The organism is Nocardia sp. NPDC055321, assembly GCF_053645575.1.
On record NZ_JBSHMS010000010.1, the window covers coordinates 57,672 to 114,484 of the forward strand.

Consider the following 56,813-nt stretch of genomic DNA (forward strand, 5'->3'; position numbering starts at 1 on the left):
AGCAGACGTCCACGCCCATCGGCAGGCCGAGCAGCTTGCCGCAGAAGTGATCCTCCAGCCCCGCGCGAATGATCTGCTTGCCGTCGTAGAGGTATTCGGGCCCGATGAATCCGACCACCGTGTTGACCAGTAGCGGATCCAGGTCGCGGGCGACGGCGTACGCCCGGGCCTCGAGGGTCTGCTGATCCACCGGCAGCCCGCCGGCGCCCAGGTGCGCGCCCGCCGAGAGCGCCGAGCCCTGACCGGTTTCCAGGTACATGACGTTGTTCCCGACGGTGCCGCGGCGCAGTGAGCGACCCGCCTCGTTGGCCTCGCGCAGCAGGGCGATGTCGACGCCGAAGCCGGAATTCGCGCCCTCGGTCCCCGCGACGGACTGGAACACCAGGTCCACCGGCGCCCCGGCTTCGATCAGTCCGACGGTCGTGGTGACGTGGGAGAGCACGCACGACTGGGTGGGGATGTCGAAGCGCTGCCGTACCTCGTCGAGCAGGTACAGCAGATCCGCTGTGGCCCTGGGTGAATCGGTCGCCGGGTTGATGCCGATCACCGCGTCCCCGCAGCCGAGTAGCAGCCCGTCCAGCACCGCCGCCGCGATGCCGCGCGGGTCGTCGGTGGGATGGTTGGGCTGCAATCGCGTGGCCAGCGTGCCGGGCCGCCCGATCGTGGTGCGGAACCCGGCCCGCACCTCGACGGCCCTGGCGACGGCGATCAGATCCTGATTGCGCATGAGTTTGCTGACGGCGGCGACCATTTCGGGCGTGAGCCCCGGTGCGACGGCGGCCAGGGTCGCGGCCGCGGCGGGGGTGGCGGCCACCGTCAGCAACCAGTCCCGCAGTCCGCCGACCGTGAGGTGCGAAATCGCTTGGAACGCAGCGCGATCGTGGGTGTCGATGATGAGCCGGGTGACCTCGTCGGTTTCGTACGGCACCACGGTGTCGTTCAGGAACGTGGTCAGCGGCACCTCGGCCAGCGCCCACTGCGCCGCCGCGCGTTCGGCGTCCGAACCCGCGGCGCAGCCAGCGAGTTCGTCACCGCTGCGCCGCGGTGTGGCCTTGGCCAGCAGGTCCACCAGGCCGCCGAAGGTGTAGGACGTGCCGCCGATCATCTGGTGGTAGCGCGTCATTCGAGCTCCCGCTCGGCACGCGCGAGGACGGCGAACTCCTCGTCGGGTGAGTTGGCCACCAGGCGATGGCGGCTGTACAGGCCGAAGTACAGCAGGAAAGCGCAGAAGGCCGCGAGGGTCCACCCGGCCGCGACCGGGTCGACCAGGAATGTCGCCACCACCGACACGCAGGCGACGAGCAGCGCGAAACCGGTGGTCACCACACCGCCGGGCGTCCGATACGGCCGGTTCATCCCGGGCTCACGCACCCGAAGCGCGATGTGGCTCACCATCATCAGCACGTAGCTCAGGGCGGCGCCGAAGACCGCCATGTTCAACAGCATCGCGCCCTCGCCGGTCAGCGACAGGCCGAAGCCGACGACGCCCGGCACCACCAGCGCGAGCATCGGGGCCTTGCGGCGATTGGTCACCGACAGCGACGTGGGCAGGTACCCGGCGCGCGAGAGCGCGAAGGTCTGCCGCGAGTAGGCGTAGACGATGGAGAAGAAGCTCGCGACCAGGCCCGCCAGGCCGATGTAGTTGACCGCGGTGGCGGCCCCACCGTCGCCCAGCGCCTCGACGAGCGGGTTGCCCGATGCCGAAAGCTGCTCCGCGCCAAGGGCTCCCGTGGACAGCAGCAGCACCGCGCCACCGGTCACCAGCAGGATCAGCATGGCCGCGATGATGCCCTTGGGCACGTTCTTCTCCGGTTCGCGCGCCTCCTCGGCCGCGAGCGGCACCCCTTCGACGGCGAGGAAGAACCAGATGGCGAACGGGATGGCGGCCCACACGCCGAACGCGCCGAAGGGCAGGAACGACGAGCTGCCCAGCGCGTCGGGATCCGCCGGAATATCGGTGAGATTGGCGATCTCGAACTCGCCCCACGCCGCGACAGCGAAGATCACCAGACCGGCCAGGGCCACCACCGTGATGGCGCACATGACCTTGAGCGCCTCCCCCGCGCCGGCCAGGTGGATGCCGATGAACAGCGCGTACACCGCCAGGTAGACCCACCAGCCGTCGGTGATCCCGAACAGGTTCAGCGACTCCACGTAGCCGCCGATGAACGTGGCGATGGCGGCGGGCGCGATCGCGTACTCGATGAGAATGGCGGCGCCCGTGGCGAATCCGCCCCACGGACCGAGCGCCCGGCGCGCGAAGGTGTACCCGCCGCCCGCCGCGGGCAGGGCCGCGGACAGTTCGGCCATCCCCAGCACCATGGCCAGATACATGCCCGCGATCAGCACGGTGGCGATCAGCAGCCCGCCGAACCCGCCCTCCGCGAGCCCGAAGTTCCATCCCGAGTAGTCCCCGGAGATCACGTAGCTGACGCCGAGCCCGGCGAGCAGTACCCACCCGGCGGTTCCCTTGCGCAGCGTTCGCTTGGCCAGATAGTCGTCCGAGGCGGCGTCACCGTCGAGGTCGGTCCGGGTCACAGCAGTCATAGAGAGGCTCGCACTCCTCACGCACTGATCTGGGCAAATGCCCAGTAAGGTCTACTCGCTCAAGTCTCCCGATCGATGTTGCTGAATTGTCACCGGTGTCTTCCGGCGGGATTACCGCGGGTTACGTCCCGGCCCGATGCGCTACGGGAGGGGCGGCGGGCCGGAGCGCACCGGCGGCCGTCCGTGTACCGCGACCGGTTCCGCCTGCCGCCCGCGTCCGTGCCGCCGGGCGGCGATCGCGTACAGCTCGCGCAGCTGCGGACCGACCCGTCCGCCGTCCCGGTACCACCCCGCGAAGCGCCGCTGATACTGCTCGAACCAGATCGGATCGTCGTGCAGGAAGAGAATGTCGTGCACCGCCATCCGGCGGACGGCGAACACCGGCAGCGGCGAGCGGTTCACCGGGAAGACCGGGTTGCGGATACCGGGCTCGGTGCACGCGGGGTGGAACTGCCCGAGCATGTAACCGCGCACCGCGGCACGGGTTTTGGCGCGGCGGCGGCCGTCGTCGATGCGCGACCACGCCGCCTCCGGGAATCCGGTGACCGGCACCACGAGCGTGCGCAGGTCACCGGGGCGGCCGTCGAGCGCACCCGCGTGGAAGTGATCGACGACAGCGTCGAGGAGCCCGGTCAGGCGGTAGCTCGTCGGCGGCCCGTGCCAGCGATGCTGTCGAATCGACAGCGCGTTGGCCTTGATCGCCGGAACGACGAAGGGGCACACGGGGCCCGGTCGACCCAGCAGCGGATGCGGACGCCCCAGGAGATCCCGCAGCCAGCGGGAAACCGCTTGGGCGACAGCGGGATCGGGGTCGGAGAGCGAGTACTTCATCCGGTACTTCCTCGGGTCGTCGTGCACCGCGGCGCCGCGTATGCCAAAGCATAGGAATGATTCTGTGGCATATCTGGATGTAGTCGCGGAATGTGCAGCGAGTCACAGGGTGGTACCCACAGCTATCGATGCGATTGGAGCAGCGGAAGTATGCTGTAGCATGGGCGCTCGCGGAGATACGGCGCCGAAAATCGGGGGATCTGACATGAACGAAGGAGCGGCCTTCTCGGAGCGGCTCGAGTACCTGTTCCATACGATGCCCAACGCCAGGGGACACCGCTATACCGCCGACGAGATCGCGCGCCGCGCCACCGAACTCGGCCATCCGATCTCGTCGGTGTATGTCTCCCAACTGCGTTCGGGCCTGAAACAGAATCCCTCGCTCAAACACGCCGCCGGACTGGCCGCCGCGTTCGACGTGGACATCCGGTTCTTCACCGATGACGACGCCTGGCAGCGCGGACGACAGGAGATCGAGTATCTCCGCCTGGCGACCGCGCCCGATATCGAGGCACTGGCCTTCCGCGCCCTGGACCTGTCGCAGCAGTCGCTGGCCTCGCTGATCGACTACCTCAAGTTCCTGCGGGTCAAGGAGGGCCTGCCCGCCGATCCCCCGGACCTGCCCGAAGCCAAGGGGTGAGCGAGCGGTTCACCGCGAGCAGCGCGCCGGCGGCGCCCTGAACAACGCCGCGGCGGCGAGTTCGTAGGCGGCGTGATGGACGCCGTCATCGGGAACGAGCAGGCTGATCGTCTCGTGGTCCAGCGCCCGGGCGGCCGCCAGCGCCGGGGCGTCGCGCTGGAGCAACCGCAGGCCGTCACTGACCTCGACCAGCATCTCGGTGACCCGCGTCTCGGCGCGCCTGCTCATCCGCGTCCGGAATCGGATCTGCGGATAGCGCTCCAGCAACCAGGAGTGCAGGGGCGCGAGCTGTTCGAGATAGGACAGCGCGATCCGCGTGCTGCGCACCGTGCCCGACAGGACCGGGCCTATGGTGCCCGCGACCAGCAGCACCCCGCCCACGATCTGCAGGCCCGTGGTCACGCGCTGCGCCCACATCGGCGGCAGCCCGGGCCACACCGTGACCACCACGATCACCCACACCTCGTAGCCGATGAACAGCACCGTCACACCGGCCAGCGCCGCCAGCAGCGTACGCCGCCAGGACTTTTCTCGATGGAAGGCACGGGCGGCGGCGCGCGCCAGCGGCAGCAGCGCGTGAATCACCATGAGCCCCTGGATGACCCAGTAGAGCCGCATCCCCGGACTGCCGCCGATCTCGTACCCGAAACCGAAGCCGTCGGGCTGCTGCGACGAGGTCGCGAACAGAACCGCGAGCACGACGAGGACGACGGCGTAGGCCACCCGGGTCACCAGCACCCGCCGCCGGTTCGATTCGGGACCGGTCGCGAGGTAGTCGAGCCAGTACAGCGTGGACAGGGCCAGCGCGCCCAGGATGCACAGGTGGCTCAGGAAATACGCGGAGTTGACGCGCACCGCCGCGAACAGCGCCTGCGGGCTCGGGGTGATGAGCAGATAGCCGAGACAGAACAATCCCAGCACGGCGATCGGAACCAGTTGTCCCCGTGCGCCCTGCGGGGGCAGCTGCCAGATGGCCGCGAGCATGCCGACGAAAATGAGCGCGCCCATGGCCGCGCTGAACTGCGTCACCGATTACTCGATTCGGATGCGCGGAAAACCCAGCGCGGTGAGGATTTTCGCCTGCTGGCTGGTATCACCGCTCCACAGGATGGTGCGCAGTGTCCGCCGTGCGAACGCCTCGGCCTCGCGCTCGCTGCGCAGGTCGTAGGAGGATCGGTGCCGCACACGGGCGAAATGCCCGGCGGCGCCGGGCCCGATCACCGAACACAGCGCCAACCCGGTCTCGACCCGATGCTCGAGGGCGCTGTGGCCGTACAGGATATGCCCGGCCTCGTGCAGCACCGTGTTGATCCGCGCTATCGCCGGCAGCGCCGCGTCGTACTCGATGAGATCCCCCGCGGCGGTCCGGATCCAGCGCCCCGCCACCGCGGGCGGCAGTGTGGTGCTGGCGACGATCCGAACCGGAGTTCCACTGGCCTCGAACAGAATTCGACTGAAGCCGGCCAGGGTGAACGGCTGCAATTGGGCGGTGTGGCGCTGCACCGCGGTCAACGTCCGACGTCGCGCTCGCCGGGTCATGCTCGCCGTAGCCCACCACCGCTCATGCGCTCGGACAGTACCGGTTCCCACCGGAGGGTGTCCAAACGAACTCGGTTCTACGCCACCGCATCCGGCGCGGGCGCGGTGAGCGAGTCGAGCAGGGCGCCGCGGAGTTCGTAGAAGGCGGGGTCACGGTTGAGATCGGCGGGATTGCGCGGACGCGGGAAGGGCACCGCGATGTCCCGGGTGATCGTGGCGGTGGGGCCGTGCGACATGACGAGAATGCGATCGGACAGCACGATCGCCTCGTCGACGTCGTGGGTGACCATCACGACGGTGCGGCGTTCGGACTCCCACAGGCGCAGCAGCTCGCCCTGCAGGTCGACCCGGGTCAACGCGTCCAGGGCGCCGAAGGGCTCGTCGAGCAGCAGCACCTCCGGCCGCAGGGCGAAGGCCCGGGCGATCCCGACCCGCTGCTGCATGCCGCCGGACAGCTCGGCCGGCTTCTTGTCCTTGTGCGCGGTGAGTTTCACCAGGTCGAGGTAGTGGTCCGCCAGCGCCGCGCGCTCGGACTTCGGCAGTTCGGCGCGGGCGCAGTTCAGCGCGAACAACACGTTCTCCCGCGCGGTCAGCCACGGCAGCAGCACGTGCTGCTGGAAGACCATGCCGCGATCGTGGCCGGGTCCGGTGATGGGTCTGCGCGAGAGCCAGAGCAGACCGGCGTCCGGCGCGGTGAGGCCCGCGATCATGGACAGCACCGTGGACTTGCCGCAGCCGGACGGCCCGATCAGGGTCACGAATTCCCCCGCGGCGATCGAGACCGTGGTCGGCGCGATCACCTGGTGCCAACCGGTCTTGCCCGGGTACCACTTCTCGACCGCTTCGAGCGCGAGCGCACCCGAGCGATGCCGTTCCGAATCAGGCTGTGCGGTCATATCTTTCACTCTCTCCTCGGTATCGCGGGGTCAGCCGCGCGGAATCCGGGTCGCGGCCCACACCACGAGCCGGTCGAGCACGAACCCGACCGCACCGATGAGCAGGATCGCGACGACGATCGCGGGCACCGACAGTCGGTTCCACTGGTTCCAGACGAAGTAGCCCATCCCGCGACTGCCGACCAGCATCTCCGCGGCGATGATCACCAGCCAGCCGGTGGACAGGGACAACCGCAGGCCGATGAGAATCGACGGCAGCGCGGCGGGTAGCTGAATGCTCCGGATCACCTGCACACGTGAGGCTTCCAGGGTTCTGGCCAGCTGCATGTAGAGCGGATTCACCTGCTGCACGCCGTCGATGGTGTTGAGCAGGATCGGCCACAGCGAGGCCATCACGATGACGAAGATCGCGGTGTGCTCCGAGTCGCGCAGCAGCGCCAGCCCCAGCGGCAGCCAGGCCAGCGGGGACACCGGCCGCAGCACCTGCACGAACGGCTCGGTGGCCCAGCGGATTCGGGTGGAGTTGCCGAGCAGGAAGCCCAGCGGTATCGCGATCATCGCGGCGATGAGGAACCCGGTGAGCACCCGCTGCAGACTCGCGGCCAGATGCCAGAAGATTCCCACGCTGGCGGGGCCGGTCACGTAGAACGGGTCACGCAGGATCGCCACCAGCTGATCCCAGGTGCCGCCGGGGGTCGGGGCCAGTCCGTCGATGCCCTGGTCGGCGGTCGCGACCGACCAGATTCCCACTCCGACAACGGATATCACCAGGAACAGCAGTACCGATCCGGCCACCTTGGCGCGGAAGGCGAGCCGATCGGCGGCGACCTTCGCGGCCACGCTCGGCGGGGTGGTCGCGCTCTTCGCGCGGGTCACGGGTTCCTCCGCGACGACGGCGGGCGGGTCTTGGGCTCGGGTCATAGTGTCGATACCTGCTTTTCGATCCAGGGCGAGGGATTGTCGGGGTCGAAGCGACGGCCGTTGATGGTGAGCCCTGCCGCCGGGGCGGGCGGGTTCGCGCCGAGGGCGGCGAAGGCCGCGCGCGAGGCCGGCTCGTCGAACACCGAGCGCACCGTCTCGCGATACTGCTGCGGCGTGGTCCAGCGGCCGGTGTCCGCGAGCCCCCAGCGCTGGAACTGGGTGAGCATCCAGATCCCGAACGCCTCCTGCGGATAGGGCTCGAATCGGACGCGGTCGGGAACGTCGCGGTTGCCGCCGGCGCCGTCCGCGAACCGGCCGGTGAGAATGGACTCGAGGAGTTTGGGCTGCTGGTTGAGGAACTGTTCGGGAGCCATGGAATGCGCAGCCGCCGAGCGGTTCTCGGACCGATCGCTCCAGAGCGCCGCGTCGTGGATGGCCCGCGTGATGGCCTGGTAGGTGACCGGGTGCTGTTGCGCGAATGCGTCGTTCACGCCGAAACCGCAGCAGGGATGCCCGTTCCACAGATCCCGGGTGAGGGTGAACAGGAAACCGGTTCCCGTCGCGACGGCCCGCTGATTGAAGGGGTCGGGTCCGAGGAAGCCGTCGATTCCGCCGGTGATCAGGTTGGCGACCATGTCCGGCGGGCGCAGCACCCGCAGTTCGACGTCGGCGTCCGGATCGAGCCCGCCGCCGCTGAGGTAGTCCCGCAGCAGCAGGTTGTGCACCGAGTAGTCGAACGGCACGCCCAGGCGCATGCCGGCGAAGTCGGCCGGCCCCCGCACCTTCCCGATGTGTCTGCGGTGCAGCGTGATCGCCTGACCGTTGGTATTGGTGATCAGCGGCAGCCGGGTCCGCATGCGCCCCGACGCCAGGCCCTGGTCGATGGCCAGCGGCATCGGCGCGAGCATGTGCGTCGCGTCGATCTCACCAGTGGCGTAGGCGGCCCAGACCTCGGCCCAGCCGGAGAACTTCTTCAGGGTGACGTTCAGACCGTGTTTGGCGTAGACCCCGAGGGCCTTCGCGTTGACGATCGGCGAGGAGCACGTGATGGGGATGAAACCCACCGTGATGTCCGGCTTTTCGATGCCGGGCAGCGGGCCGATCGCGGCGCCGGGCACGGTGGTGCCGGTGGCCGGCGCGGCGGCGGGCGGTTTCGGCGCGATCGGCGCGCAGCCCGCGGCCGCGAACGCGCCGACGAGGGTGGCCCCGGCGCCGAGGAAGCGCCGGCGGGGCAGGGGGCTCGGCATGGTTCGACTCCGATTCGAGGGGATTCCGGCGATGTCGCGAGGCCGGTCAGAACCGGTAGTCGAGGAATTTCCCGTCCAGCGTCACGACCACGCGGTCGCCGTCCGGATCGGGCCGGCGTTCGACCGTCAGCTGGAAATTGATGGCGCTCATGATGCCGTCGCCGAATTTCTCGTGGATCATTTCCTTGATCGCCGGGCCATAGACGTTCAGCGCCTCGTAGAAACGGTAGATCGTCGGGTCGGAGGGCACCGGATTCTCGAATGTGCCGCGATAGGGCTGGGTTTGCAGGGATTCGACGACATCGTCACCGAGTTCGAGAAGCGCGGCGACGGCGCGGGCGTCCGATTCGGGCATGGGATGCTGGCCGTACAGCGCGGCGATGGTCCAGGCCAGCGGTTTACCGATCGCGCCGGCGAGTTCACGCCAGCTCAGCTTCAGCCTGATCCGCTGCGAGACAATAAGTTTCGTGGCCTCGGTTTTGTCCATGATGGGGGTCATCCCGGCTCCTTCGATGCGCGCTGTCCGATGTGTTTCGCGTATTCAGTCGACCATTTCGCCCCGGGCGCGCAGAAGCGAAAATGACGCAGGGGTGCGGGCAATTCGCGCAGGATTTCGCGACGGACGCCGGATTTACCGCGGCGTAACGGCGGGCGGCGGTGCCGTAACACGCGCGGTCCTACACTGGCGTCTTTCAGCACGAAAGCGCGATGGCAGATGAGTACAGCCGGAATCGCCGTGGCACGGCAGGTGATCCAGTCGATGGATCAGGCCGCCTGGGTCGTCGACCCGGCCGGGCGGATCGTGATGATCAACGGGTCGGCGCTGTCCGCGTTCGGCTACCGCAGCGACGACGACGTAGTGGGCGGGTGCAGCCACGCGGCGTTCCACCACACCCAGGTCGACGGCGAGCCCTACGACCGGTCGAGCTGCCCGATCCTGCGCGCCTCGCGCGGTGTCCACCCGGCGGGAACGGGTGCGGAATGGATGATCCGCCGCACCGGCGTCGCCCTGCCGGTGTCCTGGTCGGCGTCGAAACTGTGCCTCGACGCGGCGCCGCTGACCCTGATCGCCCTGACGGTGCTGGACCGGCATTCGACCGGCGAGCAGGGTCCCGAACACATCGTTCGCGAACGCGCCTCGGTGCTGCAGCGGCGCGCGCTACACGGGAAGGCGTGCGACCTGATCGCGATACACGCCGCCGATCCCGGGCTCTCCCCCGCCGTCCTGGCCCGCACCCTGCACGTGTCCCTGCGCCACCTGCAGACCGCGTTCGCCGAATCGGGCACGACCCCCGCGCACGCGATTCGCGTCGCCCGCCTGACCCGGGCCGCGGCGCTGCTGGAGGCGGGCCGGACCGTCGCGGACGTCGTCGAACTGTCCGGCTTCACCGACCCCTCCACGTTCCGCCGCGCCTATCGCCGGCACTTCGGGACCGGGACGTCACCGCGCGACGCCTGAGGCCGCACGGTGAACTCGGTGCCCGCCGGTTGTCGACGGCGGTGCCGGAAACCTATCCGGCCCTGAGTGTTTCCAGCTCGCGGATCAGCTCCGAGGCGGTGACGGGATCGAGGGCGCTGCCGGTCGATTCGACGGCGGTGACGGTGTGGGTCGCGTGGCGCATCAGGTCACGCCATTCGAGGCTCGGCGAGATCCACAGCTGGGCCGTGTCGCCCCCGGGCAGCGGCCGCACCATGCGGTCGATGGCGCCGTCGGAGGTTTCCCGTATCCAGCCGAGGTGTGTCAGCGCCAGCAACCGGCCCGGGGAGGTCGCCACGCCGTGGTAGTCGCGCAGCGCGGCCGCGAGCGCGCCCGGTTGCCAGATCGGCCGATCGAGCTGCGAAAAGGGTTGCAGCATGGCGTAATCGGTGAAGAGCTCGGTCCACTCGGCGAGCGTCCCACCCAGGTGGAGCGGGTGCGCGATGCCGACCTCGGCGGCGTCGTCGACGGTGAACGGGTCGTCGTTGACATCGGCGAAGGTGAGGTCCTCGGCGATTCGGAACGACTGCTGGACGGCGCCGTCCGCGTCGACGGTCACCCACACCAGCCGGCGGGCGAGCTGCCGCAGCAGCGGATGGTCGACGAACAGCTCCCGATGTGCCCGCGCCGACCACCGGCGGCCCTCGATCATCGCCCGTTCCAGCCGCCGGATCTGCTCCCGGGCAACCTTCTTCGTGCCGGCGTTCAATAGCGTGAACCGGTCGTGGGCCGCACCGGCGAACGCGCGATCGTCCTGGGCGGCGGGCTTGGGCAGCGTCTTGCGGCGCGGGCCCCGTGCCCAGGAGCCGTCGTCGGTCCGGCGACCGTCGTGGACCACCGGTTTCAGGTGTTCGTCGAGATCGATGACGAATCCGCGGGATCCGTAGTCCAGGACGAGACTGCCGTCCGCGCCGAGCCCGAAATCCGGGACAGTGCGGTCGGCCAGCTCATCGGTACTGATCCGGTGCTGCGCCGCGACGGCGTCGAGCTTGGCGCGCGCGGTCTTCCGGAAGCCCCGCTGCCTGGTGCGGAGTCCGATGTCGCGCAGGTGCCCGAGGGCGGCGGGCGTGCCGATGTCGGCCAGGACGTCGAGGGCCGCGACCGCGCGGGACACGGCCGAGTGCCGCGGCCACTGCAGGATCAGCGGGACCAGCAGCCGCGCCGCCTCGTCGTCGCCGAACAGCCCCACCGCGCGCAGGGTCCAGATGCCGCCCGCCGGGTACTCGGCGAACACCCACGCCTGGAACAGGCCCCACGCGAAGCCCGCCATCGACATCGGGTCGAGGATGGCCGACAGCTGTTCGATCGCGGCGGGATCCGGATTCCGTTTGGCCAGCAGGGCGCACACCGCCGCCACCGCGGACTCGGGCAGCGCCCGCGCGGTGTCGCCGGTCAGCAGCGGGGGCAGCACGGGCAGGAGCAGCCAGGGCGGCGGCGCGGCCGGTGCCCGGCGCGGTCGCAGCACGTCCGGGAGCTCCACCGGATCGACGACAGCGAGATCCGGCAGCCCGACACCGAATTCCGCCGCCAGGTCCGGGTTTCGGTAGGCGTGCACGCGCAGCATGGTGGCCACGGCCGGAATCCGCGCGGCATCGGCCGCCAGCATCCGCATGGCACGGCGCGGAAAGCGGTGCGCGGCGGCCATCGCCGCGGTCGGGACGCCCCAGCGATCCAAGTTCGCCAGCAGCAGTCCGAACGCCTCGTCGGTGGGCAGGTGCGCGAGGATGTCGGCCAGGTCGCGCGTGTCCTCCCGCGACCAGCTCGTCACGTGATCCACGAAAGCCACGGCCGCAAGGGTTTCGGCGGCCTCGGGTCCGATGCGAGCGGCCATCTCGATGTAGCCCGCGGTGGTCACGCGGGTGCGGTTGTCGAGCCGCAGGCGCGCGATGAAGGTCTTCAGTTGCGGTGCGGTGGTGATCGCTCGCGAGAGGAACGCGTAGCCGGTGTGCGCCCAATAGTCGTCCGCGGTGGGCGATTCGGCGACCTCGGCGGAGACCCAGGACTCCTCGGTCGGGGCGAGGAGGCTGATGGCGATGCGGGTCGACCGCGGCCTGGGTACCGCGCGGATCTCACCGAGCCGCGCGACCGCGGCCAGGTACTGCTCGTCGGTGGCGGCGACCAGATGCTCGCGCGTGCGCTCCAGCAGGATCGTCGAGCGGAAGGGGTGATAGTACGGCCCGACCGTCCATGGCGTCAGATCGTAGCCCCGGCCGCGCTGGTCGACGTGGTTGCCGCGGCTCATGGTGTTCGCGAGCAGCGCCGCCTCGGCCGCGAACACGACACCGTAGCGGGCCACCCACGCGTCGACCACCATCGCCCAGTGTGCGTCCGGATCGGCGCCCTCGTCGCGCCGCCGCTGATCGGGTTCGGCCACGCGTGCCAGCCCGGCCGCCCCGAGCGGCGTTGCCGCCGCCGGATCCTCGAGCGCCGCCACCGCGGCCGCGCTGGACGCTGCCGGAATCGAGAGCGCCAGTACCGAATACAGCGTCTCCCGTTCCGCGGCGATCAGCGCGTCGTACCGTTCACCGGCACCCGGATCGGGGGTGAACGACCGATACGGCGCGAAGCCGCGAACCGGATTCACCACCTCGGTCCATGCCTCGGGAACCCGCCAGCGGTCCTCCCCGACTGCGTCACGATCGTGATCGATCCCGTTGGCCATCAACGCCCTCCCCGGTACTGCGAACCTTTGCGGGGATTCAAGCAAACGCGACCGACAACCGCTCTCGCCCCGCCCGGTTCGGCATCACGACCGCCGACACCGTCGCGGTCATGGCCGCAATCGTCATCAGCCCTGCGAGCCGGACGCGGCAACTCGCTCGGGTTCCAGCACATCCGCCACCACCGCGGCCACCCGCTCGCGAAATGCCGAGGGGCCGAACGACTCCGCGTGGGCGCGGACGACGGCCGGATCGTAGGTCGCGGAGTCGAACGCGGTCATCCGGTCGGCCAGTTGCCCGACCACCTCGTCGTCGGAACCGGGATCCACGTACTCGCCTGTCACGCCCGGGCGGACGGTGTCGAGCGCGCCGCCCTCGGACACCGCCAGGACCGGGGTGCCGCAGGCCATGGCCTCCACGGGGACGATGCCGAAATCCTCGATACCGGGCATCAGCAGGGCGCGGCAGCGGCGGTACATGTCCACCAGGACCGCGTCCGGCGCGGCCCCGAGGAAGGTGGTCTCCGGACCCGCGATGTCCTCCAGTTGTCTGCGAAAGCGGCCGTCGCCGACCACGACCAGGCGGCAGCCCGCCCGGCGCGCGGCGCGAATCGCGAGGTCCGGTCGTTTGTAGGGGACCAGCCGTCCGGCGAACAGGAAGAAGTCCTCGCGTTCGACGGCGGGGTCGAGGGCGAATCGGTCCAATCGCACGGGCGGATTGACCACCGTCGCGGGCAGCCCCCACCAGTCCTGCACCCGCTCGGCGACCGCGTGCGAGTTGGCGATCACCCGGGTCAGGCGCGGGGCCGCGCGGAGTTCGGCGCGGCGCGCGAGGCCGCCGAGCCCGGCCAGGGCGAGCTGGCCCGCGCGACCGCCGCCCTCCTGGGCGCGAAAAGCCCTGTCCCAGGCCCAGCGGGCCGGGCTGTGCACGTACGCCACCACGGGAGCGTCCGTCGCGAGGGCCGCCTGGGTGGCGAAGGCGTGATGGCTCACGACCACCGCGTCGAACCGGCCCGACAGGGGCAGCCCCCGGAACGCGCGCGGCACGAACGGCAGCAGGGGCGCGTGCGAGCGGCGGCCCGTCGCCGCGTGCGCGCGGGTGAGCCAGGTGTCCTCGATCTCCGTCCACGGCATCACCAGGTTGTCCGCGGGTGGCGCGGGTGACCGGCCCGCGTCGACGATGGGCGCGAAAACCTTCGCGCCGGGCCATGTTCTGGTGAACTCGGCGACCACCGCCTCCGAGCCGCCGTACTCGGTGAACCGCTCGTGCACGATGCCGATCCGCGGCGCGCTCATTCGGCGGCCTGCCCGATGCGGCGGGGTGCGGCGAAGCGGCGGATCGCCGGCGCGGTCGGACGCCCGCGCAGCAGCCCGTCGACCCCGCCCCGCTCGAGCGCCCGGCGATAGACCGCCGCGGCGGCCCGGCCGGCCTCGATCGTCGCGTCGATGTCGGCGTCGGTGTGGGCCGCGGAGGTGACGAACGATTGCCCGAGCACTCCCCGATCGAGCATCTCCTGCAGGAACAAGGTGCGAAACTCCTGTGCTGGTTGGCCGGAAGCGTCGGCCGTGCGGAAGATCAGGCACGAGGGGCGGCCGACCACTCGAAGCTGTTCGGCGATACCGGCTTCGGCCGCGACGGCGTTGACGCCCGCGGCCAGCCGGCGGCCCGCGTGCTCCATCCGGCCGACGGGATCGGTGGTGGCGTAGGCGCGCGCCACCGCGCGGAACGCGGCGAGTCCACCCGATTCCGGGCCGTGCGTGGTGGAGAGCAGGAACACCCGGGCCCGGTCGGTGCGCAGCCCACCGAGTTCCATGAATTCCCGCTTGCCCGCCAGCGCCGAGATCGGGAACCCGTTGCCCATCGCCTTGCCCCAGCACGAGAGGTCCGGGGTGACGCCGTAGACCGCCTGGGCGCCGCCGGAGGACCAGCGGAATCCGGTGATGATCTCGTCGAAGATCAGCAGCGTGCCGTGCCGATCACACAGGGCGCGAACGCCTTCCAGGTACCCGGGCGGAGGTTCGGACAGCGCCGTCGCCGCCTCCATGATCACGCAGGACAGCTCGTGCTCGGACAGCAGCGCCGCCAGCGCGTCCAGATCGCCGTACTCGAAGCGAACGACGGTCCCGGTCTCGGGAATGCCGTCGTTCATCGCCGTGGTGCCGATGAACCAGTCGTCGGTGGAGAAGAACGGCTGATCGCACACCGCCACCGTGGTGCGGCCGGTCGCGGCCCGGGCCAGTCGCACCGCCGCGGTGGTGACGTCGGAACCGTTCTTGGCGAACTTCACCATGTCCGCGCCCGGCACCAGACCCAGGAAGTCCTCGGCGGCGAGCAGTTCCAGCTCCGTGGGGCGGGAGAAGTTGACGCCGTCGGCGATCGCGGCCGAGACCGCCTCGACCACGGGCCGGTAGCCGTGGCCGAGCGTGACCGACCGCAGGCCCATGCCGTACTCGATGTACTCGTGGCCGTCCACGTCCCGGACCCGGCATCCGTTGCCGCGCACCAGCACCGGGGCCATCGACTCGGGGTACTGGTCGTCGCCGCGGGCATAGGTGTGCGCGCCGCCCGGAACCAGCTCGTGCAGCCGGGCGCGGGCGGCCGCGCTGCCTGCGAGGTGCGGGTAGGACGGACTCGACGCCCGCGCCGGCGTGGGCGGACCGGAGGACATGGCCATCGGGGGTGTGCCTTTCGGATTTAGCATCGGGGTTCGGCGAACGCCTTGAGATAGCCCGCGCTCTGGCGCAGATACATCCAGGACCAGAACCGCGCGCCGGTGGGCGTGGGGCTGGCGACCATGGTCAACTCGCCGTCGAAACACTTCGAGACGATGTACCTGGCCCGCGAGATGTGCGGGGTGAAGGTCACGACGATGATGTGCCGCCAGCCGAATTCCCGGGCGCGACGGCCTATCTCCTGCGCCTCCCCCTGCGTCGTCCAGGGGTCGGGCTCGAAACAGCTGACCTGGAAAGCGAATACGCCGTCGCAGTACTTCGCCATCTCCGGATCGTCGGCGCCGGTCGAGCGGGAGATCAGCAGTTGCGGCGCGTACCCGCGCCGTGCGAGATCGAGGCCGAGATCGAAGCGCTCGTAGGGCGTACCGCCCAGCACCACGATCGCGTCGGCGGGCCGGAGCGGGTCGAGTTGCGGGTGGACGTACACCGGCAGACCGGCCACCGCGACCGCCCCGCACACCGTCAGGGCGGCCACCAGCCGGCCGGCCCACCGCCGGCGGAGCCGTCCGGGCGCGCTCATGCCGGAACCGACCGCCGGCGCGACCCGGCCTCGACGGTGACCGCCCACAGTTCGTGATCGCCGCGCCGCCCGCCGGGGCCGATGATGTCGCGCAGCGTGCCCTCGAGCGCCATCCCGGTCCGCGCCGCGGCGGCGGACGCCGCGCCCGGTGGCGTCGTCAGGGACAGCCGCAGCACGCCGAACCGCCGGACGGCGGTGTCGATCAGGCACCGCAGCGCGGTCGCGGCGATGTCGGCGTCCGGGTCCGCGACGGCGAGGTGAACATCCAGGTGCGCACTGCGATTGAACCGATCCAGACCGTAGAGACCGGCCCGGCCGACCGGCACCCCGCCGACCTCGATCACCAGGATCAGACCCGCGTCCGAGGTCGCGCCCGACCACCCGCGCAGCTGCTCGGCCAGTTCGTGACGGATCGAACGCCGTTTCGGCACAGCCGGTCTCACGATGTCGAGCAGGGTGCGGCTGCGCAGGACGACACCCGGCCGCGCCGCCGTGGTGATCAGTTCGGTTGCGCCCCTGCGCATCCGGCGCAGACAGCGCCGCAACCACCCGAAGCCGAAGCGCAGCACCCCGGCCGCCACCGCCGCGGGACCGGGCGCGCGCTCCGGATCGAGGGCGCCCCGTGCGCGCGGTTCCGCGTCCATCCACGCGTACTTCTCGATCGACCGGGCCGCGTACCCGCCCGGCGGAGCGCCCGCCGCCGTCGCGACCCAGAGCTCGTGATCCCGGCGCGCACCGCCGACGTCGAAGTACCGCGCCATGGTCGCCTCGCGGACCATCCCGCAGACCGCGGCCCCGCGCAGCACCGCCGCGTTGTCCGTCGAGATCGGCGCCACGATCCGTTCCAGGCCCAACCGCGTGAGCCCGAAGTCGATCAGCATGCCCGCCGCCACCGTGGAGACCCCGCGCCGCGCGCGCTCCGAGTCCAGCCAGAAGCCCATTTCCGCACTGCGCGTTCGGCTGTCGATCGCGGTCAGCTCGATCTGACCGGCGAAACAGCCGTCGACCTCGATCACCAGCGCCAGCCGCCGCCCGAGCCGGGTGTACACCGCGGCATCGAGGAACTCGCGCACCCACATCCGTTCGGTGTGCCTGGCCCGCCAGCCGAGTGGCGAAGTGCCCCAGTAGGGTTCGATCAGCCGTTGATCCCGGAGCCGGATCTGCCGCCAGCGCGCGAAGTCGGCCGCCCGGGGCGGGCGCAGCACGATGGTTCCGCCCGGCAGCACGACCGGGCCGATCCTGGTGCGCGACAACGCTGCGCGGCTGCTGATCATCGGCGGGTCACCGCACCGGTCGCTGCTTGCCGAGTGGGGCCGTGGTGAGCGCGCCGGTGGGCGAGACGACCAGTCGCCAGTAGCCCCCTTCCGGATCCTTCAGCACCACACCGCCGTCCGCGCGATCGGAGAACCAGGCGCCGCTGGACAATATGGCGGACAGCGGCGCGCCGTCGGGCGCCTGCGCCCGGAAGACGTCGGCGTCCCCGGTCGCCTGCGCGATCAACGTCCCCTGGACGGCGGGCACGTTCGCGCTGCCCCGGCCGATGACCTGCCAGCCCGTCGGGTAGGTCGCGGGGGCGAGGTCGGCGGCCGCGCTCGAGATCAGGTTGATCGCGGTGCCCTCCGGGCAGCCCGCCGGGTCGATCCGCAATTCGATGGGTGTCGATCGCGGATCCGGATCGAAGCGGACGTTCGCCAGATAGGGCTGGCGGCAATGGATCAGGTCCAGGCACACGCTGCGCGCGGCCACCTTGCAATTGACCATGCCGAACTGGGACGGTCCGCCCACCCCGGCCTGGCCGATCGACAGCGCGGTATCCGAACCCTCGAACCAGACGTTGGTCAGCCACCAGTCGTTCGACGCGCCGTCGACCCGCAGGTGCCGGTCGGTGGTGCGGGGGTCGTTGTCGGAGACGAACTCCACGTTGGTCAGCGCCAGACCCGCGTTGTGGTCGTTGCCGGTGCCCAGCACCCCGACGCGGTTGCTGGTGAACTTGGACGAGGTCACGTAGTTCTGGATGCAGGAGGTCACCAGCCCGTACCCGAAATTGTTGATGTCGCAGTTCAGGAAGGCGGTGCCGCCGGTGTTCTGGTCCAGCACCACCCCGCGCTGCTCGGCGTACCGGGGGTAGTTGTCGCCCAGGTGATTTCCGCGAATCACGACCGAGTCGAACGAGCACCGGAAGCACTGCGACAGCGACACCGCGGTGGCCGCCGGCCCGGTGACGTAGATGCCGAGCCAGGCGAAGCGCACCCGCTGGCGATGTTTCAGGGAGATCAGCGTGGTGTCGGTCTCGCACAGGATGGTGGTGGCGTCGCCGCCGTCGCCGTAGATCATGGCGAAGTCCGAGAGTTCGGGCCAGCGGGTGACCCGGTAGGTGCCCGCGGGCAGATAGAGCACCAGCGGCTCGTCGCCGGTCCGGCACGCCGCGGCGATGGCGGCGGTGTCGTCCGAGGTGCCGTCGCCGACCGCCCCGAAGTCCCGGACGTTGCGCACCGTGCCGCCGGACGTTCCCGGGCCAGGCCCTGCCGAGGCGCACGCGGCGGTCGGCAGCGTGACCGCCGCGCCGAGGGCCGCGGCCAGCATGCGGCGCCGATGCACTCCCTCGCCCGTCACCTGCGCAGCCCGCCTGTCAGTCGCTCCGACCAGCCGCCGCGCGCGGCGATGGCGATCACGCGCGGACCGCCGGCGCCCACCGAGGCCAGGGCGGTCACCGAGTCGTACACCTCGCCCGAGGTGGTGTGGCCGAGTTCGACGATCCCGATGGTGCGCGCGCTGCGCGCGCCCAGGGTCAGCGCGTCCGGGGCGGAGAGCACCGGCGCCACGTCGATGAGGACGTCGTCGAACATGTTCTCCAGCTCGGCCAGCAGCTTGTCGAACTGCTCCGAGGCGAGCAGATCGGACATGCCCTGATCGGCCGCGCCCAGCGGAATCACCCAGATGCCGCGGTCGGACCAGGACAGCACGCCGTCGACGGCCGCGCGGCCGCCGCGCAGCATGTCGGCCAGCCCCACCCCGTTGTTCTCCGGCATCAGGCCGGAGCTGCCCCGGCGGGTGGTGTCCGCGTCGATCAGCAGCACGTGCCGCCCGGCGTCGGCCAGCGAACGCGCCAGGCCCACCGCGATCGCCGGCTCGGACTTCTTCGAGAAGCTGGTCACCATGGCTGTTTTCCCCGGGCTGCCCGCCACGTCCTTGGCCAGGCGCGCCCGCACCTGACGCAGGTCGGTCTCGGTTCCCGGACCCTCACGTTCGACGGTGCCGAGCACCGGAACCAGTTCCGCCAGTTCGGCTTTCGAGCGCACCCGGCGGTCGAGGCGTTCGAGCAGCAGTGCGGCGGCGCCGCCCAGCAGCAATCCGGCCAGGATGCCGACCATCACGATCCGCGAGGACTGCGGCGAGCTGGCGGCGGACGGCAGCTCCGCGCGGTCCACCACGGCGACCCGGGCGGCCGGGGCCGCGGTCTGCTCGATGGTCTCCAATTCGTCCACCAGCGCCCGGAACTGGGCGACCACCTCGTCGGCCAGATTGCGGGCGCCGGTGGCGGTCGGGGCGGTGACAGTGACACGCAGCATCGCGGTGGCGGGCGGCGAGGCCACCGTGACCCGTTGCCGCAGTTCCTCCGCCGAACCCTTCAGACCGAGCTGACCGATCACGCGATCGAGCACCTTGGTGCTGGTGGCGAGCTCGAGATACGACCGAACCCGTTGCTGGGCGGCCAATCCGCCCTGATACGAGTCGTTGACCGAGGTGCCGGTCGCCATCGACACGTAGACGCTGCTGGACGCGGTGTAGGTCACCTCCGCGGTCCGCAGGTACCCGATCGACCCCAGCAACCCGAGCAGCAGCGCGACGACGATGACGCCCCAGCGTCGTCTGCCGACTCGCGCGTAATCCACAAGTCCCATAACTCAATTCCTTCGCTTGTCCGCGACAGCGGGTTCGATCGGGCGTACCGGCGCCGGCGCGCCACTCGGCCCGGGTTTTCGGCGCAGCTCCCCCACCGCGAGGTACACCAGCCAGATCAGCACCGCGGCCTGCAGGAACTTGCCCAGGGTCTCGGCGGTGCCCAGCACGCCCCGCTCGAAGATGACCGGGAATTCGATCAGCGCGGTTCCGAAGATCACCGGAATCAGCATGCGCGAGTACAGCGTTCGCTCCCAGACGAGCAGCAGCGCGAAGGTGCACAGCATCCCCAGCGTGACGCCGAGGTACCCGCCCAGCACGTACCCCTCGTTCACGTTGCCCTCGGCCAGGGACACCGACACCTGACTCATGTCGACCGACGTACCGCGCACGTGATTCGCCCACTCGGTCCCCGATTGCGCCTTCTCCGCGCCGAGCAGCTGGGTCGGAACCATGCTCACCAGCAGGTGATTCACCACCTGATCGGCGCTGAGCCACGCGTTCGGGCCGGTGTAGTAGACGTCGGTGGCGGCCTCGAGCAGATCGAAGCGGCGCAGCAGGCTCAGGAAGGGCTGCAACACCGGCGGGTAGCCCGAATCGGTGAGCGCCGCTTCGGCTTTCGAATAGTCGGTCGCCTTGAGCGACTGCAGCCAGCCGAACGCGCCGATGCCGGCGAGCGAGACCGCGGCGATGGAGACCACTTTCGTCCGCGTCCAGCCCTCGAGGCCGAACCGCACCGCGATCGCGAGCGCGGCGCCGAGCACGGGCGTCTTGGACTGGATCGCGGTGGTCCACCACAGTTCCCCGAGCATCAGCACCCCGACCACCAGGAGGGTGTGGCGCGGGTTCGCGAACCGCGCGAACACGATCAGGCCCAGGGCCCCGACCGTGGCCAGCATCGTCAGCAAACTCAGTACGGGACTGGCGCTCTCGACCTCACCCGCCTTGCCGGTGACGCCGGTGGCGACGCTCGCCAGCCGGGCCGTGGTGCCCAGCAGGTACAGCACGCACAGCGTCGGCAGGAAGTTCGGATCCCGGGTGATCACCACGGTGCGCGCGGGACGCGACCGGCGCCGCGCCCAGAGCGCGAAGACGACGACGAGCCCCGCGTACACCCACATCCCGTACACGACAGGCCGCAGCACCAGCGCGAGCCCGATGTCGTAGCCGATGCGCGCCAGCCGCGGATCGGCCACGTTGTCACCGAAGCTGGGCTCGGGCCGGACCACGAGCAGCACCAGCGGCCGGGCCACGTAGGACATCGTCCAGTAGACGGCCTGCGCCACCAGCAGCACCTGGGCGACGCCGCCCACCCGCCCGGCCGCCACCACGATGGTGAGCAGCGCCAGCGCGATGAGCGCGATCGTGACGGTCGCGCTCAGCACGAGAAGTCCTGTCCCACGGTGCTATCCGATCGCATCGATGATCTCCCGCGCACGGTCGGCGTATCGATGCCCGCCCCGGGTGATGGTCCGGTAACCCGCCTCGGCCACGCGTGCCGCGGCCTCGGGGTTCGCCGCGCACCAGTCCAGGATCTCGTCGAGTTCGTCGCGGTCGGAGAACAGGAACGCCTCGGTCCGGTCGGCCAGCAGTTCGGCGTGCTCGCCGGTCCGCTCGCCGACGAAGAGCCCGCCCGCCGCGGGGACCTCGAAGGTGCGGCAGGTGTGCGTATCCCGGTTGTCGGAGTTCAGGAAGACCAGATTGGCGGTGATGGAGGCGACCGCGATGGAGAACTGCTCACCGTAGACCGGGCCCGAGAGTTTGGCCCGGGTGCTGCGCAACTGCCGAACCTGTTGCCAGCCCGGGCCGCTCACCATCATCTGGGCGCCGTGGGCGCGGGCCAGCGACACCACGCTGTCGCGCCGGTCCGGACGGCACGCGCCGATGAATCCGGTCAGGAACTGGCGCGACCCGCGACGGGCGCAGCGGTGGTGCCACGCCGGGTCGTACGCGCTGCGGACGAACAGGGTCTCGCGCGCGCCGCGGTCGATCAGCTCGGGCACGTTGTGCCGTTTGGTGGTGACGACCAGATCCCACTGCGACTCGAGCGCGAGGTATTCCGGGGTGGTGTTGACCGGGTTCGAGACGTCGTCCGGGCTGTAGTGCACGTGCAGCGGCGCGGGCGTCGCCAGCAGCCGGCTCTGATCGAGATGCACGCCCTTGAACACGAAGACCATGTCGGGATGCAGTTCGGCGGCGGCGCGTTCGATCCGGGCGTGCACCTGGTCGACCACCTGCGGCGCGCGCCGGTGGGCCACCTTGGAGTAGACCCAGGACGGGGACAGTCGTGGCGGGAGCGTCACGGGGGTGGAGTCGACGACCAGAACCTCGTGACCCGCGTGCCGAAAACCCTCGGCGAGCGACCGGGCGTTGCTGCCGAGCCAGTCGTCTCCGACGAACAGAATCCTCATCGTCTTTCCTTCCGAACGACCGGCAGCAATGTCGTCACCTGGGTGGCGTTCGCCAGATCGCGCACGAACAGCCAGCGCATCCGCACGATGTACCAGCACGCGACGGCGAATTCGGCGATGACGATCCCCCAGACCAGCGCCCACAGCGAATGCGACACCGCCGCGACGCCGAGCGCGATGGCGGCCACGGCGGTCCCGATGAGCCCGCCGGCCAGCACGCCCGCGGAGTCCTGCCGGACCGGCAGCACGGCGGTCGTGATGAACGAGGTCACCGTCGTCGCGGGCAGGATCAGCACCTCGGCGCGCAGCACGGGTACCGCCGCGGCGAACTCGTCGCCGAAGATCAGGTGAATGAGAACGGGCGCCGCCACCCAGGCCATGCCCGCCACCAGGATCGCCACCCCGACGCAGGCGGCGAGCGTCCAGCTCGAATCGCGCCAGAACCCGCGGTGCGTCCGTCGCGCCATACGCGGCAGCAACGCGAAACCGATGGGGTCCAACAGCGATTGGACCGCGCGCACCAGCCGGTCGGCGGCGGAGAAGAGTCCGAGCGAGGCCGCGTTGAGCACCACGCCGTACGCCGCCGCCGCGCCCTGGCCGTAGCTGGTCACCAGCAGCCGGGAGGTCAGCACCGGCCCGCCGATCCGCAGCAGCGCGCGCACCTTGCGCGGCCGGCCCGGCGGTCCGAACCGGCGCCAGGTGTCGATCCAGGTCAGGCCGACGCTCAGCACCGCGGACGCCAGCAGGCAGAGCATGGCCATCGACGCGCTCGGAAAGTGCGGCAGCACCAGGATCAGCATGAGCAGGTAGCCGACGCGGGCCACGCCCTGGTACACGACCGAGGCGCCGAATCGGCCCTGTCCGATCAGGACCCAGTCCTCGGACAGCGACCAGAAGCCGCCGACGAACAGGCCCAGGAAGATCATGTGCAGCTGCCCGGGCGCCCCCGCCGCCAGGCTGCCCGCCAGCGCCACCGCGAGCACGCCCAGGATCGCGCCACGAATCACCAGGTAGGTGCCCCGAAGTTCGTTGACGTGCACGACATTCGGGCGCGGGCCCTGGACGCGCGCGGAGATGTACGAGGTGATGCCCAGGTCGACGAGCAGCGATCCGATGAAGTAGGCGGCCATGCCGACCGCGAGCGTCCCGAGCCCCTCGGCGCCCAGCACCCGCGCGATCAGCGGCAGCGTCGCCACCGTGACCAGGTACTGGCCGTACTTGCCGATGCTGACCAGGCCGATATCGCGCAGCACGCCGAAGACCTCGCGGCCGGACCCCGCCTCCGCGACCGCGGGGGCCGCCTTGCGATGGCGGCCCTGGTATCCGCGAGCTCCGCGCTCCCGGCTCGACGGCGGGGTCACGAGACCGGACTCCGCTGCGCGGCCCCGGATGTCACTGCGGTCAGCACCCCCGCGACCGCGGCGGCGGTCGCGTCGATGCCGAATTCCCGTGCGCGCGTGCGCGCCGACTGCCCGAGCCGGACGCGCAGTGCGCGATCGCCGATCAGCCGATCCAGGGCGTCGGCGAGCCCGGCGCTGTCGCCGCCCTCGACCAGCAGTCCGTCCACGCCCGGCCGCACGATCTCCGCGGGGCCGCCGGCGCGGGCGGCGATCACCGCGCAGCCCGCCTGCATACCCTCGACGACCACCTGCCCGAACGGTTCGGCCAGCACCGAGCAGTGCACCAGGATGTCCGCGTCGCGCATGTACGCCGCGGGGTCCTCGACGTGGCCGATGAACTCCACCGGCAGCGCGAGTTCGCCGGCCAGGGCCACGAGTTCGTCGCGGTAGGACTCTTCCCCGAAGAACGTTCCGCCCACGATGATCACCGCGCGGGGCCGATGCCGGGCCCGGGCCACGGCGCGCAGCAGCACGTCCTGGCCCTTCCACGGGCTCAGTCGGCCCACGACCGCCACCGTGGCGTCCGCGGGCGCGCGCTGCGGTGCGCGATCGTGCGGCGCGGCGGCCGGTTCGACGCCCGGGTAGGCCACGACCGCGGCCCGGCGCCAGGTGATCAGCGAGTGCAGCGTCGCGCGGCTGTTGGCGATCACCCCGGCCGCGAGCAGCCAGCCCAGCAGCCGGATCAGGACCGCGAGCACCCGCCCGAAGTACTCGCTCGACACCAGATCGTGCACCTGCCACACCAGGGGAATCCGGGCACGGCGCGCGGCGACCGCGCCCATCAGCAGCGCCTTGGTGCTCTCGGCGACCAGGACGTCGGCCCGGCGCTCGCGCAGGACCCCGCCCAGGGTCCAGCCGAGCTTCAGCAGGTCGACGCCGCCGGCGAGCAGGCGGCCCGCGCCGCTCCCGGCGATGGTCATCGACCGGCTGTCGAAGGTGTTGTGCTGCACCGTGACCGGAATGCCGCGGGCGCGCAGGCGATCGACGATCGGCCCGTTCTCGGTCACCAGCATCTCGACCTCGAACGCGGGCGCGTCCGTCCGATCGCATAGCGCCGAGAGCAATCGCAGCGTCGCGAGTTCGGCGCCGGACGGCGCCGCGGTGTGGGAGAGGAATACCGCCCTGATCATCGCGCCAGCTCCGCGTACAGCGCGAGGTGCCGCGTCGCCGCCGCATCCCAGGAGAACGTTTCGGCGTGCGCCCGGCACCGTTCGGCGTCCGGGATCGCACCCGCCAGCGCGGCGACGATGCGCGCGGCCAGCGGTTCCACCTCGCCGGCGGGAACGATGAGCGTCGGGTCGAGCCCGCGCACCGAATCCGGCAGTCCCCCACAGTCGGTCACGATCGGGGCGCGGCCGGCGGCCAGCGATTCCAGCGCGATGAGGCCGAAGCCCTCCAGCGCGACCGAGGGCACCACCGTCAGTTCCGCCCGGGCATAGAGTTCGGCCAGGCGCTCGTCGGCGGCCCAGCCCTCGAACGCGACGGTGCCCGCGATGTCGCGTTGCCCGGCCAGTTCCCGGAGTTCGGCCTCCGCGCTGCCGGTTCCGACGATCACCAGGCGCGCGTCGGGGCAGGCGGCGAGCACGGCCGGCCAGGCGCGCAACAGGCGGTCGATACCCATCCGGCGTTCGAGCCTGCGCACACACAGCACCGTCCGGGTGCCCGTGCGTTCCGCGGCGGGGCCGGGCCGGAAACGATCGAGATCCACGCCCGGCGGAATCACCGCGATCCGGTCGGCCCGCACCCGGTAGTCCGAGACGAGCAGCTCCCGAAACTGTTCGGACAGCACCACGAATCGGTCCGCCCCGAGCCCGCGCAGGCGTTCGATGGCGTACTTCGCCCGCGCGGCGAGTTCGCCGGATCCGGCCAGCCTGCTCTCTGCGGCCCACGGTCCGTGGAAGTGGATGACCAGCGGGTGCCTGCCGCGCGGGCCGATCGCGGGCCGGCCGTAGAGCGCGAAATGCCGGTCCAGCACGGTGCCGCGCGGTACCCGGAAGCCGTCGAGGAACGCGGTCGCCGCCCGGTGGGCCGTGGAACCGCCGGTCGCGCCCCAGGATCGGCCGCCCGGCGGCGGATCGCCGAAGGCGCTCGCCGAGACCGCCGCGTCCGGCCGGGGCGCCAGGGCCTGGAACAGATCGGTGAAGTACCGGTTCAACCCGCCGGGGGCGGAGGCGAACCACTCGGATCCGCTCATGTGCACCCGGATTCGCGTGTCGCTCATCCGCGCTCCCCCACCAGGTTGCGCGCGCTCAGCGCGGTGCGGATGCGGAGCCGGTTCAGCGCGGCCCGCGCCAGTCGCCAGTCGCCGGCCAGCACGTCCGTGTGGGTGAGGTGGCGCGGGAGGTCCCGGGCGAGGCGGTGATGGAACCGGAGGGTCTCGGTGAGCTTGCTGATCGTGGAGGTGCGACTGCACATGTTGAACGGCGAATCACGCCAGGCGGCAGCGATATCGGGGATTCCGTAGAAGCTCCCGAACTGACCGACGCGCGCGAAGAGATCCACGTCCATGGGAAAGACGAGGTCGCCGCGAATCCCGCCGACGCGATCGAAATGCTCGCGCCGGAACATCGCGGCGGCGGTGGGGCCGAACTCGGCGGGGCCGTGCCGGACGATGGTGCGGACCAGTTCGCGCGCCGTCCGGTGCCCGTGCAGGCCGGGCAGCCCGAGACCGCTCTCGACCAGGGCGCCGTTCGCGTCGATCACCTGAAACCTGGCCGAGCTGAGGGCGACCCCGGGATCGGCCATGACCTCGAGCTGGGCCGCGAGCGCGCCCGGCAGGATGATGTCGTCGGCGCACACGACCTTGACCAGTTTTCCCCTGGAGAGCCGGATCGCCCGGTTCCAATTGTCGCCGATGGACAGGGTCTCGGCGTTGCGGACGACGCGCAGCCGGGAATCGTCGAATGACGCGACGATATCGGCTGTCTCGTCCGAACTCGCGTTATCCAGGAGCAGCAGCTCGAAATCGACGTTCTGATCCAGAACCGAGCGCAGCGTCGTTTCCACGGTGCGCCCGGCATTGTAGGCGGGGACGCACACGGACAGGCTGACCACGTTTACTCCTCCGCGGGGCGCTCGAATGCGCGCCGGGAATTGCGCGAACACGAATCGGAACTGTCTCGCGGCGAACGACTTTCGCGATCGGCAATTCGGCCGACCGCGTCCGCGTCGGCGATAACCGAACTCCTGTTCACCGGAAAAACCCCGGCTACCAGCGCTGATTCAACACGAACCCGTGTGGCGCGGTAGCGATACGAACCACCCCGCGCATGCACAACATTCCTCATCAGTAGACAATCCGCCCGCGATCCATTGCGCCGAAGGAACGCCCGGCTGTTCGACGGTATAGACCCGCTCCAGCGCAGGGGAACTTCGCAAACCTTTTCGTGACCGATGTCACATTCCCTGATCATCGCGAATACCCTGACAGCGCAGTTCCATTCACGATGTCGTGCGCTTCGGCGCCGTCGAGAATCCACCTGCCATTCAATTCCGGGTACTGCTCGGTAACCTCGGCGAGGAGATCCGGAACGGTCAGCAGCACCCGATCCGGATCGGCCGCGACGAGGTCGGCCGGTGCGATGATCGGGATATCGGTACCCGGCATTCGCCGGCCCCATTTCGCGGCCGACGCGTCCGCCACACCGGCGAGCAGACCGCGATGCAGGCCCGCGCGGCAGAACAGGGCGACCGCCCGCGACGCCGCGCCGTACGCGTACACGGTTCGGCCGCGGGCGGATTCGGTGTCCAGCCGGCGGCGCAGCGCCAGCGCCTGCTCGTCGGCCGCGCGCTGGAGACCGCGGACCGCGTCCGGATCGGTCGACGCCGCCTCGGCTGCCGCCACGCGTAGCACCGACTCGGCGGGTTCGGCGATACCGGCGACGGCGGCGAGCAGGACCGTGCCGCCGTAGAGATCGAACTCCCACGCGTGCACCGCGCTCAGCCCCGCGTCGCGCAGGAGCCGGCGCAGCACCGGCAGGGTGTAGTAGCCGAAATGACCGTGGCGCAGGGCATTCCACTGCCCGAGCCGGACGATCGCGCTCAGCGAGTGGTACTGCAGCAGCAGCACGCCGTCCGGGGTCAGCGCCGCGGCGCGGCGGGCGAACGCGGCGCGCTGGTCCGGCTCGTGCATGATGCCGAAGCAGTCGATCACGAGATCCGCGGGGGCATCGGTGATCTCGAAATCGCGGTCGCCGAGCAGCGGCAGCCAGCTGCCACCGTGCGGACTGCCGAATTCCCGTGCCGTCGAACCCCGCAGCAGGCCCGACGCCGCCACCCGCGCCACCGCGTCGGCAGCCTGCTCCCGCAGCGCCCGCGGTTCGATGCCGCGCGGCTCGCGGGTGACGGTGTCGTCGGCGGCGAGCTGCGCCAGACCGCAGTCCCCGCAGCGGAGCATGGCCAGCGGATGCGCGGTCTCGGCGGGATCGACCGGGGCGCTCGCCGGCGGGAAGTCATCCGCGGCGGCGACCGCGCCGAGATCGAGCACGATGTCGAGTTCGCTTCCCGCGCAACCGCGGCAGCGCGCCGATCCCCTCGGCCCCGACCCCGTCACGGCGGCATCACCCGGCCGGACGGCGGGAGCACTCGGCCGCATGCCGGAATCGGTCGGCCGCACGGCGGGATCACGCGATCACCCGCCGCAGGTCGTCGCCCAGCACGCCCCGCTCGCGCAGCGCGCGCAACCGGGACAGCCGGACGAAGCCGTCGAAGAAGTCGTCCTTGGTCAGGTCCCGCGCCCGGTACTCCCGGTACAGCTCCTGCGCGCCCTCCGAAATGCCGATGCGCGCTTCGAATCCCAGCCGATCGCGGGCGGCCGAGAAGTCGACCCGGTACGAGCGCGGATCCGCGCCGTGCTCGCCGGTGATCACCAGCCGGGCGGTGGGCACCACCTCGACCACCGCCGCGGCGATCTGCGCCACCGTCACGTTGTTCGCCTCGGTGCCGATGTTGTACGCCCGGCAGTGAATCGCGTCGATCGGGGCGACCAGGCAGGTCGCGAAGGCGTCGGCGATGTCCAGGGCGTGCACGAGCGGCCGCCACGGCGTGCCGTCCGAGAGCACCCGCACCTCATCGGTCAGCACGGCGTAGCCGACCAGGTTGTTGAGCACGATGTCCGCGCGCAACCGGGGCGAGAAGCCGAACGCCGTCGCGTTGCGCAGGAACACCGGGGAGAAGCCGTCGTCCGCCAGCGCGGCGACGTCGTCCTCGACCCGGACCTTGCTCTCGGCGTACGGGGTCAGGGGGCGCAGCGGGGCGCTCTCGCTCACCGGCGCGTCACCCGCGGCGCCGTACACCGAACAGGTCGACGCGTACAGGAACCGGCGCACGCCCGCCGCTTTGGCGAGCACGGCCAGGCGCACCGACGCGTGGTGATTGATGTCGTGGGTGATCTGCGGCACCAGCGCGCCCAGCGGATCGTTGGACAGCGCCGCCAGATGGATCACCGCGTCGAATCCGGCGAGGTGCTCCGCCCGGATGTCGCGCAGATCGAGCCGCAGCCCGGGCGGATCCTGCGGCGCCGCACCGAGAACGCAGTCGGCGAACAGGCCGGCGTCCAAGCCGACGACCTCGTGCCCCGCTTCGAGCAGCCGGGGCACCATGACCGTGCCCAGGTAGCCCTGGTGACCGGTGACCAGCACCCGCATCGTTACGCACCTCCGAAGGTGATGGTGGCCTTGTCCAGCACAAAGCCCTCGGCATATGGTGCGCGGCACTGGATTCCGCGCAGTCTGGCCAGTCCCAGGAACGCCTCGTCGTCGAACCAGTCCCGGTTCGCCTGGGAGGGATAGCACTCCGCCAGCAGCCGGGCCTTCGCCGCGGCGACCTCCGGCTCCAGCGGATGCAGCACCGTCGGGCGCGGGGTGTCGGTCTCCCATTTGAGAATCTCGTAGCCCAGCACGAGGTGGTCGCGGAACTCCGTCGGGACCAGTTCGGCGAGCAGCCGATGGTCCTGGTGCGCGTCGCCGCGCTGCGGCGCGAACACGACGTCGGGATTCGTGGTGCGCCGAAAGTCGTTCAGCGCGTTCTTGACTCGATCCCAGTGCGCCGGGGCGCGGCCGTCGGGGATGTCCAGGACCGTGAGGGTCACCTCGGCGGCGGGGCAGAAGGCGCGCAGGGCGGCGCGCTCCTCAGCGGCCCGCGCGGTGTCACCACCGGAGAGCACCAGGGCGTGGACCCGCAGGCCGGGGTTGCGCCCGGCGAGGGTCAGCAGGGTGCCGCCCATGCCGATCGCGATGTCGTCGCAATGCGCGCCCAGCACCGCGATCTCGGCCAGCGGGCCGGAGTCGAGGGTGATCATGCCGAGTTCTCCCAGACCATCCAGGGGCGATTGCCGTCCCGGTACCCGGCGTCGAGTTCGGCGCGTTCCTTGAAGGTGTCGGCGGGCTTCCAGAATCCCGCGTGCTGATACCCGAACAACCGGCCCTGATCGGCGAGCACGGCACACGCGTCCTCGACCAGATCACCGCCCGGCGGCAGCAGGTCGAAGACCTCCTGGCTGAGCACGAAGTAGCCGCCGTTCTCCCACACCGGCAGCTGCGAGACCGGGGTGATGGTCTTGACCGCACCGTCCGGGCTCAGATCCACGCAGTGGAACGACGACTGCGGCGGCACCGCCATCAACGCCGCCGCAGCGCCGGAAAGCCGGAACTGCTCGATCATTTCATCCAGCGGGGCGTCGGTCAGCACGTCGGAGTAGTTGGCGAGGAAGTACTCCTCACCGTCCAGGTGCGGTCGCACGCGGCGCAGCCGTTCCCCGATCGCCGACTCGACGCCGGTGTCGACGAAGGTGATCGTCCAGTCGCTGATGTCGGAGTGGAGCAGCTCGACCTCGCCGCCGCGCAGCACGAAATCGTTGGACATCGCCTCGCGGTAGGTGAGGAAGTAGTCCTTGATGTGCTGCGCGCCATAGCCCAGGCACAGGATGAAATCGCGGTGCCCGAAGTGCGCGTAGTACCGCATCACGTGCCAGATGAGCGGGCGCGGGCCGACCATCTGCATCGGCTTGGGGATCATGTCGCCCGAGCCGCCGCGCATGCGCATGCCGTAACCGCCGCAGAACAGCACAACCTTCATGACACTCTGCTCTCGATCTCCGTCGGGTTCACCACGCGGTCTTTCAGATCTACGACGCGCAGCCTCGGCAGCGGATAGACCAGGACGCCGCCCCAATCTCCGACGTACCGCAGCTGCTCGGTGAGTTCGGTTTCCAGGTTCCAGGGCAGCACCACCACGACATCGGGGCGATCGGCCGCGATCCGGTCCGGCGCGTGGATGGGAATGCGGGCGCCCGGGGTGAATTTGCCGTGCTTGTACGGGCTGCGATCCACGATGTACTCGATGAGGTCGGCGCGGATCCCGCAGTAGTTGAGCAGGGTGTTGCCCTTACCCGGAGCGCCGTAGCCGACCACCCGCCTGCCGAGAGCGCGCTGTTCCAGGAGGAAGGCGAGCAGGTCCGCGCGGACCGTTTCCGCGTCCGCGCGCATGCCGGCGTAGCCGTCGGCCGTGTGGAGACCGGCCGCGGCTTCCTCGGCCAGCACCTCGGCGACGCGATCCGAGACCGGGTGCGCGGAATCGGCTGTGGCCCAGACGCGCAGCGATCCACCGTGGGTGCCGAGCAGTTCGACGTCGATGACGTGCAGGCCCGCCGTCCACAGCGCTCGCCGGGCCGAAACCAGGGTGTAGTACTGGAAATGCTCGTGGTAGATGGTGTCGAACTGCCCGTGCCGCACCAGGTTCAGCGCGTGGTGCACCTCGATGGACACCGTGCCGGTGTCGGCCACCAGCCGCCGCAGCGCCCGGGCGAAGCCGAGGATGTCGGGGATGTGGGCGAAGACGTTGTTGGCGACGACGAGATCGGCCGGACCGTGCTCGGAACGGATCCGCTCCGCCAGGTCCTCGTCGAGAAACGCTGTGACGGTTGGCACATTCTTTTCCAGCGCGGCCGCGCCGACGTTCACCGACGGCTCGATCCCCAGGCAGCGCAGGCCACGGGCGACCGCGTGCTGCAGCAGATAGCCGTCGTTGCTGGCGACCTCCACGACGAACGAATCCCCGCCCAGCCCAAGGCGTTCGGTCGCGGCGGACACGAACTCCGCGGCGTGCCGGACCCAACTGTCCGAGTACGAGGAGAAGTAGGCGTATTCGGTGAATGTCTCTTCGGGGGTTATCAGCGCGGGCAGTTGCAGCAGCAGGCACTCGTCGCACAAACGGAGATGCAGCGGATACGTCACCTCGGGCAGGTCGAGATCGCCGCGCGAAAGGAACTTTTCGCACGGCGGCGTGGCGCCGAGATCCAGCACACTCGATATTCGTTCAGAATTGCACAGACGGCAACGCATACAGCTCCACACCATCGATTCCAACAGACCGATGACATCCGGCCGCACGTTCCACATCTCATTGCTTCGCGATCACGTTACAACCAGATTCGGTGTGATCCCGACACAGCCCCGGCGTGATTCCGCTTCTCGTCGGCTACTATCGCAGCGATACGCTCGACCGCCGGCCCCGCACGCGGGCCGCCAGGCTTGGGGGGCACGCCGCACACCGACCCGAACATTAGTTATTCGAATTCGCTATCACAATGTGCGATAGGGATTCTCGCCGACCGTAACGGCCCTCGACACCATCACGACATGGACAACTGACCATGAACTGACGGCAGTTACCGTCCCGGTCACCGGCACCGACCACCCCCCGAACCCTCGACCACCGTCGTGCATCGAAGCGCGACAGGCCCTCTTGTGTATGACAGGTACATCATCATGGGTATAGAACTCCGTGCCCCGCTCGACACGTTTGACGCAACGCCGAATTCGCTACGCCCGGGCGAGCGCGATCAATGGCGAACCCGATACTCGCGGGAATTGCTGGCGATCGACTTCTTCATGGTGTGTTTCGCTGTCGTTCTCACGCACGTAATCGAATTGGGCCGCACTCCGGATGCGCCGATCGAGTGGTGGCCGAGCACGGAGTCCCCCGGTACCGCGATCTCCGCGGGTATAGCGCTCGCCTGGCTCGCGCTGCTCAACTGGAATGGCGCCCGCTCGCCGCGCGTGATCGATACCGGCAGTGGCGAGTACCGGAAATTGCTGTCGTCGGCGCTGCATCTTTTCGGGCCGCTCGCGATCGTGGCGCTGGTGCTCGAACTGGACGCCGCGCGGACGTACCTGGCGATCACCCTGCCGCTGGGGCTCAGCGGCCTGATACTGGGCCGGCTGGTCTGGCGACTGCGGTCCGCGCGACGGCGGACGCCGCACGCGCAGCAGCGATCGGTGCTGATCGTGGGCAGTGCCGATGCCGCCCGGACCATGGCGGCGGCGTTCTCGCGCAGCCGCCCGGTCCGCTATCGCGTCGTGGGCGTCTGCACGCCGGACCGGCTCCCGGAGGCGGACGCGGCCATCGAGATCGACGGCCGTTCGATACCCATCGTCGGCGACGATCGATCGGTGGTGCGCGCCGCCCGGCGGGTGGGAGCGGACACCGTCGCGGTCATGGCGACCAATCACCTGGGGCCCAGCGATATTCGCCGAATGGCGTGGGATCTCGATCTGGCCGGCGTGGAATTGATCGTCGCGCCCGGTGTGATCGATATCTCCAAGACGCGCATGACGAGCCATCTTCTCGAAGGCATGCCGATGCTGCATATCGATGGGCCGCAATACGACCGCGCCATGTCGCTGCACAAAGCCGCGTTCGACACCTGTTTCGCGATCCTGGCGCTGATCCTCGTCGCGCCGCTCATGCTCGTGATCGCCGCCGCGGTCAAACTCACCAGCAAGGGTCCGATCTTCTATCTGTCGGAACGAATCGGCGTGGACGGCAAGCCGTTTCGAATGATCAAGTTCCGCAGCATGTACGCCGACGCCGAACGCCAGGCGCCCGCGCTGATCACCGGCAACGGCGGCAACCCGCTGTTCTTCAAGCTGAAGAACGACCCGCGGATCACCCCGGTGGGCCAGTTCATCCGCAAGTACAGCCTGGACGAGCTGCCCCAGTTCCTGAACGTGCTCCGCCGGGACATGAGCGTCGTGGGCCCGCGCCCCCAGGTGCGCCGGGAAGTGCGCTCCTACAACGGGGTAACGCGCCGCCGCCTGCTGGTCATGCCCGGGATCACCGGCCTGTGGCAGGTGAGCGGCCGCTCCGACCTGGCGCCGGAGCAGTCGGTCGAGCTCGATCTGTTCTACGTCGAGAACTGGTCGATGCTGTTGGATATGAGCATCATCGGCAAGACGATCACCACCGTCGCCCGGGGCGAAGGGGCGTACTGATCGGACCTCATCCGTATTTCGCGATCCGTCTCGCGGCCGCATTTCACATGTGATGGCACACGGGCGCAGATACGCTGCGGTTGCACGATCCTGTGCAGCGCAAATGGATTGAGGAATGACGTTGATGAAATCTCGGGCCGGATTCTCGGCCCTGATCGGTGGGCTCGTCGTAGCGGGTGTCGCAACCGCGGTGGGGGTCCTGGCCCCCACCGCTGCGTCGGATGTGACGAATCCCGAAGGCACGCTCACCATCACCGCCGACACGCATGTCGTCGGATCCACCTACGAACTGACCGGCGTGGGGCCGGTCGGCGGCGGGCGGCTGCTCTGGGTCAGCTTCAGGCTGGGCAGCGGGACGGGCCCGTCCGTGTTCGGGGAGGGCACCTTCTACGGGCCGGACGGCCAACCCGTCGTCGGGACGACACCCGACGGCCGGCCCAAGGCCAAGACGACGTGGACGCCGCGCCAGAGCGGGGTCTACTACCTCGACCTGCAGGTAAGCGACGCCGGGGGCGCCCAGGTCGCCGCCCGCCTCGAGGTTCGCGTCGACGACGAACCCGGGACGACGACGGCGCCCCCGACCACGACGGTGGCCCCGACGACCGCGGTCCCGCCGACGACGACCGCACCGTCGACCACGACCGCACCGTCCACGACCACGGCGCCGTCTACCACCACCCTGCCGGGCACCGGGTCCTTCTGATTCCCGGGACGGTTGTCGGCGCGGCGCTTCGCGTGCCCCCGCCGCCGGCGCTCGTGATCGCTCAGCATCGGAGGGTGTGAGCGATACCGAGCGTGTGGGCCGGAACCTGTTGGCTCCGGCCCACTTTCCCGGGGTACACGCTGGGTCGCGATCGGCGCCGAGCGCCCTGACTCGGCTAGCATGGCTTTCGTATGCCGTTGCGCGACAGGGGGAATCGCATGGCTTCGAGCACGTCCACCGCCACCGTCTTGCTCACCGGGGCGACTTCCGGTCTCGGCGCCGTCGTCGCGCGCCTGCTCGCGGGTTCGCCCGAGTGGACCGTCGTCGCCACCGCGCGCTCGGAACAGCGGGTCGCCGACCTCCGTGCGGCACTGGGTGATCCGGCCAACTTCCGCTATGTCGTGTGCGATCAGGCCGATCTCGCCGGCGTGCGAAGCGCCGCCGCCGAGATCCGCGCACTCGTCGCCAGCGGTGCGATCGCCCCGCCGCGCTGCCTGCTGCTCAACGCCGGTATTCAGACGGTGTCCACCACCGCCGCGACCGCGGACGGATACGAACTCACCTTCGCGACCAATCTGCTCGGCCCACACCTGCTGACCGGACTGCTCTCCGACCTCCTGGACGCCCCGTCCCGGATCGTCTGCCTGGGTTCGGGCACCCACTACGGGAAGTTCCGCCGCTCCTACGGCATGGTCGCGGCCCCGGCGTGGGAGAGCCCTCGGGCCCTGGCCCGGCCGCGGCCCGGCGACGGCGTCCGCGCCTACTCGACCAGCAAGCTCGGGACCCTGTACTGGGTCCACGAACTCGCCCGCCGCGCACCGGAATTCATCGACCCGATCTGCTACGACCCGGGCATGATGCCCGGCACCGGACTGGCCCGCGACCGCAGCGCCGTCGAACGGTTCGGCTGGAAGTACCTGCTGCCCGCGATGCGGGTGGTCCCCGGCGTCTCGACCCCGCGCCGCTCGGCGACCGAGCTGACGGCGCTGGCCACCGGTTCCGCGACGATCCCCGCCCCGGCCCTGCGCGGCGCGTACGTCGAGATCGACCACCCGGTCCCGTCGTCCGCCGAATCCTACGACCCGGCACGGGAAGCCGAGCTCTTCGAGTTCCTGGACGCGGCGTCCGGCCTCAGCGCGGACGAGGTCGCGGGCTGGTGGGCCAAGACCTCCGGCTGAGGCCGGATTCGGGATGCGGTCGGCGAGCGGCGCCGGGGGTCAGGACTGTTTCGGCAGTTCCTGCACGGCCCACCGGTTGCCGTCCGGGTCGGCGAAGTACGTGAACAGCCCCCACCCCTCATCCTTGACCGGGGTGGCGTCGACCCCCGCCGCGATGAGCTGCTGGTAGGCCTGTTCCGCACTGGCCACCACCACCTGCATCCCCTCCACGCTCCCCGGCGCGGCCGAGGTCAGGCCCTCCCCGAGGCAGATGGAGCACCCCGACCCCGGCGGGGTGAGCTGCACGAAACGGATGCCCGGGCTGGGCGTGTGGTCGTAGTCGGCGTTGAAGCCGATCCCGACGTAGAAGGCTTTGGCGCGATCGACGTCGGAGACCGGCAGGGCGACGAGTTCGATTTTCCAATCCATGGGTTCGAGGATCCCACCGGAAGTGGAACAAATCAGGCAGATCGGCAGGCGCGCCTTCGACGCGGGGATCGGGCGTCGATCTCGCCGAGGGATCCGACGGGGTCGGGGCCGCATTTTCGTGCACGATCGGCCCCGGACCGGCGGTTTGCCGCCACATGGGTGGTCATAGTGCACGAAAAATCGCCGGTCCGACTACGCGCTGCCGGTGCCCGAGCAGTTGCCCGGCTTCGCCGGCACGCTCGTCGTCCCGTCGGCGAGCGGCACCACGGTGACGACGATCGTCTTGCTGCTGCCCTCGTACGTGGCGGTGAGGGTGTGTTCACCGACAACGCTCGGGGTCCAGTTCACGGACGCGGAACTCGCGTACGACGGTTTGGCCGTGCCGACGCAGGCCCCGTTGTCCTCGAACACGACCCCGCCGGGAACGAAGGGCAGCATCGACACCGAGCCCAGGGCGCCGCCGGTGGCCGTCGCGGTCAGCGCGTAGGTCCCGCCGACGTAGAGGGTTCCGTTGCTGAACCCGATCACCAGGTCGACCACCTCCGCCGCCGAGGCCGGCGCGGCGGTCAACGCCACGGTCGCTCCGGCCGCCATCAAACACTGTGCGCCCCAGACAATTCGACGACCATTCATGGTTCCTCCACTCACGTAGACACTCCATTCGTCATCCCGGAGAACCCGGTTCCACGAACACTATCGTTCGCAAGTGACCCGGTGATACCGCCGCTGTGCCCCTAGTTTCGGGGGCACCCGAACTGCACCTGGCAACTGCCCTATTCGAAGCCGCGACAACGAAATACGGTCCTCAGACAGCTCTTCCAGGGCTGTATTCGCTGGTAGCGGGACAGGACTCGAACCCGCGGCCTCTGGGTCCTGAGCCCAGAGGTGGTGACTCAGTGCCGTTGGGGTGCCGTGTCTTTCGAGAGGACGAAGGAGGCGACGGTCAGCACGCTCGTCACCGCGGTGACGAGCCCAGCACGAGATCAGCCGAGAGGACTACCAGCCGTATCGCGGATGCGGTCCGAATCGACCTCGATGCGGCCAACCGCGCTCTCGGCGTCCGCAGACTCTGGAACTGACGGAGACAACGAGAGCGATCCCGGGCGGGTCGGTGACTAGGGGAGCATCCGCACGCCGTTCAGGATCGTCTCTACGTCTGCGGTAAATCCTTGCGGGTCAGGCAATTTCACCTGACTTGTGATCTGGATCGGGTATACCTTGCCGTTGAGGTCGTACGCGAGTTCGAGGTAGTCCTGGCGCATGCCGAGTCCACCGAGGTCGGTGGTGCCTGATACCCGAACCCCACGTACACCGCACACCTCGACGCTCTCGTGCAGGGTTTGCTTCCACCCCTCGCCGGTCGGCCTGAGAACATCCAGATTGGCGTACGCGGCGTCGGTGGTGTCGGCCGGGCTGAACGCCGCGACAGTGATCGTGGCGCTGCCCATCTCGCCTGTTCCATCGGCTGGGAGTTCGAAGCGATGCAGCACGAAGCCGGGGGCGGAGTCGGCCATCTGTTGCTGCGTCCAATCACGCAGGCGCGGAACCTCGATGGCGAACCCGCCGGCACCACGCTCACTCGTATGCATTGCGTCAGCCGATGTCGCAGTGCAGACCTTTTTCGGCGCAGCGGGAGATGCTGGAGTGTCAGGCGACGAAGTGCCACACGAGACCGTGTATACCGCTGTGCCGATAAGGAGCAGCAGATGCCCGACTGTCCGAGTTCTGATCACGGAGCGACAGCCTATCGAAGTGGGCGTGCGTTCGACCTTGGCCGGACGGGGACATCGTTGACCACGACCTCGTTTCGTGGGGTGGCACAACGGCGAGTGGCCGCGAGCGGTGAAGGTCAGGTTCTTGAAGACATCTTCGACGACGAAGCGGTGTAGAGCTCTTCCTCCATGCACACCTCGTCGACCATGCAGACCCGCGACCGGGGCACGCGAACCGATCCCGGCACCGGGGTGCGTCGTCCCGCACGCGCGCCGAACCCCGGTGCCGCCATTACGATCCGGAGCCCATGAGCTCCCGTACGGACGGTCCCCGGCCGTGCAGTACGGCGGTCTCCGACCAGATCAGCAGCGCGATCGGTCCGCAGACGAAAAGCTCCGCGACCATGTGGTGTTCGTGGTGTGGTCGCTTCATCTCGCGAGCCTTTCGGGACCGGTCTCGCTCGGTGACAGCGGCCGGGTCGAGAGGACGAAGTTCCGGACGGCGTCGGCGAACCGCTCGGACTCCTCCAGATGTCCCATGTGACCGCTGTTTTCGAGGATCACCAGCTGCGAACCGGGGATGAGGTCGTGCAGTTCCCGTGCCCAGCGCGGGCCGCAGATGACGTCGAACAAACCCACGATGACCAGTGCCGGGACGGTCAGTTTCGGCAGCGCGGCGCGGTCGTCGATGTGGTCGGGGGAACCGAGCGCGTCGAGTCCGGAGATGTAAGTAGCGCGCAACCCGTCTCGCAGTGGCGCCCAGCGTTGTTCGTCGCTCCAGTAGCCGGCGATATAGGACGGCAGGACGCCGCGGGCAACGGCGACGGTCTGCTCGTCACTCGTAATGTCCTGCATTCCACCGAATGCCGCGAGCACGTCATCCAGTCCGGGTTGGTCGGCGTGCGCGGCGGCGAACTCCTGCAGCCGCCGGTTTGCCTCCGCACCGTGCTCGGGTCCGGTCACCGGCGCACCCTCGTAGAGGATGACGCCCGCGAGCCCGGCCGGGCGGTGGATCGCGTGGTAGGCGGCGACGAAGGCGCCGTGCGAGTGACCGAGCAGATACACCGACGGCACGCCGAGGTGCGCGATGATCCGTTGCAGCGCAATGCTGTAGCGCTCGCGGGTGTACCCGTTCGGATGCGTCGGCAACCGGCCGGACTCGCCGGTGCCGAGCGCCTCGACGTACACCATGGTCAGGTGTTTCTCGAGCTCGGGCATGCGCAGGTACTCCCAGTGGATGCCCGGCCCGCCCGGATGCGCCAGGCAGACGGGGCCCGTGCCGTACACGTGATATCGCTGGGTGACGCCGTCGGAATCGAAGGCATGCGTCCCGGGCGCGAGTGCCGCGCGGGTCTGCGGCGCGGCCATCACGCGGCCCGCAGCGGCGCGGCGAAGGACTTGCGCAGCGAGGACGGCCCGACCAGGGGCAGCAGCGCCGCCAGGATCTTCCCTTTGAGGGCCCGCGGAGTGCGGGTCAGTTCGACATCGACCCGGCAGCCGGGCAGATCCGGCGTGACCTTGAAGACCCAGCCGCCGCCCGGGCCGAAATGCTTGGAATCCAACGTGGTGATGGTGACGGTGTCCCCGGCCGGGTCCCACTCGTAGCGGGCGCGCTCCCAGGCGGCGGCGGTGCCCTCGGTGACTTCGGCCCAATTCTCGCCGCGAGCGTGGACGGTGAAGTGGTCGGCGTCGATGCTCGGCCACACCTCGGGCCGCGTGGGCCCGAAGTCGGTGAGCACGTGCATGACCTCGGCGGGGGACAGTGTGGACATCAGGTGAAAGCGGATGGTAGCCATGGAAAATACCTTCGCCGCCGACGGCAGTGCGCCGAATCTGTCAGATGACGCTGTCCCGACGTAATCCGGGAAGGGCAGTCGCGACCGGTTCCGGATGCGGGGTCGCGGCGGCGGCCGGCAGGGAGCAGGGCCCACCGGCCGTGCGACCGAACCACGCGGATTACGTCATCCGACGCACGCGGCCGGGCGGGCGCGCTACCTAGCGTCGTCGCCATGAACATCAATCGACGAGGACTTTTCGCTGGGGTACTGGCCGCGGGCGTGACCGCGGCTTCCCTCACCGCCTGCTCCACGGACTCCACCTCCGCGCCCACGACCATCACTCCCACGACCGTCCCGGGGGCTGCCCTGCGGGCGGGCTCGGGAGCCAACACCAACCTGGGCCCGATCAAGAAGATCAACGCCGGGGTCCTCGATGTCGCCTACGCCGAGTTCGGACCGGCCACCGGGCAGCCCGTGATCCTGCTGCACGGCTGGCCCTACGACGCCTACAGCTACGCCGACGTCGCTCCGCTGCTGGCCGAATCCGGGTATCGAGTGCTGGTCCCGTTCCTGCGCGGCTACGGCGAGACCACCTTCCTGTCCGCACAGACGGTCCGGAACGGACAGCAGTCGGCCATCGCCCGCGACATCGTCGATTTCATGGACGCCCTGCACATCGACAAGGCCGTGCTCGGCGGATTCGACTGGGGCGCACGCACTGTCGACATCATCGCCGCGCTGTGGCCGCAGCGGGTCAAGGCCATGGTCGCGGTGAGCGGCTACATCATCACCCAGCAGGCCGCCCAGCAGCAGCCGCTGCCGCCCGAGGCCGAACTGGGCTGGTGGTACCAGTACTACTTCGCCACCGAGCGCGGCCGGCTCGGCTACGACCGGAATCGGCACGACTTCAACAAGCTGATCTGGAAGCGCGCCTCCCCCGCCTGGAACTTCGACGACGCGACCTACGACCGCACCGCCGCCGCCTTCGACAATCCGGATCAGGTGGACATCGTCATCTCCAACTACCGGTGGCGCTTGGGCCTGGCCCCGGGCGAGCCCCAGTACGACGCCTACGAACAGCAGCTCGCCACCGGACCGGCGATCTCGGTGCCCACCATCACGATCGGCAGCGACTTCGACGGTGCGGCCAAGGACGGCAAGGCCTACCGCGCCAAATTCACCGGGAAGTACGAGCACCGCGTGCTCGACGGCATCGGGCACGACGTCCCGCAGGAAGCGCCGAAGCCGTTCGCCCAGGCGATCATCGACGCCGATCATCTCTGATCTCGCACGGCAGCCGGGCCCGGCCACAGCGCCGGGTCCGACCGACCGCCGCCTACAGCGCGTCGCGGCGCCGCGTACCGCCCTCGCCGTCGAGCTCGATGACCGTCTCGATCCCGATCCGACGCAGGAACGGATAGTCATGGCTGACAACCAGAATCGCGCCGCGATAGGCGCCCAGGGCCTCGACCAGCTGATCCACGCTGGCGATATCGAGATTGTTGGTCGGCTCGTCGAGAATCAACAGTTGCGCCGGCGGATCGGCGAACAGCAGACGCGCCAGAGACACTCGGAAACGCTCACCACCCGACAGTGTCGAGACCGGCCGCTCCACAGCGTCCCCTCGAAGCAGTAAGCGGGCCAGATGATTTCGGATCGCCCCGGGCGGCGTCGTGGTGGCCACGGCGTGGACGTTGTCGAGCGCGCCGGCCTGTTCGTCCAGGTTGTCCAGCCGTTGCGGCAGGTACCCCACCCGATCGGTGAACAGGGCGCCACGGTCCGGGTCACCGCCCGCGAGCAGGTGCTCGATCAGCGTCGTCTTCCCCGCACCGTTGGGGCCGATCAGGGCGACACGTTCCGGACCCTGGATGATGACGCGGCGGTCGCCGTCGCCCAGTTCCGCGATGCGACGCCCGCGCGGCACCTCCGGATCGGGCAGCTCGAGATGGATATGTTCGTCGCGGCGGACCCGCGACGACGCGGCATCGAGGATCTCCTGGGCGGCAACGACTTTGGCGTCCAGCGTGGTGCGCATGGCCCCGGCCGACCCCTGCGCCCGGCTCGCCCGATTGCCCGCGAGGATCCGCGGAATGCCACCGTCCTTGCGTGTCGCGCGGGCGGTGCGCTCACGGCGGGCGAGTTTCGTCTCGGCCTCGACACGCTGGCGCTTCTCGACCTTCAACGCCTGTTCGGCGGTCCGGGCCGCCTGCATCGCCGCCGCCTGCTCCTGTTCCACGTATCGTTTCCAGGCGCTGTAGGGCCCGCCGAATACCTCCAGCGTCGCACCGTGCAACTCCGCGGTGGCGTCCATACGCTCGAGCAGTTCGAGATCGTGACTCACCACCACGAGGGTGCCCGGCCACGAGTCCACGAACCCGGCCAGCGCGGCCCGGGTTTCGCGATCGAGATTGTTGGTCGGCTCGTCCAGCAGGGTGATCGGCGTGCGGCGCAGACGCAATCCGGTGATCGCGATCAGCACGGCTTCACCGCCCGATATCTCCCCGACTCGGCGGTCCAGATCGGCTGCGCTGAAACCGATTTCGTGCAGCGCCTCGTCGGCGCGGGCCTCGATGTCCCACTCGTCGCCGATCGTCTCGAAGTGCTCGTCGGCGGTATCGCCGGATTCTATGGCGCGCAGGGCCGCGACCTTATCCGCGATGCCGAGCAGTCGCGCGAGGGTGGCGTCGCGGCCGAGGGTGAGCGTCTGCGGGAGATAGCCCACCTCACCGGCGGTGTCGATGCGCCCGGAGGTGGGCGCCAGCAGCCCGGCGATCAGCCGCAGCAGCGTCGATTTTCCGGCGCCGTTGCGGCCGACCAGACCGGTGCGACCGGTGCCGATCGTGCCGTCGATCCCGGACAGCGCGACGGCGCCGTCCGGCCATTCGAAGGACAGATCGTGCAGGGTGATGGCGGTGGACATGGATGTGGCCGAGTTCGTGAAGGACATGGGTCGTCGACTCTTCCTGCTCGTGAACGAGCGGGCCGCACGTGATTTCGGACGTCACGGAGCCAGACGAAGGCAAGAATGTGTGTGAGAAAGCGCCGCCTTCGACTGGGCGGCTAGATCCTGTCGACTTCCTCGGTGAGCACGCGACCACCCTACCAGCGGCGGGACACCGCTCGTCCGGCCCGGACCGCCTACGCCCTCACCGCCGGTCCCGATAGGTCTCGAGGAGCCGCAGCCACACCTCGCTGATGGTCGGGAACGAGGGCACCGCGTGCCACAGCCGGTCGAGGGTGATCTCGCCGGTGATGGCGATGGTGGCCGAATGCAGGAGTTCGGCGACGCCGGCTCCGGCGAAGGTGGCCCCCACGATCACCCGGCGTTCGGGATCGACGAGGACGCGCGCTCGCCCGCGATAGTCCGGATCGTGTTGTATCGCACCGGCGACCCGGCCGATGTCGTAGTCGACGACATCGACGCGCAGGCCCGCGCGGGCCGCGTCCTCGGTGGTGAGTCCGACGGCGGCGATTTCCGGATCGGTGAACACGACCTGTGGGACGGCGTGGTGATCGGCGGTTCCCGTGTGCCGTCCCCACGGGGACATGTCGAGTTCCCTGCCTGCCGCCCGATCGGCGATGACAGTGCCGGCGATCCGCGCTTGATACTTGCCCTGGTGGGTGAGCAGCGCCCGGTGGTTGACATCGCCTACGGCATAGAGCCATTCGCCCTCGGCCGCGGTCACCGTGAATGTGTCGTCGGTGGTGAGCCACTCCCCCGGGGCGATGCCGATCGTCTCCGCGCCGATGTCCTCGGTGCGCGGCGCACGACCCGTCGCGAGCAGCAGTTCGTCGACGACGATTCGGGTGCCGTCGGCCAGACTCAGCCGCACGCTGCCGCCGGGACCGCCCGTCCGTTCGGCGGCCGCGATGCCCGAGCCGAAGCGCAGGTCGACGCCCGCCGCGCGGAGCCGGTCGGCCACCAGGTCCGCGGCGAAGGGTTCGACGCGGGTGAGCAGCCGTGACTCCCGGGCGATGAGGACCACCTCCGAGCCGAGAGCCCGCCAGGCCGTGGCCATTTCGACCGCGACCACACCCGCGCCCAGCACGGCGAGTCGACTCGGCACCTCCGCGGCGCCGGTGGCCTCGCGACTCGTCCACGGCCGCAACGTATCCAGGTCCGGCCACGGGGGCAGCGCCGCGCGAGTGCCCGTGCAGACCGCGACCGCGTGCCGGGCGCGCAGGCGCACGGTGCCGCCGTCCGGGGTGTCGACCGTGACCCGCCGGACACCGTCGAGGCGCCCGTGGCCGCGAACGAGCGTGATTCCCGCGGAGTCGAGCCAGTCGACCTGACCCCGGTCGTTCCACTCCGCGACCATCCGGTCGCGGTGTTTCAGAACCGCACGGGCATCGAGCGGACCGGTCACCGCGCTCGCGACGCCGGGGAACCGCGCGGCTTCGCCGTACAGCAGGGCCGGACGCAGCAGCGCCTTGCTGGGTTCGCATGCCCAGTAGGAGCATTCGCCGCCGACCAGGTGGGATTCGATGATGACGGTGCGCAGTCCGGCGGCGCTGGTGCGGTCGGCGACATTCTCACCGACCGGCCCGGCACCGAGGACTATGACGTCGTAGGTCTGGATGGTCTCGTCGGACATGATGTGCTTTCGGAGTTCGGGATTCAGCGGCCGGGTGCGCGCCGGGTGACTTCTTGCAGGAACCAGCCATTGCCGTCCGGATCGTGGAAGGCGGCGAAGGATCCATAGCTGCGGCGCTCCGGAGGCGCTCCGGGGACGCGGGCGGTGGTGCCGGCGTGGTGGAAGACACCGGTCGCGTCCCGGAACGGTCCGTCGGCGACGACGCCGCGTTCGGTGAGTTCGGCGAGCGCGGCGTCGATATCGGTGACGACGAGGTGCAACCCGTCCAGCGATCCGGGCGCGGCGACGGTGACGCCGGTACCGAAGATGAGCGAGCACTCGGAGCCGGGCGGGGTCACCTGAATCACGCGGTAGCCGTCATCCACCGTGAAGTCGGCGTCGAGACGGAATCCGAGCCGATCGACGTAGAACGCCTTCGCACGGTCGGCATCGGCGACGGGCAGCACGACGACTTCCAGTTTCATATCCATGATCGTGTTCTCCTGTGGTGGAAGGGATTTCGGGTCAGCGGGTGGCTGCGGCGGCCTTCTCGATCACCTCGACGACCACATCCGGATGCGAGACGGCGACCGAATGCGAGGCGTCGACCTCGGTGACCTGTGCGTGGGCCCGCTCGGCCATGAAGCGCTGCGCCGCGACCGGGATGTTCAGGTCCGCGGTGGTGACGATGTCCCAGCTCGGCTTCTCGTTCCAGGCCGCGACGGTGGCCTTCTCCTCGAGGGCCGACTGGGCTATCGGCCGCTGCGCCGCGGCGGCGAGCGCGGCGCGGTCCGCGGGAACATCGGCCGCGAACTGAGCGGGGAACTTGTCCCGCTGGATGTAGAGATCGGTGCCGGTACGGCCGTCGGAATCGGTGAACGGCACCGGGTTCAACGTTCCCGCCAGCGTGGAGCCCGGGTACCTGTTGGTCAGTTCGAGCGCGGACTCGCCCGGTGCGGGCAGGAACGCGGCCACGTAGACGAGCCCCTTGACCTTCTCGTTCCCGGCCGCCGCGGTACTGATGACCGAGCCGCCGTAGGAATGCCCGACCAGAATCACGGGCCCGCCGATGTTGCTGATCACGCTGCGCAGCGCGGCGGCATCACCGGCCGGGCCACGCAGCGGGTTGGCCGCCGCCACCACGGGATACCGGTCCCTGGTCAGCTTCGCGATCACCTCGTTCCAGCTGGATCCGTCGGCGAACGCACCGTGCTCGAGCACGATGGTCGGTCGCGGCGCGTCCTCGTCGGGGCCGGCGTGGGTGACGGCTTTCGAGGAGCAGGCGACGGCGAGGCTCAGACCCGCGGCACCGGCCACCAGCGCGGCCGCAGCCCGGACAGAGCGTCGCTTGTTTCGTCCATTTCCGTTGTTGACCATCGGATTTCGTCCTTATGACTGGTGATTGCGGAGTGTGCGGTTCCACTGTTGTCGCCGCGACCCCGGCGGTGCATCCGTCAGATGACGCCGGTATCGACGTCAGTCGTCGCGTCGCGCAGTGCCGAAGAGGCCGCGACGCGCTGACGGACCGTTCAACCCCGCGCATCACCTCGCCCGAGCCGGAATTACGTCGTCCGAGCGTCATTCGACCGATGTGCCGGTGGTGGCGTGCCGGACACAGTGGGTGCGATTCCAACCGAGGAGAGATCTTGAAACGACGAGTACTGGCACTCGCGGCCGCCGGCATCACGGCGGCGGGTGCTGTCGTGACGTACGCACTGGTGGACCGGTCGAACGAATCCACCACCGCGGACAACGCGTTCCACTGCAATACTTTTCGGCTACCGGCACCGGCCGGTGCGGCCGTGGAGTCGCTGACCGCCACCGCCGTCCCCGCGGGAACATTCCAGGTCCCCGGGACCCCGCCGCTGGGCGGGTACCCGGTGGCCGATGTCCCCGCGCACTGTGAAGTAACCCTCGCGCTGACCCACCCCGGCGCGAACGACCATGTCACGGTGCAGGTTTGGCTGCCGGAATCCGGGTGGAACGGTCGATTCCAAGCGGTGGGCGGCGCCGCATACGCCGCCGGGAACATCGGCGGCGTGGCCGCGGCCGTCAAGCAGGGCTACGCGGCGGGAACAACCGATGCCGGCGTCGATACCAGCGGTCTGGACAGCAGCTGGGCGCTGGACTCGAACGGCCGGATCAATGCCGCACTGCTGGAGAACTTTTCGTCCCGATCAGCGCACGAGCTGGCCGTGGTCGGCAAGCAGGTTGTCACCGAGGTCTACGGGCACGCCGCGTCCTACTCCTACTGGAACGGCTGCTCCACCGGTGGACGACAGGGCTACATGGAGGCCCAGAAGTACCCGGACGACTTCGACGGCATCAACGCCGACGCCCCGGCCATCAACTGGAATCAGTTCGAGGTCGCCACGCTCTGGCCGCAGGTGGTGATGAAGCAGGAGCACACCTTCCCCACCCCGTGCGAATTCAAGGCCTTCAACCAGGCAGCGGTCGCGGCCTGCGATCCGCGGGACGGTATCGCCGACGGTCTGATCAGTGACCCGAGCCGCTGCGACTTCGACCCGCGGAGCTTGATCGGCTCCACGGTCGCCTGCGAGGGCAAGGATTACACGATCAGCGCAGCCGATGCCGAAGTGGTGCGCAAGATCTGGGACGGTCCGCGCGACGTCAGTGGCCGACAGCTCTGGTACGGACTGCCGATCGGCGCCGACTTCAGCAATCTGACGGCCAGCACCACCGGACCCGACGGCGTGACCGTGGGCTCGCCGTTCCCCGTCCCCGCCCAGTGGGTCGCCAACTTCGTGGAGAAGCAGCCCGCCTTCGACACCGCGAACATCACCTACGCGCAGTTCGATCAGATCTTCCAGCAGGCTCGCTCCGAGTTCGACTCGATCATCGGCACCACGGACCCGGACCTGTCGGCGTTCCGCGACGCGGGCGGCAAGATCATCACCTGGCAGGGCTACGCCGACCAGCTCATTCCCACCGCCGGCACCGTCGACTACCGCGACCGTGTGGACGCGCGACTGGGGGGCACCACGGAGGTGGACGATTTCTACCGCGTGTTCCTGGCTCCGGGCGTCGGTCATTGCGCGCTCGCCGGAAGCAACGACCTGACCGCCCTGACGGCGTGGGTCGAGGAGGGCAAAGCTCCGGACGTGCTGCGGGCGGACCTGACGACCGCCACCGGACAGACGGTCGCCCGCGACATCTGCCGTCTTCCGTTCGTCTCCCGCTACTCGGGCGACGGCGATCCGGCGGCCCCGACCAGCTTCCGCTGCGTCCCGCCCGCTTCCTGACCCCGACCCCGGTCCGGACCGACCCCCTCGAAGGGGTCGGGCCGGACCCGTATTCCGGACCACGAAGAAGCGAGCTCGGTGGTCACCGGCACCGCATGGAATGACTGTCCCGATGACTCGGCGCCAGATGACGGATGTGCCGGGCGCACAACCGAAGAGACAGTGGTGTCGCCGGGTTTCGGCACTCTGCGAAAGGTAATTGATATGTCTCGTACATGGATGATCACCGGCGCCTCCAGGGGTTTCGGCCGGCGTCTGGCCGAAGCCGTTCTGGAGAGCGGCGATCAGGTACTCGCCACGGCTCGGCGGCCGGAGCAGCTGGCGGATCTGGTGTCCCGCTACGGCGCGCGTGTTCGTACGGCCGCCCTGGACGTCACCGACGCGGATGCGGCCCGCGCCGCCGTGGACGACGCGGTGGCCGCGTTCGGGCGCCTGGACGTGGTGGTGAACAACGCCGGGTACGCCAACAGCGCTCCCATCGAGGAGATGACCGAGAAGGACTTCCGCGAGCAGTTCGAGGCGAACTTCTTCGGGGTCGTCAACGTCACCCGGGCCGCGCTGCCGGTGCTGCGCGCGCAGCGGTCGGGAGTCTTCGTACAGTTCTCCTCGCTCGGCGGCCGGGTCGGCGGCACCCCGGGCATGGGCGCGTACCAGAGCGCGAAGTTCGCCGTCGAGGGCTTCTCCGAGGTGCTGGCCGCCGAGGTCGCGCCGTTCGGCATCAAGGTGATCATCGTGGAGCCCGGCGCTTTCCGAACGGATTGGCAGGGCTCGTCGATGGAGCTCCACGCGGTGGGGGCCGACTACGAGGACACCGTCGGCGCCATGAACCGGTACCGGAAGGAAAACAACGGCACGCAGCCCGGCGACCCGGCCCGCGCGGCCGGCGTGATCATCGACGTCGTCGGTCAGGACGACCCGCCGCGCCGGCTGCTGCTCGGCGCTCAGGCTGTGACGGCCGCCCTGACGGCCGGCGCCGACCGCGCGGACGAGACACGCAGGTGGGCCGAAGCCAGTGCCGCCGCCGATTTTCCCCCGGGGCAGTAGCGGCCACGGGCCGATCACAACGTCGAAGGAGTACTTCTCATGAACCGCAAGACCTGGCTGATCACCGGCGCTTCCCGAGGGCTGGGCAGGGCGCTCGCCGAACATGTCCTGGCCCGTGGAGACCAGGCGGTGCTGGCCGCGAGCTCGACCCCGAGTACCACCGAATTGGCATCGCGTTACCCGGAAACCGCGCTGGCGCTCCGGCTCGACGTCACAGACGCCGAGGACCGCGCCAACGGCGTCCGGGCCGCGCTCGATCGCTTCGGCGCGATCGACGTTCTCGTGAACAACGCCGCGATCGACTTCGTCGGCGCGCTGGAGGAACAGGACGAATCCGACTATCGCAGGCTGTTCGAGATCAACTTCTTCGGTGCCGTCGCCCTGACCCGAGAAGTCCTGCCCGGCATGCGGCGTCGCCACGCGGGGATAGTCGTCAACGTCTCCTCCATGGACGGCTTCGCCAGCTTGCCCGCCAACGGCTACTACTCGGCCAGCAAGTTCGCCCTGGAAGGGTTCACCGAGGCGCTGTGGCAGGAGATCGAACCACTTGGACTGCACGCCATGGTGATCCAGCCCGGTTCCTTCCGCACCGGGATCGAACATCGCACGAAAGCCTCCGGCCTGCCGATCGAGGACTACGCGGCCACCGCCGGCGCCTTCCGCGACATGCTCGACGACCTCACCCCGGAGATGTTCCCCGGTGACCCGGCGAAAGCCGCCGCAGCCATCTACGAGAGCGTGACCTCCGCCCGGCCGCGGCACTGGGTCGCACTGGGCAGCGATGCGCGGCGGCGGATCGGAGACAAACTCGACCGGTTTCGAGCCGAATTCGACGCGGGCGCGGACTTCGCGCTGAGTACGGACTTTCCAGGGAGCGCCGCGAACGCGGTGATCTGACGGGGCGGATCCGGGGAGGCAGGCCCTCCGGCTCGCGCGGCGAACGACGAGTGCGCTCTGTGTCGACCGCCGCCTCGTTTCGCGAGATGACACAACGGCGAGTAGCCGGACCTGGGTCCGGCTACTCGGGAGGGCTGGCTCAGTGTGGTTGGGATGCCGCGTGTTTGGGGAGGCCGAAGACCACGGCGAAGGAGGCGAACGTCAGCAGGATGGTCACCGCCGTGACGGAACGGATTGCGGTGAGGGCGGTTTCGGGGGTGTCGCCGAGGGCGAAGGCACTGAAGAAGATGGTGCCCAGGACCGCCACGCCGAGGGCGGCCGCGCCCTGCTGGAAGGACTCCAGCAGGCCGGAGGCGGAACCCACCTCGTGGTCCTCGAGGTCGCCCACGATGATGCCGAAGAGGGGGACGAAGATGACGCCCATGCCGAGGCCGTAGAGCAGTAGGGCGGGCGACAGGGCCAGTGGGCTCGGGGCCGTGGTCGCGCCGAACTGGAAGAACAGGGCGATGAGGCCGAGGAGCATGCCGGTCAGGCCGAGGTGCAGGACCTTGCGGCCGAGCCTGGGGGCCAGGACCGCGCTGACGCCGGAGCCGAGGAACGCGCCGACCGCCCAGGGGGCCATGGTCAGGCTGGCGCGCAGGGCGCCGTAGCCCAGGCCCAGCTGCAGGAACAGGCCCACCGCGAGGGAGAAACCGCCGACGCCGCCGAAGAACACGGTGACGAAACCGATGCCGGACGAGTACGACCGCTTGGCGAACACGCTCAGCTCCACCAGGACGGTGCGTCCGGCGCGGGAGCGGCGAACCTGATCGAGGGCGAACAGGCCGAGCACCGGAATCGAGGCGGCGAGCATGGCCGACAACCACCACGGCCAGCCCAGTTCCCGGCCTTCCACCAGCGGGTAGAGCAGCATGCCCATACCGAGTCCCGCGACGATCGCGCCGCGCAGATCCAGGGTCAGGCCCGGCATCGGAGCGGCGGCGGGCAGGATCCACACGCCCAGTCCCAGGGCCACCGCGCCGAGCGGCAGGTTCATCAGGAAGATCGCGCGCCACCCGGTGCCGAACAGATCGGCGTCGACGAGCAGTCCGGCCACGATCGGTCCCGCGATGGTGGCGATACCGATGAGCGGGCCGAAAGCCGCATAGGCCCTGCCGAATTCGCGGCCGAACAGATCACGGATCAGGCCGAAGCACTGCGGCACCATGACGGCGGCGAACAGGCCCTGTGCCACCCGGCCGATGAGCAGGGCATCGATCGAACCCGCGACACCGCACACCAGGGAGGTGAACAGGAATCCGGTCAATCCGATGAGCAGCACGCGCTTTCGGCCGTACATGTCGCCGAGCCGGCCGCCGGTGAGCAGGCCGATCGCCATGGCCAGGGTGTACCCGGCGCTGAGCCACTGCACCGTGGCGGCCGAACCGCCGAGATCACCGCGAATCGCCGGCGCGGCGACGGTGACGATGGTGGCGTCGAGCAGATTCAGCAGCGTGGCGGACAGGATCGCCACCAGCCCGAGCCAGCGGCGCGGCAGCGGGGCGGCGGAAGTGGTTGCGGACGTTGATGTTTCGACGGCGGGTTCGGTCGTGATGGTCACTGGTGTCTCCGGGGCTGAGATGGCGAACGGGTTCGAGACGCGGTGCGGGGGATCCGAAGCCGATCCCCCGCACCGCGAAAAGCGCTGGTGCGGTGCTTACTTGGCAGATCAGGAGAAGTCGGCGAGGTGGTCGCCGACCCACTCGGCGTATCCGCGCGGGGCGTGCCCGGTCAGCTCGGCGACGAGTTCGTTGACCGGCGCGGGCTTACCGACCGTGGCGGCCATCAGATCGAAGAGCGCGTTGATGAACTCGGCGTCCATGAACTGCGCCATCTGCGCGCGCACCGGCGCGTCGTCCAGCTCCTCGAAGACCAGCGGCCGATTCAGCGCCCGTCCGAGGATTTCGACCTGCTCGACCTGGGTGAGCGACTCCGGCCCGGTGAGCTCGTACACCCGCCCGGCGTGCCCGCCCGGCAGCACCGCCGCGACCACGTCGGCCACGTCGTTCTCGTGAATCGGGGCCGCCGCGGCCCGCCCGTACGCCGCGCGGATCACGTCGCCGCCCGCGAGCTGCATGGCGAAGGACAGCGAGTTGATGGCGGGGAAGAACAGTCGCAGGAACGTCGATTCGATCCCCGACGCCACGATCGCCCGCTCCACCTCGTGGTGGTAGGCCGCGATGACATCGGGCTGCCGCTCCGCGCCGTCCACCACCGCGCCCGAGGACAGGAACACGATGCGCCGCACCCCCGCGGTCCGCGCCGCGGCCAGCAACGGGGTCACATCCATCTGGTACGGCAGCACCAGGAAGATCGCCTCGACACCCGAAAGCGGTTCCACCAGAGCGCCCTCGGAGGTGAGGTCCCCCGCGACCACCTCGACGCCCTCGGGCATTCCCGCGGTCTCCGGCCGGCGGGTCAGCGCGCGCACCGGCAGCCCCGCTGCCAGCAGTGCGTCCACGGCCTGACGGCCGAAGTGGGCGGTGGCGCCGATAACCAAGTACATGAGCTTTTCCCTTCACAGCCGCGATCCGGTCGATCGCATGGCACGACTCTAACAGAACGGAATGATCTATTCCATTTCAATTCGCACATCGCTCGAAATTGGCTCTGAGCTGCACTGATCGATCGAGAGGCGCGGTCGTGGGCGAAATCTGGTGCTCCTCGGCCGCCGCGGGGGCACCGGAACTGCCGCGAAGCGGGCGCTGGACGGCTGCCCGACGACTCTGTCTCACTGGCCATCCGGCGGTCGGGAGGTTGCCTCGAAAACGCCGTCCGCTACATGCCGGGACGCCGCGAAACCCCCGCTACGACACCGCATCCATGACATCGAAGGGGGTCGGCAATGCCGGCAGAACGCGAAAACGGCCCGGAACCAAGTGGTTCCGGGCCGTTCTGCCTAGTAGCGGGGACAGGATTTGAACCTGCGACCTCTGGGTTATGAGCCCAGCGAGCTACCGAGCTGCTCCACCCCGCGTCGGTGAAAAGAACACTACACACCGGGGGCCCGATATCCCAAAACGCGGCGCGCCGGGGGCCTGACCTGGTTGGTACCTTCTGGGGGTGCCGCCTTCACACGCCCGCAACACGCTGCCTATCCAGCGGGTGCGCGCCATCGTGGAGCTGGCCGAGCGGCGGGGGTGGGACGTCGGGGGAATACTCGACGACGTCGGGATCTCGCCGATCCTGCTGGCGGAGGGCAAGTCCCGAGTCACCGCGGACCAGGCCACGGCGCTGGTGCAGCGGCTGTGGCGGGACACCGACGACGAACTGCTGGGGCTCGGGCTGGCGCCGGTGCCGCGCGGGACGTTGCGGCTGGTGTGTTTCGCGCTGATGGGGGCGCCCTCGCTCGGCGAGGGGATTCGGCGGTTCGAGAGTTTCCGGCGGTCGCTGCCGGGGATTCCGCCGTTGGCGCTCACCGTCTCCGGGGACGAGGCGCGGGTCGGGTTCGATCTCGGCGGGATCGTCCACCCGGTCGGGCTGATCATCGACACCATGCTGACCATCACCCACCGCTATCTCAGCTGGGCCGGCGGGCGGCGACTGCCGCTGCTGCGCGTCGAGGTGCCGTACACGGAGGATCCCGAAATCGATGACTACGACTCGATTTTCGGGGCACCGGTGCGCTTCGGCGCGGCCGCGCCCGCACTGGTTTTCGACGCGGCGCTGCTGGACGTACCCGTCGACCGCAGCCAGGACGAACTGGCGTCGTTCCTGCGCAACGCGCCCGCGGGGGTGCTGGGCACCCGCGACTACTCGGTCTCGCTCGCCGCGCAGGTGCGGCGCGCCCTCGAACGCGGGCTCTCGGGGCCGTGGCCGAGCGCGGACGACATCGCCGCCGAACTCGCCATGAGCCCGCAGACCCTGCGCCGCAGGCTGCACGACGAGCACACCTCGGTCACCCGGATCCGCGAGCAGATCCTGCGCGACGCCGCCATCGCGAGCCTGGTGCGGGGGGACGAGACCGTCACCGCGCTCGCCCGGCGGCTCGGATTCTCCGAGGCCAGCGCGTTCTCGCGGGCCTTCCGGCGCTGGACCGGCAGCCCGCCCGGGTCGTACCAGCACTAGCGCTCACACCCCCACTGGACGCTCGAGCACTACGGTCAAGAATTCGAGCGAGCCGGTCATTGGCGCGACGGCAATACCGTCCTACCGTTCGATCAGAGCCGACACGAACAGAGGAGTTCAACTCGTGGCCCTGCATCGCTCGCCGTGGATGGACGAGGACCTGGACGCGCTCGCCGATCTGGCGCGCCGCTTCTTCGAAAAGGATTGCGCACCCAACGAGGACCGGTGGGGACGGCAGCACCACGTCGACCGTGAGCTCTGGAACCGCGCCGGCGAGCTCGGCCTGCTGTGCCTGAGCATCCCCGAGGAGTACGGCGGCGGTGGCGGCACCTTCGCGCACGAGGCCGTCGTGCTGGCCGAGCAGGTGCGCGGGCTCGCGCCCAGCCTCGGCAACCCCGTGCACAGCGGCATCGTCGCGCACTACCTGCTCGCCTACGGCACCGAGGAGCAGAAGCGCGAATGGCTGCCCAAGATGGCCTCCGGCGAGATCGTCGGCGCCATCGCCATGACCGAGCCCGGCACCGGCTCGGACCTGCAGTCCATCAAGACCAAGGCGGTCAAGGACGGCGACGACTACGTCATCAACGGCGCAAAGACCTTCATCACCAACGGCTACCTGGCCGACCTGGTGATCGTGGCCTGCAAGACCGGTGAGGGCAAGGGCGCGGACGCGGTCTCGCTGGTCCTGGTCGAGACCGCGCGCGAGGGCTTCCGGCGCGGGCGCAACCTGGAGAAGATCGGCCAGCACGGGCAGGACACCTGCGAGCTGTTCTTCGACAACGTCCGGGTGCCGCAGACGCACCTGCTCGGCACCGTGGAAGGCATGGGCTTCATCCAGCTCATGCAGCAGCTGCCGCAGGAGCGCCTGATCCTGGCCGTCATCGCCGCAGCCGCGATCGAGAAGACCGTCGAGGTCACCCTGGCCTACACCAAGGAGCGCGAGGCCTTCGGCAAGCCGGTCTTCGCCTTCCAGAACACCCAGTTCACCCTCGCCGAGTGCGACACGATCAAGACCATCGCCTGGAGCTTCACCGACGACTGCGTCAGCAAGCACCTGCGCGGCGAGCTCGACGTGCCCACCGCCGCCAAGGCCAAGTGGTGGCTGACCGAGCAGCAGTGCAAGGTCGCCGACGAGTGCCTGCAGCTGTTCGGCGGCTACGGCTACATGGCCGAGTACCCGATCTCCCGGATGTACGCCGACGCGCGCATCCAGAAGATCTACGGCGGCACGAACGAGATCATGAAGCTGATCATCGGGCGGACGCTGTAGGTCGACGCGACCGGCTCACGGCCCCGGCATCACACGGTGATGCCGGGGCCGTTCTGCAACCCCGTCGACGGCGCCTATCAGGTCACGACCACCGAGCCGATCGAAACCTCGGTGCGGGTGGCCGGTATCGAGTTCGAGTTGGGCTGACGTCGAACTGTCGCGCCGCCGATCAGAACCTGATCATCGGGCGGACCCCCTGGCGGAACGCAATTGCCGCTTCCGAACCCGGGCCGAGGCGGTGATCAGGCGCAGGGCCATGCCGAGCAGCAGCAGATTGCCCAGCATCTGAACCAGGACGAAACCCTTGGACAGCTGCGTCACCGCGACGATGTCGCCGAAACCGACCGTCGCGAAGACCGTCACGGTGAAGTAGAGGGCGTCGAGTTTGGTCAGGGCCGCACCGAAACTCGCGGAATCGGCCAGGGACAGTAGGTAGTAGATCGTCGCGAAGGCGATCAGGTAGGCGCCGAAGACCGTGGCGAGGGCCTCGGCGGCCTGCTCGAACGGGCGATCTACCCGCAGAATGCGATTCACCTGCCAGGCGCACAGCGCGAACACCAGCGCCAGGCCGACGATCAGCAGCACCACCGCCGGGACGTCGTCGAGCTGATCGAACGGCAGCACGAAGTACGCGACGGTGAAGGCCGTCAGGACCAGGGCCGGGCGCAGCATCACACGGTAGATCGGCCGGCGCCGCGACCCCGAATTTCTGCTCTCACCAGGCCGTTTCGACATGGAGTGATGCTACGGCGGCGAGCGCCCGCGCCGTGGTACCCGGAATCGCGGGTGTCGAGGCCGCGTTCGGGGGTCAGCAGTTGCGAGAGCGCACGATGAACGCTGCGGGCACATGCATCCAATCGAAGGTCGTCGCGCTGGGATGGATCGTCTCGGCCAGGAACTGCACCCGCTGGGCCACGGCGGCTGGATCGGCGTCGGCCGCCAGCGCCGGGGGCACGCCGTCGGCCCCGGTCGCCACCGTCAGATAGCGATTGGCGCAGTAGGACGGCAGATTCGGATCGCCGAGCCAGTCCGTGGCCTGATCGTCGAAGATCACGAACCAGGGGCGCAGGCGCGCTTCGTATCTCGTGCGCGGATCACCGTTACCGGCGGCCGAGGACAGGGCGGGGAACATCATGGCCCGATCCGCCTGCCCGGCGGCGGCCAGCCGATCGAGATGGTTCGCGTACTCCTGTTCGGTCGGCACGTTGTCGAGTTCGTAGTCCGCCAGGGTGTTCTCGACCGTGCCGGTGATCGGATAGAGAATGAACTTGCCGCGCATTTGATTCCAGGTGGGCCAGCCCGCGGTGGTGACCGCCTCGTCCAGGGTCTCGTGGGCGGACCCGAGGAGATCCGCGGGCGCGAACACCCTGTTCCGTCCGAGGTGATCGGCGACGAGGCTGTCCAACTGGGCGGGGCCCATGCCCGCGCGACCGCGGAAGCCCCACTTCAACTCGATCTTGAGATAGACCGGGTCGTGGCCGGGATTGCTGTCGCTCCACGCCCGCAGCGCGTCCAGGCAGCTGCTGAAATCGCCGCTGCCCCCGGCAGATCCGGAACCGCCCGCACTGCCGGACAGCGCAGAACTCCCGGACAGCGCCCCACTCCCGGAGCTGCCCGCGCCGGCCGAACCCGGGGCGGACGCGCAGTTGTTGTCGTTCGCCAGCGGGTTGGTATGGCTGACGATCCATCCGCGCTCACCGCCGTAGGTGGTGTAGACGTCGAGTTCCAGCAGCCGCGCGCCGGTGTCCAGGACATCCGCGATCGACGCGCCCTTGGTCCGCTCGTAGGCGTTGTGCAGGCCCGACACCGAGACCTCGTTCAGCGGTACGGCGTCGAAAGCCGAACTGTCCGCGCGAGTGGTCACCGGGGCCGCCTGCGCGGAGCCGG

At 69.6% G+C, this 56,813-nt stretch carries 52 protein-coding genes and 1 tRNA gene (2 of these 53 cut by a window edge); 11 read left to right on the plus strand and 42 right to left on the minus strand.

Going from position 1 to position 56,813, the window contains the following annotated elements; translation table 11 throughout:
• From ACWIGI_RS17630 to ACWIGI_RS17640, 3 genes are all read right to left on the minus strand, one after another.
• On the minus strand, nt 1–1,123 hold the 5' portion of the coding sequence (locus tag ACWIGI_RS17630; RefSeq protein ID WP_454203459.1) for an ethanolamine ammonia-lyase subunit EutB. It extends 290 nt beyond the left edge of the window; 1,123 of the gene's 1,413 nt are visible here — the first part of the coding sequence; its start codon is at nt 1,121–1,123; its stop codon lies off the left edge, out of view.
• Nucleotides 1,120–2,547, minus strand: a complete 1,428-nt coding sequence (eat, locus tag ACWIGI_RS17635; RefSeq protein WP_454203460.1) for an ethanolamine permease — start codon at nt 2,545–2,547, stop codon at nt 1,120–1,122. The genes ACWIGI_RS17630 and eat overlap by 4 nt, the downstream gene beginning before the upstream one ends.
• Before the next feature lie 141 nt (nt 2,548–2,688).
• A complete protein-coding gene (locus tag ACWIGI_RS17640; protein WP_454203461.1) occupies nt 2,689–3,378 on the minus strand; it encodes a DUF6875 domain-containing protein in 690 nt (229 codons plus the stop codon).
• Between the two features lie 205 nt (nt 3,379–3,583).
• On the opposite strand from ACWIGI_RS17640, the gene ACWIGI_RS17645 reads away from it, so the two are divergent.
• Nucleotides 3,584–4,018 carry an XRE family transcriptional regulator gene (locus ACWIGI_RS17645; protein WP_454203462.1) on the plus strand — a complete coding sequence of 145 codons (435 nt, stop codon included), beginning with the start codon at nt 3,584–3,586 and terminating at the stop codon, nt 4,016–4,018.
• A gap of 9 nt (nt 4,019–4,027) precedes the next feature.
• Here the strand turns inward: ACWIGI_RS17645 and ACWIGI_RS17650 are convergent, their stop codons facing one another.
• From ACWIGI_RS17650 to cynS, 6 genes are all read right to left on the minus strand, one after another.
• Nucleotides 4,028–5,047, minus strand: coding sequence for a hypothetical protein (locus tag ACWIGI_RS17650; protein WP_454203463.1), 1,020 nt, complete (start codon nt 5,045–5,047; stop codon nt 4,028–4,030).
• A 3-nt stretch (nt 5,048–5,050) separates the two neighbouring features.
• On the minus strand, nt 5,051–5,521 hold the full coding sequence (locus ACWIGI_RS17655; RefSeq protein WP_454203464.1) for a hypothetical protein: 471 nt from the start codon (nt 5,519–5,521) through the stop codon (nt 5,051–5,053).
• Nucleotides 5,522–5,634: 113 nt separating this feature from the next.
• Entirely contained in the window at nt 5,635–6,453 is an 819-nt protein-coding gene (locus ACWIGI_RS17660; RefSeq protein WP_454203465.1) for an ABC transporter ATP-binding protein, read from the minus strand.
• Between the two features lie 30 nt (nt 6,454–6,483).
• Nucleotides 6,484–7,374, minus strand: coding sequence for an ABC transporter permease (locus tag ACWIGI_RS17665; RefSeq protein WP_454203466.1), 891 nt, complete (start codon nt 7,372–7,374; stop codon nt 6,484–6,486).
• Nucleotides 7,371–8,621 carry an ABC transporter substrate-binding protein gene (locus ACWIGI_RS17670; RefSeq protein ID WP_454203467.1) on the minus strand — a complete coding sequence of 417 codons (1,251 nt, stop codon included), beginning with the start codon at nt 8,619–8,621 and terminating at the stop codon, nt 7,371–7,373. Before ACWIGI_RS17670 ends, ACWIGI_RS17665 begins: the two co-directional genes overlap by 4 nt.
• A 46-nt stretch (nt 8,622–8,667) precedes the next feature.
• Nucleotides 8,668–9,120 carry a cyanase gene (gene cynS, locus ACWIGI_RS17675; RefSeq protein ID WP_454203468.1) on the minus strand — a complete coding sequence of 151 codons (453 nt, stop codon included), beginning with the start codon at nt 9,118–9,120 and terminating at the stop codon, nt 8,668–8,670.
• Nucleotides 9,121–9,336: 216 nt separating this feature from the next.
• Between cynS and ACWIGI_RS17680 the strand changes: the two genes are divergently transcribed.
• On the plus strand, nt 9,337–10,080 hold the full coding sequence (locus ACWIGI_RS17680; protein WP_454203469.1) for a helix-turn-helix domain-containing protein: 744 nt from the start codon (nt 9,337–9,339) through the stop codon (nt 10,078–10,080).
• Nucleotides 10,081–10,132: 52 nt separating this feature from the next.
• On the opposite strand, the gene ACWIGI_RS17685 is transcribed toward ACWIGI_RS17680, so the two are convergent.
• The 18 genes from ACWIGI_RS17685 to ACWIGI_RS17770 form a co-directional block, all read right to left on the minus strand.
• Complete coding sequence (locus ACWIGI_RS17685; protein ID WP_454203470.1) at nt 10,133–12,760, minus strand: DUF4132 domain-containing protein; 2,628 nt, start codon at nt 12,758–12,760, stop codon at nt 10,133–10,135.
• A gap of 126 nt (nt 12,761–12,886) precedes the next feature.
• Nucleotides 12,887–14,053: a glycosyltransferase gene (locus tag ACWIGI_RS17690; RefSeq protein ID WP_454203471.1), complete on the minus strand. Its 1,167-nt coding sequence runs from the start codon at nt 14,051–14,053 to the stop codon at nt 12,887–12,889.
• Entirely contained in the window at nt 14,050–15,432 is a 1,383-nt protein-coding gene (locus ACWIGI_RS17695; protein ID WP_454203472.1) for a glutamate-1-semialdehyde 2,1-aminomutase, read from the minus strand. Before ACWIGI_RS17695 ends, ACWIGI_RS17690 begins: the two co-directional genes overlap by 4 nt.
• A 20-nt stretch (nt 15,433–15,452) precedes the next feature.
• A complete protein-coding gene (locus ACWIGI_RS17700) occupies nt 15,453–16,010 on the minus strand; it encodes a YdcF family protein (RefSeq protein WP_454203473.1) in 558 nt (185 codons plus the stop codon).
• Complete coding sequence (locus tag ACWIGI_RS17705) at nt 16,007–17,284, minus strand: GNAT family N-acetyltransferase (protein WP_454203474.1); 1,278 nt, start codon at nt 17,282–17,284, stop codon at nt 16,007–16,009. The genes ACWIGI_RS17700 and ACWIGI_RS17705 overlap by 4 nt, the downstream gene beginning before the upstream one ends.
• A 7-nt stretch (nt 17,285–17,291) precedes the next feature.
• Nucleotides 17,292–18,623, minus strand: a complete 1,332-nt coding sequence (locus ACWIGI_RS17710; RefSeq protein WP_454203475.1) for a glycosyl hydrolase family 28-related protein — start codon at nt 18,621–18,623, stop codon at nt 17,292–17,294.
• Nucleotides 18,620–19,912, minus strand: a complete 1,293-nt coding sequence (locus tag ACWIGI_RS17715; protein ID WP_454203476.1) for a Wzz/FepE/Etk N-terminal domain-containing protein — start codon at nt 19,910–19,912, stop codon at nt 18,620–18,622. Before ACWIGI_RS17715 ends, ACWIGI_RS17710 begins: the two co-directional genes overlap by 4 nt.
• A 3-nt stretch (nt 19,913–19,915) precedes the next feature.
• Nucleotides 19,916–21,295 carry a hypothetical protein gene (locus ACWIGI_RS17720; protein WP_454203477.1) on the minus strand — a complete coding sequence of 460 codons (1,380 nt, stop codon included), beginning with the start codon at nt 21,293–21,295 and terminating at the stop codon, nt 19,916–19,918.
• A gap of 21 nt (nt 21,296–21,316) precedes the next feature.
• On the minus strand, nt 21,317–22,321 hold the full coding sequence (locus ACWIGI_RS17725) for a CgeB family protein (protein WP_454203478.1): 1,005 nt from the start codon (nt 22,319–22,321) through the stop codon (nt 21,317–21,319).
• Complete coding sequence (locus tag ACWIGI_RS17730) at nt 22,318–23,574, minus strand: oligosaccharide flippase family protein (RefSeq protein ID WP_454203657.1); 1,257 nt, start codon at nt 23,572–23,574, stop codon at nt 22,318–22,320. The genes ACWIGI_RS17725 and ACWIGI_RS17730 overlap by 4 nt, the downstream gene beginning before the upstream one ends.
• Nucleotides 23,575–23,678: 104 nt before the next feature.
• Nucleotides 23,679–24,851: a glycosyltransferase family 4 protein gene (locus tag ACWIGI_RS17735; protein WP_454203479.1), complete on the minus strand. Its 1,173-nt coding sequence runs from the start codon at nt 24,849–24,851 to the stop codon at nt 23,679–23,681.
• Nucleotides 24,848–25,915 (minus strand): glycosyltransferase family 4 protein, encoded by a 1,068-nt coding sequence (locus ACWIGI_RS17740; protein WP_454203658.1) that lies wholly within the window; start codon nt 25,913–25,915, stop codon nt 24,848–24,850. The genes ACWIGI_RS17735 and ACWIGI_RS17740 overlap by 4 nt, the downstream gene beginning before the upstream one ends.
• 23 nt (nt 25,916–25,938) lie before the next feature.
• Nucleotides 25,939–26,775, minus strand: a complete 837-nt coding sequence (locus ACWIGI_RS17745; RefSeq protein WP_454203480.1) for a glycosyltransferase family 2 protein — start codon at nt 26,773–26,775, stop codon at nt 25,939–25,941.
• A gap of 355 nt (nt 26,776–27,130) precedes the next feature.
• A complete protein-coding gene (locus ACWIGI_RS17750; protein WP_454203481.1) occupies nt 27,131–28,273 on the minus strand; it encodes a class I SAM-dependent methyltransferase in 1,143 nt (380 codons plus the stop codon).
• 70 nt (nt 28,274–28,343) lie between these two features.
• Entirely contained in the window at nt 28,344–29,366 is a 1,023-nt protein-coding gene (locus tag ACWIGI_RS17755) for an NAD-dependent epimerase/dehydratase family protein (RefSeq protein ID WP_454203482.1), read from the minus strand.
• A gap of 2 nt (nt 29,367–29,368) precedes the next feature.
• A complete protein-coding gene (locus ACWIGI_RS17760; protein WP_454203483.1) occupies nt 29,369–30,019 on the minus strand; it encodes a PIG-L deacetylase family protein in 651 nt (216 codons plus the stop codon).
• Complete coding sequence (locus tag ACWIGI_RS17765; protein ID WP_454203484.1) at nt 30,016–30,795, minus strand: glucose-1-phosphate cytidylyltransferase; 780 nt, start codon at nt 30,793–30,795, stop codon at nt 30,016–30,018. The genes ACWIGI_RS17760 and ACWIGI_RS17765 overlap by 4 nt, the downstream gene beginning before the upstream one ends.
• Nucleotides 30,792–32,060: a class I SAM-dependent methyltransferase gene (locus ACWIGI_RS17770; RefSeq protein ID WP_454203485.1), complete on the minus strand. Its 1,269-nt coding sequence runs from the start codon at nt 32,058–32,060 to the stop codon at nt 30,792–30,794. Before ACWIGI_RS17770 ends, ACWIGI_RS17765 begins: the two co-directional genes overlap by 4 nt.
• 528 nt (nt 32,061–32,588) lie before the next feature.
• Here ACWIGI_RS17770 and ACWIGI_RS17775 point away from each other — a divergent pair.
• From ACWIGI_RS17775 to ACWIGI_RS17785, 3 genes are all read left to right on the plus strand, one after another.
• A complete protein-coding gene (locus ACWIGI_RS17775) occupies nt 32,589–33,992 on the plus strand; it encodes a sugar transferase (RefSeq protein ID WP_454203486.1) in 1,404 nt (467 codons plus the stop codon).
• Nucleotides 33,993–34,107: 115 nt separating this feature from the next.
• Nucleotides 34,108–34,695 (plus strand): hypothetical protein, encoded by a 588-nt coding sequence (locus tag ACWIGI_RS17780; RefSeq protein ID WP_454203487.1) that lies wholly within the window; start codon nt 34,108–34,110, stop codon nt 34,693–34,695.
• 218 nt (nt 34,696–34,913) lie between these two features.
• Nucleotides 34,914–35,873: an SDR family NAD(P)-dependent oxidoreductase gene (locus tag ACWIGI_RS17785; RefSeq protein WP_454203488.1), complete on the plus strand. Its 960-nt coding sequence runs from the start codon at nt 34,914–34,916 to the stop codon at nt 35,871–35,873.
• Between the two features lie 39 nt (nt 35,874–35,912).
• On the opposite strand, the gene ACWIGI_RS17790 is transcribed toward ACWIGI_RS17785, so the two are convergent.
• From ACWIGI_RS17790 to ACWIGI_RS17815, 6 genes are all read right to left on the minus strand, one after another.
• Complete coding sequence (locus ACWIGI_RS17790) at nt 35,913–36,281, minus strand: VOC family protein (RefSeq protein ID WP_454203489.1); 369 nt, start codon at nt 36,279–36,281, stop codon at nt 35,913–35,915.
• 192 nt (nt 36,282–36,473) lie between these two features.
• Nucleotides 36,474–36,875 carry a hypothetical protein gene (locus tag ACWIGI_RS17795; protein ID WP_454203490.1) on the minus strand — a complete coding sequence of 134 codons (402 nt, stop codon included), beginning with the start codon at nt 36,873–36,875 and terminating at the stop codon, nt 36,474–36,476.
• Between the two features lie 521 nt (nt 36,876–37,396).
• Nucleotides 37,397–37,870, minus strand: a complete 474-nt coding sequence (locus ACWIGI_RS17800) for a hypothetical protein (protein WP_454203491.1) — start codon at nt 37,868–37,870, stop codon at nt 37,397–37,399.
• 415 nt (nt 37,871–38,285) lie between these two features.
• Nucleotides 38,286–38,426 (minus strand): hypothetical protein, encoded by a 141-nt coding sequence (locus ACWIGI_RS17805; protein WP_454203492.1) that lies wholly within the window; start codon nt 38,424–38,426, stop codon nt 38,286–38,288.
• Entirely contained in the window at nt 38,423–39,361 is a 939-nt protein-coding gene (locus tag ACWIGI_RS17810) for an alpha/beta fold hydrolase (protein ID WP_454203493.1), read from the minus strand. The genes ACWIGI_RS17805 and ACWIGI_RS17810 overlap by 4 nt, the downstream gene beginning before the upstream one ends.
• Nucleotides 39,361–39,789, minus strand: a complete 429-nt coding sequence (locus ACWIGI_RS17815) for a hypothetical protein (RefSeq protein WP_454203494.1) — start codon at nt 39,787–39,789, stop codon at nt 39,361–39,363. The genes ACWIGI_RS17810 and ACWIGI_RS17815 overlap by 1 nt, the downstream gene beginning before the upstream one ends.
• Before the next feature lie 213 nt (nt 39,790–40,002).
• On the opposite strand from ACWIGI_RS17815, the gene ACWIGI_RS17820 reads away from it, so the two are divergent.
• A complete protein-coding gene (locus tag ACWIGI_RS17820; RefSeq protein ID WP_454203495.1) occupies nt 40,003–41,055 on the plus strand; it encodes an alpha/beta fold hydrolase in 1,053 nt (350 codons plus the stop codon).
• Nucleotides 41,056–41,107: 52 nt separating this feature from the next.
• On the opposite strand, the gene ACWIGI_RS17825 is transcribed toward ACWIGI_RS17820, so the two are convergent.
• The 4 genes from ACWIGI_RS17825 to ACWIGI_RS17840 all read right to left on the minus strand — a co-directional run bounded on the left by ACWIGI_RS17825 (nt 41,108) and on the right by ACWIGI_RS17840 (nt 45,722).
• Complete coding sequence (locus ACWIGI_RS17825) at nt 41,108–42,718, minus strand: ABC-F family ATP-binding cassette domain-containing protein (protein WP_454203496.1); 1,611 nt, start codon at nt 42,716–42,718, stop codon at nt 41,108–41,110.
• Between the two features lie 199 nt (nt 42,719–42,917).
• Nucleotides 42,918–44,366 carry a dihydrolipoyl dehydrogenase family protein gene (locus tag ACWIGI_RS17830; protein WP_454203497.1) on the minus strand — a complete coding sequence of 483 codons (1,449 nt, stop codon included), beginning with the start codon at nt 44,364–44,366 and terminating at the stop codon, nt 42,918–42,920.
• 23 nt (nt 44,367–44,389) lie between these two features.
• On the minus strand, nt 44,390–44,836 hold the full coding sequence (locus ACWIGI_RS17835) for a VOC family protein (RefSeq protein WP_454203498.1): 447 nt from the start codon (nt 44,834–44,836) through the stop codon (nt 44,390–44,392).
• A gap of 34 nt (nt 44,837–44,870) precedes the next feature.
• Nucleotides 44,871–45,722, minus strand: coding sequence for an alpha/beta fold hydrolase (locus tag ACWIGI_RS17840; protein ID WP_454203499.1), 852 nt, complete (start codon nt 45,720–45,722; stop codon nt 44,871–44,873).
• Between the two features lie 269 nt (nt 45,723–45,991).
• Between ACWIGI_RS17840 and ACWIGI_RS17845 the strand changes: the two genes are divergently transcribed.
• The 3 genes from ACWIGI_RS17845 (at nt 45,992) to ACWIGI_RS17855 (ending at nt 49,549) form a co-directional block, all read left to right on the plus strand.
• Nucleotides 45,992–47,608 (plus strand): tannase/feruloyl esterase family alpha/beta hydrolase, encoded by a 1,617-nt coding sequence (locus ACWIGI_RS17845; RefSeq protein WP_454203500.1) that lies wholly within the window; start codon nt 45,992–45,994, stop codon nt 47,606–47,608.
• Nucleotides 47,609–47,812: 204 nt separating this feature from the next.
• Entirely contained in the window at nt 47,813–48,652 is an 840-nt protein-coding gene (locus ACWIGI_RS17850) for an oxidoreductase (protein ID WP_454203501.1), read from the plus strand.
• A 39-nt stretch (nt 48,653–48,691) separates the two neighbouring features.
• Complete coding sequence (locus ACWIGI_RS17855) at nt 48,692–49,549, plus strand: SDR family NAD(P)-dependent oxidoreductase (RefSeq protein WP_454203502.1); 858 nt, start codon at nt 48,692–48,694, stop codon at nt 49,547–49,549.
• 139 nt (nt 49,550–49,688) lie between these two features.
• On the opposite strand, the gene ACWIGI_RS17860 is transcribed toward ACWIGI_RS17855, so the two are convergent.
• The 3 genes from ACWIGI_RS17860 to ACWIGI_RS17870 all read right to left on the minus strand — a co-directional run bounded on the left by ACWIGI_RS17860 (nt 49,689) and on the right by ACWIGI_RS17870 (nt 52,565).
• The gene (locus ACWIGI_RS17860) at nt 49,689–51,149 is read right to left on the minus strand and encodes an MFS transporter (protein WP_454203503.1); all 1,461 of its coding nucleotides are present in this window, start codon (nt 51,147–51,149) and stop codon (nt 49,689–49,691) included.
• A 108-nt stretch (nt 51,150–51,257) separates the two neighbouring features.
• On the minus strand, nt 51,258–52,094 hold the full coding sequence (locus ACWIGI_RS17865) for an SDR family oxidoreductase (RefSeq protein WP_454203504.1): 837 nt from the start codon (nt 52,092–52,094) through the stop codon (nt 51,258–51,260).
• 397 nt (nt 52,095–52,491) lie between these two features.
• Nucleotides 52,492–52,565: transfer RNA gene (locus tag ACWIGI_RS17870), tRNA-Met, on the minus strand.
• A gap of 86 nt (nt 52,566–52,651) precedes the next feature.
• Between ACWIGI_RS17870 and ACWIGI_RS17875 the strand changes: the two genes are divergently transcribed.
• Together ACWIGI_RS17875 and ACWIGI_RS17880 are read left to right on the plus strand one after the other, a co-directional pair.
• On the plus strand, nt 52,652–53,656 hold the full coding sequence (locus ACWIGI_RS17875; RefSeq protein WP_454203505.1) for an AraC family transcriptional regulator: 1,005 nt from the start codon (nt 52,652–52,654) through the stop codon (nt 53,654–53,656).
• Between the two features lie 148 nt (nt 53,657–53,804).
• A complete protein-coding gene (locus ACWIGI_RS17880; protein WP_454203659.1) occupies nt 53,805–54,926 on the plus strand; it encodes an acyl-CoA dehydrogenase family protein in 1,122 nt (373 codons plus the stop codon).
• Nucleotides 54,927–55,106: 180 nt separating this feature from the next.
• On the opposite strand, the gene ACWIGI_RS17885 is transcribed toward ACWIGI_RS17880, so the two are convergent.
• Nucleotides 55,107–55,661: a potassium channel family protein gene (locus ACWIGI_RS17885; RefSeq protein ID WP_454203506.1), complete on the minus strand. Its 555-nt coding sequence runs from the start codon at nt 55,659–55,661 to the stop codon at nt 55,107–55,109.
• A gap of 73 nt (nt 55,662–55,734) precedes the next feature.
• Nucleotides 55,735–56,813, minus strand: the 3' portion of a protein-coding gene (locus ACWIGI_RS17890) for a Ca2+-dependent phosphoinositide-specific phospholipase C (RefSeq protein WP_454203507.1). It continues 100 nt past the right edge of the window; the window shows 1,079 of its 1,179 coding nt (coding positions 101–1,179); its start codon lies beyond the right edge, outside the window — the gene reads right to left on this strand; its stop codon occupies nt 55,735–55,737.

What these genes read in the sequence shown, in the direction of transcription:
- ACWIGI_RS17670 (WP_454203467.1), bottom strand. Translation starts at nt 8,621, where the DNA reads ATGCCGAGCCCCCTGCCCCGCCGGCGCTTCCTCGGCGCCGGGGCCACC.
- ACWIGI_RS17865 (WP_454203504.1), bottom strand. Translation starts at nt 52,094, where the DNA reads ATGTACTTGGTTATCGGCGCCACCGCCCACTTCGGCCGTCAGGCCGTG.
- ACWIGI_RS17715 (WP_454203476.1), bottom strand. Translation starts at nt 19,912, where the DNA reads ATGGGACTTGTGGATTACGCGCGAGTCGGCAGACGACGCTGGGGCGTC.
- ACWIGI_RS17765 (WP_454203484.1), bottom strand. Translation starts at nt 30,795, where the DNA reads ATGAAGGTTGTGCTGTTCTGCGGCGGTTACGGCATGCGCATGCGCGGC.
- ACWIGI_RS17795 (WP_454203490.1), bottom strand. Translation starts at nt 36,875, where the DNA reads ATGGCGGCCGGAGCGACCGTGGCGTTGACCGCCGCGCCGGCCTCGGCG.
- ACWIGI_RS17805 (WP_454203492.1), bottom strand. Translation starts at nt 38,426, where the DNA reads ATGAAGCGACCACACCACGAACACCACATGGTCGCGGAGCTTTTCGTC.
- ACWIGI_RS17735 (WP_454203479.1), bottom strand. Translation starts at nt 24,851, where the DNA reads ATGATCAGGGCGGTATTCCTCTCCCACACCGCGGCGCCGTCCGGCGCC.
- ACWIGI_RS17705 (WP_454203474.1), bottom strand. Translation starts at nt 17,284, where the DNA reads ATGATCAGCAGCCGCGCAGCGTTGTCGCGCACCAGGATCGGCCCGGTC.
- ACWIGI_RS17790 (WP_454203489.1), bottom strand. Translation starts at nt 36,281, where the DNA reads ATGGATTGGAAAATCGAACTCGTCGCCCTGCCGGTCTCCGACGTCGAT.
- ACWIGI_RS17685 (WP_454203470.1), bottom strand. Translation starts at nt 12,760, where the DNA reads ATGGCCAACGGGATCGATCACGATCGTGACGCAGTCGGGGAGGACCGC.
- ACWIGI_RS17800 (WP_454203491.1), bottom strand. Translation starts at nt 37,870, where the DNA reads ATGCATACGAGTGAGCGTGGTGCCGGCGGGTTCGCCATCGAGGTTCCG.
- ACWIGI_RS17840 (WP_454203499.1), bottom strand. Translation starts at nt 45,722, where the DNA reads ATGGTCAACAACGGAAATGGACGAAACAAGCGACGCTCTGTCCGGGCT.
- cynS (WP_454203468.1), bottom strand. Translation starts at nt 9,120, where the DNA reads ATGACCCCCATCATGGACAAAACCGAGGCCACGAAACTTATTGTCTCG.
- ACWIGI_RS17770 (WP_454203485.1), bottom strand. Translation starts at nt 32,060, where the DNA reads ATGCGTTGCCGTCTGTGCAATTCTGAACGAATATCGAGTGTGCTGGAT.
- ACWIGI_RS17640 (WP_454203461.1), bottom strand. Translation starts at nt 3,378, where the DNA reads ATGAAGTACTCGCTCTCCGACCCCGATCCCGCTGTCGCCCAAGCGGTT.
- ACWIGI_RS17820 (WP_454203495.1), top strand. Translation starts at nt 40,003, where the DNA reads ATGAACATCAATCGACGAGGACTTTTCGCTGGGGTACTGGCCGCGGGC.
- ACWIGI_RS17855 (WP_454203502.1), top strand. Translation starts at nt 48,692, where the DNA reads ATGAACCGCAAGACCTGGCTGATCACCGGCGCTTCCCGAGGGCTGGGC.
- ACWIGI_RS17850 (WP_454203501.1), top strand. Translation starts at nt 47,813, where the DNA reads ATGTCTCGTACATGGATGATCACCGGCGCCTCCAGGGGTTTCGGCCGG.
- ACWIGI_RS17780 (WP_454203487.1), top strand. Translation starts at nt 34,108, where the DNA reads ATGACGTTGATGAAATCTCGGGCCGGATTCTCGGCCCTGATCGGTGGG.
- ACWIGI_RS17815 (WP_454203494.1), bottom strand. Translation starts at nt 39,789, where the DNA reads ATGGCTACCATCCGCTTTCACCTGATGTCCACACTGTCCCCCGCCGAG.
- ACWIGI_RS17825 (WP_454203496.1), bottom strand. Translation starts at nt 42,718, where the DNA reads ATGTCCTTCACGAACTCGGCCACATCCATGTCCACCGCCATCACCCTG.
- ACWIGI_RS17760 (WP_454203483.1), bottom strand. Translation starts at nt 30,019, where the DNA reads ATGATCACCCTCGACTCCGGCCCGCTGGCCGAGATCGCGGTGCTGGGC.
- eat (WP_454203460.1), bottom strand. Translation starts at nt 2,547, where the DNA reads ATGACTGCTGTGACCCGGACCGACCTCGACGGTGACGCCGCCTCGGAC.
- ACWIGI_RS17830 (WP_454203497.1), bottom strand. Translation starts at nt 44,366, where the DNA reads ATGTCCGACGAGACCATCCAGACCTACGACGTCATAGTCCTCGGTGCC.
- ACWIGI_RS17880 (WP_454203659.1), top strand. Translation starts at nt 53,805, where the DNA reads ATGGACGAGGACCTGGACGCGCTCGCCGATCTGGCGCGCCGCTTCTTC.
- ACWIGI_RS17835 (WP_454203498.1), bottom strand. Translation starts at nt 44,836, where the DNA reads ATGGATATGAAACTGGAAGTCGTCGTGCTGCCCGTCGCCGATGCCGAC.
- ACWIGI_RS17810 (WP_454203493.1), bottom strand. Translation starts at nt 39,361, where the DNA reads ATGGCCGCGCCGCAGACCCGCGCGGCACTCGCGCCCGGGACGCATGCC.
- ACWIGI_RS17740 (WP_454203658.1), bottom strand. Translation starts at nt 25,915, where the DNA reads ATGAGCGGATCCGAGTGGTTCGCCTCCGCCCCCGGCGGGTTGAACCGG.
- ACWIGI_RS17725 (WP_454203478.1), bottom strand. Translation starts at nt 22,321, where the DNA reads ATGAGGATTCTGTTCGTCGGAGACGACTGGCTCGGCAGCAACGCCCGG.
- ACWIGI_RS17700 (WP_454203473.1), bottom strand. Translation starts at nt 16,010, where the DNA reads ATGAGCGCGCCCGGACGGCTCCGCCGGCGGTGGGCCGGCCGGCTGGTG.
- ACWIGI_RS17660 (WP_454203465.1), bottom strand. Translation starts at nt 6,453, where the DNA reads ATGACCGCACAGCCTGATTCGGAACGGCATCGCTCGGGTGCGCTCGCG.
- ACWIGI_RS17680 (WP_454203469.1), top strand. Translation starts at nt 9,337, where the DNA reads ATGAGTACAGCCGGAATCGCCGTGGCACGGCAGGTGATCCAGTCGATG.
- ACWIGI_RS17755 (WP_454203482.1), bottom strand. Translation starts at nt 29,366, where the DNA reads ATGCGGGTGCTGGTCACCGGTCACCAGGGCTACCTGGGCACGGTCATG.
- ACWIGI_RS17785 (WP_454203488.1), top strand. Translation starts at nt 34,914, where the DNA reads ATGGCTTCGAGCACGTCCACCGCCACCGTCTTGCTCACCGGGGCGACT.
- ACWIGI_RS17665 (WP_454203466.1), bottom strand. Translation starts at nt 7,374, where the DNA reads ATGACCCGAGCCCAAGACCCGCCCGCCGTCGTCGCGGAGGAACCCGTG.
- ACWIGI_RS17690 (WP_454203471.1), bottom strand. Translation starts at nt 14,053, where the DNA reads ATGAGCGCGCCGCGGATCGGCATCGTGCACGAGCGGTTCACCGAGTAC.
- ACWIGI_RS17695 (WP_454203472.1), bottom strand. Translation starts at nt 15,432, where the DNA reads ATGGCCATGTCCTCCGGTCCGCCCACGCCGGCGCGGGCGTCGAGTCCG.
- ACWIGI_RS17885 (WP_454203506.1), bottom strand. Translation starts at nt 55,661, where the DNA reads ATGTCGAAACGGCCTGGTGAGAGCAGAAATTCGGGGTCGCGGCGCCGG.
- ACWIGI_RS17645 (WP_454203462.1), top strand. Translation starts at nt 3,584, where the DNA reads ATGAACGAAGGAGCGGCCTTCTCGGAGCGGCTCGAGTACCTGTTCCAT.